Source organism: Nocardia sp. NPDC050710 (genome assembly GCF_040654375.1).
Lineage (GTDB): Bacteria > Actinomycetota > Actinomycetes > Mycobacteriales > Mycobacteriaceae > Nocardia.
This window is the reverse complement of sequence record NZ_JBFAHV010000038.1, coordinates 1-56,661: the sequence shown is the minus strand read 5'-3', so window position 1 is coordinate 56,661 and position 56,661 is coordinate 1. Positions and strand designations below refer to the sequence as shown.

At 65.6% G+C, this 56,661-nt stretch carries 59 protein-coding genes; 36 read left to right on the top strand and 23 right to left on the bottom strand.

Features of this window, described 5'->3' with window-relative positions; genetic code table 11:
* Nucleotides 1–18 precede the first annotated feature (18 nt).
* Complete coding sequence (locus AB0H61_RS37100; protein WP_357313143.1) at nt 19–273, top strand: hypothetical protein; 255 nt, start codon at nt 19–21, stop codon at nt 271–273.
* A gap of 443 nt (nt 274–716) precedes the next feature.
* On the opposite strand, the gene AB0H61_RS37095 is transcribed toward AB0H61_RS37100, so the two are convergent.
* From AB0H61_RS37095 to AB0H61_RS37060, 8 genes are all read right to left on the bottom strand, one after another.
* A complete protein-coding gene (locus tag AB0H61_RS37095; protein WP_357313141.1) occupies nt 717–914 on the bottom strand; it encodes a hypothetical protein in 198 nt (65 codons plus the stop codon).
* Nucleotides 911–1,168 (bottom strand): hypothetical protein, encoded by a 258-nt coding sequence (locus AB0H61_RS37090; RefSeq protein ID WP_357313139.1) that lies wholly within the window; start codon nt 1,166–1,168, stop codon nt 911–913. Before AB0H61_RS37090 ends, AB0H61_RS37095 begins: the two co-directional genes overlap by 4 nt.
* 62 nt (nt 1,169–1,230) lie before the next feature.
* Nucleotides 1,231–1,998, bottom strand: coding sequence for a hypothetical protein (locus tag AB0H61_RS37085; RefSeq protein WP_357313133.1), 768 nt, complete (start codon nt 1,996–1,998; stop codon nt 1,231–1,233).
* Nucleotides 1,986–3,200, bottom strand: a complete 1,215-nt coding sequence (locus AB0H61_RS37080; RefSeq protein ID WP_357313130.1) for a hypothetical protein — start codon at nt 3,198–3,200, stop codon at nt 1,986–1,988. Before AB0H61_RS37080 ends, AB0H61_RS37085 begins: the two co-directional genes overlap by 13 nt.
* Before the next feature lie 1,156 nt (nt 3,201–4,356).
* Nucleotides 4,357–4,608 carry a hypothetical protein gene (locus tag AB0H61_RS37075; protein ID WP_357313128.1) on the bottom strand — a complete coding sequence of 84 codons (252 nt, stop codon included), beginning with the start codon at nt 4,606–4,608 and terminating at the stop codon, nt 4,357–4,359.
* A gap of 273 nt (nt 4,609–4,881) precedes the next feature.
* Nucleotides 4,882–5,955 carry a hypothetical protein gene (locus tag AB0H61_RS37070; protein ID WP_357313125.1) on the bottom strand — a complete coding sequence of 358 codons (1,074 nt, stop codon included), beginning with the start codon at nt 5,953–5,955 and terminating at the stop codon, nt 4,882–4,884.
* Between the two features lie 919 nt (nt 5,956–6,874).
* On the bottom strand, nt 6,875–8,674 hold the full coding sequence (locus AB0H61_RS37065) for a zeta toxin family protein (RefSeq protein ID WP_357313122.1): 1,800 nt from the start codon (nt 8,672–8,674) through the stop codon (nt 6,875–6,877).
* A gap of 2 nt (nt 8,675–8,676) precedes the next feature.
* Nucleotides 8,677–8,919, bottom strand: a complete 243-nt coding sequence (locus AB0H61_RS37060) for a hypothetical protein (protein WP_357313120.1) — start codon at nt 8,917–8,919, stop codon at nt 8,677–8,679.
* Nucleotides 8,920–9,271: 352 nt separating this feature from the next.
* Here AB0H61_RS37060 and AB0H61_RS37055 point away from each other — a divergent pair, with 352 nt between their 5' ends.
* Together AB0H61_RS37055 and AB0H61_RS37050 are read left to right on the top strand one after the other, a co-directional pair.
* On the top strand, nt 9,272–10,249 hold the full coding sequence (locus AB0H61_RS37055) for a site-specific integrase (protein ID WP_357313118.1): 978 nt from the start codon (nt 9,272–9,274) through the stop codon (nt 10,247–10,249).
* A 624-nt stretch (nt 10,250–10,873) separates the two neighbouring features.
* On the top strand, nt 10,874–11,083 hold the full coding sequence (locus tag AB0H61_RS37050; RefSeq protein ID WP_357313116.1) for a hypothetical protein: 210 nt from the start codon (nt 10,874–10,876) through the stop codon (nt 11,081–11,083).
* Between the two features lie 277 nt (nt 11,084–11,360).
* Here AB0H61_RS37050 and AB0H61_RS37045 read toward each other — a convergent pair whose 3' ends face one another.
* From AB0H61_RS37045 to AB0H61_RS37005, 9 genes are all read right to left on the bottom strand, one after another.
* Nucleotides 11,361–11,819 carry a hypothetical protein gene (locus AB0H61_RS37045; protein WP_357313114.1) on the bottom strand — a complete coding sequence of 153 codons (459 nt, stop codon included), beginning with the start codon at nt 11,817–11,819 and terminating at the stop codon, nt 11,361–11,363.
* Between the two features lie 15 nt (nt 11,820–11,834).
* On the bottom strand, nt 11,835–12,125 hold the full coding sequence (locus tag AB0H61_RS37040; protein ID WP_357313112.1) for a hypothetical protein: 291 nt from the start codon (nt 12,123–12,125) through the stop codon (nt 11,835–11,837).
* Between the two features lie 160 nt (nt 12,126–12,285).
* Nucleotides 12,286–12,615, bottom strand: coding sequence for a hypothetical protein (locus tag AB0H61_RS37035; protein ID WP_357313109.1), 330 nt, complete (start codon nt 12,613–12,615; stop codon nt 12,286–12,288).
* Nucleotides 12,612–13,409 carry a hypothetical protein gene (locus tag AB0H61_RS37030; protein ID WP_357313107.1) on the bottom strand — a complete coding sequence of 266 codons (798 nt, stop codon included), beginning with the start codon at nt 13,407–13,409 and terminating at the stop codon, nt 12,612–12,614. Before AB0H61_RS37030 ends, AB0H61_RS37035 begins: the two co-directional genes overlap by 4 nt.
* A gap of 583 nt (nt 13,410–13,992) precedes the next feature.
* Nucleotides 13,993–15,744: an enoyl-CoA hydratase-related protein gene (locus AB0H61_RS37025; protein WP_357313104.1), complete on the bottom strand. Its 1,752-nt coding sequence runs from the start codon at nt 15,742–15,744 to the stop codon at nt 13,993–13,995.
* A 579-nt stretch (nt 15,745–16,323) separates the two neighbouring features.
* Complete coding sequence (locus AB0H61_RS37020; RefSeq protein ID WP_357313102.1) at nt 16,324–17,280, bottom strand: helix-turn-helix domain-containing protein; 957 nt, start codon at nt 17,278–17,280, stop codon at nt 16,324–16,326.
* Nucleotides 17,281–17,287: 7 nt separating this feature from the next.
* The gene (locus AB0H61_RS37015) at nt 17,288–17,692 is read right to left on the bottom strand and encodes a hypothetical protein (protein ID WP_357313099.1); all 405 of its coding nucleotides are present in this window, start codon (nt 17,690–17,692) and stop codon (nt 17,288–17,290) included.
* A 149-nt stretch (nt 17,693–17,841) separates the two neighbouring features.
* Nucleotides 17,842–19,455 (bottom strand): FAD-dependent monooxygenase, encoded by a 1,614-nt coding sequence (locus tag AB0H61_RS37010; protein ID WP_357313097.1) that lies wholly within the window; start codon nt 19,453–19,455, stop codon nt 17,842–17,844.
* Between the two features lie 670 nt (nt 19,456–20,125).
* Nucleotides 20,126–22,765, bottom strand: a complete 2,640-nt coding sequence (locus AB0H61_RS37005; protein WP_357313159.1) for a LuxR C-terminal-related transcriptional regulator — start codon at nt 22,763–22,765, stop codon at nt 20,126–20,128.
* Between the two features lie 384 nt (nt 22,766–23,149).
* Here AB0H61_RS37005 and AB0H61_RS37000 point away from each other — a divergent pair, with 384 nt between their 5' ends.
* The 3 genes from AB0H61_RS37000 (at nt 23,150) to AB0H61_RS36990 (ending at nt 26,691) form a co-directional block, all read left to right on the top strand.
* On the top strand, nt 23,150–24,388 hold the full coding sequence (locus tag AB0H61_RS37000; RefSeq protein ID WP_357313094.1) for a cytochrome P450: 1,239 nt from the start codon (nt 23,150–23,152) through the stop codon (nt 24,386–24,388).
* Nucleotides 24,389–24,410: 22 nt separating this feature from the next.
* Nucleotides 24,411–25,256 carry a class I SAM-dependent methyltransferase gene (locus AB0H61_RS36995; RefSeq protein ID WP_357313092.1) on the top strand — a complete coding sequence of 282 codons (846 nt, stop codon included), beginning with the start codon at nt 24,411–24,413 and terminating at the stop codon, nt 25,254–25,256.
* A gap of 349 nt (nt 25,257–25,605) precedes the next feature.
* Nucleotides 25,606–26,691, top strand: coding sequence for an NAD-dependent epimerase/dehydratase family protein (locus AB0H61_RS36990; RefSeq protein WP_357313090.1), 1,086 nt, complete (start codon nt 25,606–25,608; stop codon nt 26,689–26,691).
* Nucleotides 26,692–26,761: 70 nt separating this feature from the next.
* On the opposite strand, the gene AB0H61_RS36985 is transcribed toward AB0H61_RS36990, so the two are convergent.
* Complete coding sequence (locus AB0H61_RS36985) at nt 26,762–27,058, bottom strand: MTH1187 family thiamine-binding protein (RefSeq protein WP_357313088.1); 297 nt, start codon at nt 27,056–27,058, stop codon at nt 26,762–26,764.
* Nucleotides 27,059–27,129: 71 nt separating this feature from the next.
* Nucleotides 27,130–28,464 carry a hypothetical protein gene (locus AB0H61_RS36980; protein WP_357313086.1) on the bottom strand — a complete coding sequence of 445 codons (1,335 nt, stop codon included), beginning with the start codon at nt 28,462–28,464 and terminating at the stop codon, nt 27,130–27,132.
* A 260-nt stretch (nt 28,465–28,724) separates the two neighbouring features.
* On the opposite strand from AB0H61_RS36980, the gene AB0H61_RS36975 reads away from it, so the two are divergent.
* From AB0H61_RS36975 to AB0H61_RS36890, 18 genes are all read left to right on the top strand, one after another.
* Nucleotides 28,725–29,090: a hypothetical protein gene (locus tag AB0H61_RS36975; RefSeq protein WP_357313085.1), complete on the top strand. Its 366-nt coding sequence runs from the start codon at nt 28,725–28,727 to the stop codon at nt 29,088–29,090.
* A 113-nt stretch (nt 29,091–29,203) separates the two neighbouring features.
* Nucleotides 29,204–29,602, top strand: a complete 399-nt coding sequence (locus AB0H61_RS36970) for a hypothetical protein (protein ID WP_357313082.1) — start codon at nt 29,204–29,206, stop codon at nt 29,600–29,602.
* On the top strand, nt 29,603–29,839 hold the full coding sequence (locus AB0H61_RS36965; protein ID WP_357313080.1) for a hypothetical protein: 237 nt from the start codon (nt 29,603–29,605) through the stop codon (nt 29,837–29,839).
* Entirely contained in the window at nt 29,836–30,810 is a 975-nt protein-coding gene (locus AB0H61_RS36960) for a nucleoside hydrolase (protein WP_357313077.1), read from the top strand. Before AB0H61_RS36965 ends, AB0H61_RS36960 begins: the two co-directional genes overlap by 4 nt.
* Nucleotides 30,773–31,699 (top strand): hypothetical protein, encoded by a 927-nt coding sequence (locus tag AB0H61_RS36955; protein ID WP_357313075.1) that lies wholly within the window; start codon nt 30,773–30,775, stop codon nt 31,697–31,699. The genes AB0H61_RS36960 and AB0H61_RS36955 overlap by 38 nt, the downstream gene beginning before the upstream one ends.
* Before the next feature lie 101 nt (nt 31,700–31,800).
* Nucleotides 31,801–32,004, top strand: coding sequence for a cold shock domain-containing protein (locus tag AB0H61_RS36950; protein ID WP_357313073.1), 204 nt, complete (start codon nt 31,801–31,803; stop codon nt 32,002–32,004).
* A complete protein-coding gene (locus AB0H61_RS36945) occupies nt 32,001–32,624 on the top strand; it encodes a TetR/AcrR family transcriptional regulator (RefSeq protein ID WP_357313070.1) in 624 nt (207 codons plus the stop codon). The genes AB0H61_RS36950 and AB0H61_RS36945 overlap by 4 nt, the downstream gene beginning before the upstream one ends.
* A 608-nt stretch (nt 32,625–33,232) precedes the next feature.
* Nucleotides 33,233–33,814 (top strand): hypothetical protein, encoded by a 582-nt coding sequence (locus AB0H61_RS36940; protein WP_357313068.1) that lies wholly within the window; start codon nt 33,233–33,235, stop codon nt 33,812–33,814.
* An 837-nt stretch (nt 33,815–34,651) separates the two neighbouring features.
* Entirely contained in the window at nt 34,652–36,292 is a 1,641-nt protein-coding gene (locus AB0H61_RS36935; protein WP_357313065.1) for a hypothetical protein, read from the top strand.
* Between the two features lie 355 nt (nt 36,293–36,647).
* Nucleotides 36,648–37,079, top strand: a complete 432-nt coding sequence (locus tag AB0H61_RS36930; protein ID WP_357313063.1) for a 6-carboxytetrahydropterin synthase — start codon at nt 36,648–36,650, stop codon at nt 37,077–37,079.
* Between the two features lie 4 nt (nt 37,080–37,083).
* The gene (locus AB0H61_RS36925; protein WP_357313060.1) at nt 37,084–37,794 is read left to right on the top strand and encodes a 7-carboxy-7-deazaguanine synthase QueE; all 711 of its coding nucleotides are present in this window, start codon (nt 37,084–37,086) and stop codon (nt 37,792–37,794) included.
* 5 nt (nt 37,795–37,799) lie between these two features.
* Nucleotides 37,800–38,294 carry a phosphoribosyltransferase family protein gene (locus AB0H61_RS36920; RefSeq protein WP_357313058.1) on the top strand — a complete coding sequence of 165 codons (495 nt, stop codon included), beginning with the start codon at nt 37,800–37,802 and terminating at the stop codon, nt 38,292–38,294.
* The gene (locus tag AB0H61_RS36915) at nt 38,291–39,133 is read left to right on the top strand and encodes a methyltransferase domain-containing protein (protein WP_357313055.1); all 843 of its coding nucleotides are present in this window, start codon (nt 38,291–38,293) and stop codon (nt 39,131–39,133) included. Before AB0H61_RS36920 ends, AB0H61_RS36915 begins: the two co-directional genes overlap by 4 nt.
* A complete protein-coding gene (locus tag AB0H61_RS36910) occupies nt 39,130–39,813 on the top strand; it encodes a hypothetical protein (RefSeq protein ID WP_357313053.1) in 684 nt (227 codons plus the stop codon). The genes AB0H61_RS36915 and AB0H61_RS36910 overlap by 4 nt, the downstream gene beginning before the upstream one ends.
* On the top strand, nt 39,813–40,859 hold the full coding sequence (locus AB0H61_RS36905; protein WP_357313050.1) for a radical SAM protein: 1,047 nt from the start codon (nt 39,813–39,815) through the stop codon (nt 40,857–40,859). Before AB0H61_RS36910 ends, AB0H61_RS36905 begins: the two co-directional genes overlap by 1 nt.
* On the top strand, nt 40,856–41,905 hold the full coding sequence (locus tag AB0H61_RS36900) for an aminotransferase class I/II-fold pyridoxal phosphate-dependent enzyme (RefSeq protein ID WP_357313049.1): 1,050 nt from the start codon (nt 40,856–40,858) through the stop codon (nt 41,903–41,905). Before AB0H61_RS36905 ends, AB0H61_RS36900 begins: the two co-directional genes overlap by 4 nt.
* Nucleotides 41,890–42,537: a 3'-5' exonuclease gene (locus AB0H61_RS36895; protein WP_357313045.1), complete on the top strand. Its 648-nt coding sequence runs from the start codon at nt 41,890–41,892 to the stop codon at nt 42,535–42,537. Before AB0H61_RS36900 ends, AB0H61_RS36895 begins: the two co-directional genes overlap by 16 nt.
* Nucleotides 42,538–42,566: 29 nt before the next feature.
* Entirely contained in the window at nt 42,567–43,310 is a 744-nt protein-coding gene (locus tag AB0H61_RS36890) for a hypothetical protein (RefSeq protein WP_357313043.1), read from the top strand.
* A gap of 8 nt (nt 43,311–43,318) precedes the next feature.
* On the opposite strand, the gene AB0H61_RS36885 is transcribed toward AB0H61_RS36890, so the two are convergent.
* Complete coding sequence (locus AB0H61_RS36885; protein ID WP_357313041.1) at nt 43,319–43,852, bottom strand: NUDIX domain-containing protein; 534 nt, start codon at nt 43,850–43,852, stop codon at nt 43,319–43,321.
* A gap of 59 nt (nt 43,853–43,911) precedes the next feature.
* Between AB0H61_RS36885 and AB0H61_RS36880 the strand changes: the two genes are divergently transcribed.
* Nucleotides 43,912–44,601, top strand: coding sequence for an HAD family phosphatase (locus tag AB0H61_RS36880; RefSeq protein ID WP_357313039.1), 690 nt, complete (start codon nt 43,912–43,914; stop codon nt 44,599–44,601).
* Between the two features lie 42 nt (nt 44,602–44,643).
* Here AB0H61_RS36880 and folE read toward each other — a convergent pair whose 3' ends face one another.
* Nucleotides 44,644–45,177, bottom strand: a complete 534-nt coding sequence (gene folE, locus AB0H61_RS36875) for a GTP cyclohydrolase I (RefSeq protein WP_357313157.1) — start codon at nt 45,175–45,177, stop codon at nt 44,644–44,646.
* A 235-nt stretch (nt 45,178–45,412) separates the two neighbouring features.
* Between folE and AB0H61_RS36870 the strand changes: the two genes are divergently transcribed.
* Nucleotides 45,413–46,486, top strand: a complete 1,074-nt coding sequence (locus AB0H61_RS36870) for a helix-turn-helix transcriptional regulator (RefSeq protein WP_357313036.1) — start codon at nt 45,413–45,415, stop codon at nt 46,484–46,486.
* A 2-nt stretch (nt 46,487–46,488) separates the two neighbouring features.
* Nucleotides 46,489–47,100 (top strand): HD domain-containing protein, encoded by a 612-nt coding sequence (locus AB0H61_RS36865; protein WP_357313033.1) that lies wholly within the window; start codon nt 46,489–46,491, stop codon nt 47,098–47,100.
* A gap of 427 nt (nt 47,101–47,527) precedes the next feature.
* On the opposite strand, the gene AB0H61_RS36860 is transcribed toward AB0H61_RS36865, so the two are convergent.
* Both AB0H61_RS36860 and AB0H61_RS36855 read right to left on the bottom strand, forming a co-directional pair.
* Nucleotides 47,528–47,917 (bottom strand): DUF397 domain-containing protein, encoded by a 390-nt coding sequence (locus AB0H61_RS36860; RefSeq protein ID WP_357313031.1) that lies wholly within the window; start codon nt 47,915–47,917, stop codon nt 47,528–47,530.
* An 18-nt stretch (nt 47,918–47,935) separates the two neighbouring features.
* Complete coding sequence (locus AB0H61_RS36855; protein ID WP_357313028.1) at nt 47,936–48,841, bottom strand: helix-turn-helix transcriptional regulator; 906 nt, start codon at nt 48,839–48,841, stop codon at nt 47,936–47,938.
* A gap of 190 nt (nt 48,842–49,031) precedes the next feature.
* On the opposite strand from AB0H61_RS36855, the gene AB0H61_RS36850 reads away from it, so the two are divergent.
* The 9 genes from AB0H61_RS36850 to proS all read left to right on the top strand — a co-directional run bounded on the left by AB0H61_RS36850 (nt 49,032) and on the right by proS (nt 56,581).
* Entirely contained in the window at nt 49,032–49,502 is a 471-nt protein-coding gene (locus tag AB0H61_RS36850; protein ID WP_357313025.1) for a hypothetical protein, read from the top strand.
* Between the two features lie 17 nt (nt 49,503–49,519).
* Nucleotides 49,520–50,365 (top strand): hypothetical protein, encoded by an 846-nt coding sequence (locus AB0H61_RS36845; protein ID WP_357313022.1) that lies wholly within the window; start codon nt 49,520–49,522, stop codon nt 50,363–50,365.
* Nucleotides 50,366–50,643: 278 nt separating this feature from the next.
* Nucleotides 50,644–51,159 carry a hypothetical protein gene (locus AB0H61_RS36840; protein ID WP_357313019.1) on the top strand — a complete coding sequence of 172 codons (516 nt, stop codon included), beginning with the start codon at nt 50,644–50,646 and terminating at the stop codon, nt 51,157–51,159.
* A 120-nt stretch (nt 51,160–51,279) separates the two neighbouring features.
* Nucleotides 51,280–52,341: an NAD(P)-dependent oxidoreductase gene (locus tag AB0H61_RS36835; RefSeq protein WP_357313016.1), complete on the top strand. Its 1,062-nt coding sequence runs from the start codon at nt 51,280–51,282 to the stop codon at nt 52,339–52,341.
* The gene (locus AB0H61_RS36830) at nt 52,338–53,282 is read left to right on the top strand and encodes a nucleoside hydrolase (protein WP_357313015.1); all 945 of its coding nucleotides are present in this window, start codon (nt 52,338–52,340) and stop codon (nt 53,280–53,282) included. The genes AB0H61_RS36835 and AB0H61_RS36830 overlap by 4 nt, the downstream gene beginning before the upstream one ends.
* A gap of 100 nt (nt 53,283–53,382) precedes the next feature.
* Nucleotides 53,383–53,745, top strand: coding sequence for a hypothetical protein (locus AB0H61_RS36825; RefSeq protein ID WP_357313012.1), 363 nt, complete (start codon nt 53,383–53,385; stop codon nt 53,743–53,745).
* A 42-nt stretch (nt 53,746–53,787) separates the two neighbouring features.
* The gene (locus tag AB0H61_RS36820; RefSeq protein WP_357313009.1) at nt 53,788–54,072 is read left to right on the top strand and encodes a cold shock domain-containing protein; all 285 of its coding nucleotides are present in this window, start codon (nt 53,788–53,790) and stop codon (nt 54,070–54,072) included.
* Nucleotides 54,073–54,095: 23 nt separating this feature from the next.
* Nucleotides 54,096–54,872 carry an SAM-dependent methyltransferase gene (locus AB0H61_RS36815; protein ID WP_357313006.1) on the top strand — a complete coding sequence of 259 codons (777 nt, stop codon included), beginning with the start codon at nt 54,096–54,098 and terminating at the stop codon, nt 54,870–54,872.
* Between the two features lie 272 nt (nt 54,873–55,144).
* Nucleotides 55,145–56,581 (top strand): proline--tRNA ligase, encoded by a 1,437-nt coding sequence (proS, locus tag AB0H61_RS36810; RefSeq protein WP_357313003.1) that lies wholly within the window; start codon nt 55,145–55,147, stop codon nt 56,579–56,581.
* The last annotated feature ends 80 nt before the right edge of the window (nt 56,582–56,661 follow it).

The window sequence follows — 56,661 nt, the reverse complement described above, 5'->3', positions numbered from 1 at the left end:
GGTCACCACATCCTGCACTTGGCCGATGAAGTCGATGAAGTCTTGGCCGGACAGTTGTTGACGTGTCACAATCTGTTCGTCGGCGTACGTGTTGGCGTCAACGTGATCGTGCAGCTCACTGAAGCGACTGATGCTGGCGGGCAGCACACCATCGGCGATGTCTTGCAGGACTTCCCGGCAGATCTGGGCGACGATGTCGATATCCGAGACCGTGTCGACACCGGTGGCCATCCGCGGGGTGATGTCGCCGTCCAGCCACTGGCCGTCGCCTAGACCGCTGAGGAGTACCGCGTCGGGGCGACGGTGATGGCGTTGCTGGATCCGGCGGATCCCGGCAACGGATTCGTAGGCGTCATCGCGGCTGATGGCCGGGACTGTCCGCTTCTCGCCGGTGGTGGTGTCGGTCCACTGGTAGGCGTAACGGATTGGATACACGCGATTGGCGTCGAGTCCGGAATGCTCGGTCGGGGCGTGGACCGCGGCACCGGATGGTTCGAGCCTGCTGGGGAGCGATAGTCGACGAGTGGCGAGGGATCGCGAGTAAGGGGGGAGGGATCGATGTTGGTCTGTCAATGTGGTCCGATCTGGATCTGGCGTGTGCGGACTCGTCTGGCTCGGGCATGCCGCGGGAGTCGGTAACGGGGCGTGAGATGAGCTCTGGCACGGAGCGATACCCGATGTGCGGCACAGATGTTCCCGCCGTGGACGGTGGGGCTTCATCGCGCGGAGCTTGCTGCCGGACTGTCGTTTGGCTCGGTTCGGTCACCACGTTGGATCAGGTCACGCACGCGACGCAGTTCGCCGGGACGTGTGGGCTTCTCGGCGCAGGTGTCGAGCAGGTCTGCGACGTGATGCAGGAACCGGAGTTCGGAGTCGGTTGCCGCGCCGTGGACGGTGGTGTGGTTCTCGCTCATCGTCTGATCCCGCGTGTCCAGTGGCGGCGTGCCAGCCACCGCAAGGGTGTGGGTCGGGACCTGGTCGCCAGCGCCGCGGCCAAGGCATCGGCTGCGGCGGGGTCGAGGTCGGCGTAGCGCCAGTCGGTTGCGGGGTTGTCGGCGTCGCGGATCAGCAACCGCACGCGGTGGCCGTCGGTGCTGGCGATGACCTGGTGGTCGTCGACGTCACGGAGCCGGATGAGGATGCTGGCCAGGTTCAGGCTGTAGGGCATGATGCGGACGCTCCTTGGAAAGACAGGCCGGGCAGGCGCTCCGGCGCGAATGCGGTGAGAACTCAGGCGTAGTCGAGGTCGATCAGATCGGCGTAGCGTTGCCGGCCGTCGAAGACCGCGCAGTCGCAGTGCGGGAAATGCCGTTCGCAGTCGGCACAGAATCCGCAGGTGGTGCAGTGCGGGCCGACGCGGTCGACGTCCTGTTCGCCGCAGTAGTCGCAGTAGTCGAAATCGCCGTCGTAGTAGGCGTAGCCGAAGCGGTGATCGAGGTAGTCGTGGTTGGAGTACCAGATCCCGGCCTTGTCGTCCCAGTGGCCCCGGTGTTCGTTGAACAGGTAGGCGCGCTGGCGGTAGGCGGGATCGAGGGTGAGCAGCACGATCTTGTCGCTGCCCAGCCAGCGCTCCAGTCTTTCGCGTCCGCTCCAGGAATCCAGCGACCCGAACGGGGTCGTGGGCAGGAAGTCCTCCGCCGCGATCCTGGTGTCGGAACGCTCGTCACCCGGTGCGGGGTGCACGTTCGGGGGCAGGATCCCGTTGTGGGCCAGCACGGTTCGTTCATCACCGGCGACGAAGAAGGGATGGCAGTTGTCGAGGGTGCGTCGGCCGTGGGTGGCGAAGCGGGAATGAAACAACGCCGGACCGTCGGGGTACTCGTGACGCAGGGCCGCGAATTCGCCGAGCGCGGTCTCGGCGTCGAGGCTGTGCCCGGTGGTGATCGTGGTGCCGGTGATCAGGGCGTAGCCGTGGCCGTGCGGGTTGCACAGTGCCCCATTGCGCAGCGCGGGAATGTCAGGGGCGGCGGCGGGCTTGAGGAATGTCAGCATGCACATCGGAGGACCTCCAACTCGGTGAGCAGATCGGCAAAGTCGGGGCGAGAGCGCAGCCAGGCGGTGAACGCCGACCATTCCCAGCCGCGGCGGCGCGCGACCTGCGCGGCGGACAGGGCGCGGGTGTATTCGACCGACGCCGCGGCGAACGCGAGGGCGGCTTTGACCTGGCGCGGGTACAGGGAGGAGGCGAAGACCCGCAGTTCGAAGGTGTGCTCGGGGTAGACATTGATGGCCTGGTAGCGGCCCCACCCGTGTTTGCTGCCCTTGGCGTACTCCCCGGCCCGGGAGCGGGCTTCGGGGGAGAACTCCGCCCAGTCGCGCGAGCGTCGCCGCGCGAGTGTGGTGACCTGGGATTCGTTGCGGTACACGAACTTCAGCCACCGGTAGATGTGGGCGGGGGAGGAGAACCCGGCCCGGGAGACATGCACGTGAATGCCGACGGTGGTGTCGGTGCGGCAGCCCAGTAACCGGAGTTTGTTCAGCAGCTGCCACGGGAACCGGGTCCGCGCGTACTCCCACGACATGGGGTGGGTGACCAGTTCGAACCCGCACGGGCTGATCGAGGCGTCCTCTTTGAGGTAACCCAGATCCCCGAGCTGGCCGACTGCGAGGTCGACCGCGTCACCGAATTGGGTATGGGGGGTGATGAGTTCGAGTTCCATGCCCAGAAACAGCGGGCCCTCGCCGTGGAACAAGGGTTGCGGCCGGTAGGAGTAGTTGTGCACCGAGTCGTGGCCGGTGCCGTCGTCGCAGTCCTCGCAGCACCGGTTGTCGTAGGGGATGAGGGTGTAGCAGTCCTCGCAGTAGTGGTAGTTCTCGTTGCGGCAGTACGTGCACACCTCGTCACCGCCTTCGACGGTTTCGGTGTAGCGGGCGCGGGCACCGCAGTCCCCGCAACGCTCGTAGTCGTGCGAGCAGGACTCGCACACGTCCGGGCCCTCGACGATCGCGGTGATCTCACGGGTGTAGAGGTCGCAGCGGTCACAGCGGGTCCAGCCGGACAGGCACCGGCTGCACAGGTATTCGTCGGAGACGGTGTGGGAGGTGGCGCGGGTGTGGGTGCCGCACTGCTCACACATCGATAGCTCGGCGGCGCATGCATCGCAGAGCCGGTCACCTTCGATGGTCGGCACAAGCGCGTCGTCGGATACGGGGAGGGCGCACTCCTCACACTGGGTGGTGTTCAAGGTGGCGGTGGGCATGGGTGATCACGACCTTTCGACAGGAACGAACGAAGCCCCCGCGCAACCGGCCCGAAATCAGGCGGCACGCAAGGGGCTTCGACGGAGTGAGGTTCAGATCGACGGAGAGATGGTGTCCGGGTCAGAACACGGTGCTCGATGAGCGCCCGGAGGCGCGGTAACGTCCCCCGCGGTGGCTGCGGTTCAGCGATGTGGTGGTGCTGGAATTGCGGCTGGTGGTGCGTCCCGCAGTCCGGGCACGCGGTGAACCCGCCGGCGCAGCGCGAACACACGTGTAACCCGCCGCAGACAGAGCGGCTGGCGGCGCTGTAGCGGCCACAACTGAAACAGCGATCGAAAACGCTGCCGTGCACCGGTAGCAGACCGCCTCATCGGTGTCGATGCGTATGTGCGGGTCAAGCGAGTGCACGACACACACCCGGCCCATCCGGTCGTGCAGGCCGCGCACAGTCGCCGGTCACCTGAGGTGTCGGTGAGGTGTAGTGCGTAGTCGTGGCAGCCGTCGCAGACCGGCAACTCGATCACGCAGCCCTCGCATACCGGCTGCTCCTCGACCCTCGGCCGTTGTCCGGCTGGGGGTCCGGTTTACCGCACACGCGGTCTCATCGAGTTCGGGTATAGCAGAACACTTTTCGTAGAAGCGAAAGGAACACCGGGCACGAGCGGGATATCGCTGGTGGCCAAGGGTCGGGGTTGCCTCAGCCGTGGGCGGTGTGCACGGTCTCCAACTAGGGCGTGGGCCAGGTACGGTCGCGACCAGGAGCGCGCCGACTGCGCGGGAGAGCCAGGGAGAGTGGATACGCCCAGGAGGGGATTGTGGGCGCATCCACCCTCGCGCCGCGGCGCCCGCTGAGGCAGTGGGCACCAGCGGACGGGGCAGCATCGGGTTCGACCGACGGAAACGAAAATGTACGTGACCCCCGCCGACCCCGACCCCTGCACGCAGCCTAACTGGCCTGACACGGCTTGCGCGTCAATACATCCCACAGTCACGGGGGACCAACGGCGCCCCAGACCGGGCGGGTCCGGTCGCGGTGGGTCAGGGTGATGTGTGGAACCACCATCTCGGCCGAGACCGGTGCGTGGGTCAGGGGTGTCGGTACCGGCACACGTCCAGAGACTGGTGGGTGTGGTGCACGGGTGGGATCGGTCATGGTCACGTCGGATCTGGTGCGGGCGAGGGTATTCGTGGTGGGCAGTCGGCGTCGGTGTCGGCGATCGGGGCGGCGGTGAGGGTGATGTGTGTGGTGCGGTCGGGTATCCCGGGTGTGTGGATGCGCACGTGGATTTCGGCCGATAGTGCTGCGGCGGTGGCGGTTTCGGCCTGCCACTGTTCGAAGCGGGTCTCGTCGAGGGCTGGCAGGTTGTCGTGGATCCACGCCACCAGTTCGGTCGAATTGCCGATCATGAGGGCCCGCAGCGTCCGGTGTGCGGGTCCTGGTCGTAGACCGCGACCGGGGCGGCGCGCCCAGGGCGTACTCGGCTACCGCTTGGGCCAGCACACCCTGGCGCCCGCCGCCGCTCCCGCGGCCGGCCACGATCACCCGGCGCCCGCCTGGTTCTGGTTCGGCGGGTGCCGGCTGCCAGCTGATACCGGTCGGCAAGCGGCCGTAGATGTCAGTGTTCCAACGGATCCGGTGGATGCTGTCACCAGGCACGGCGATGCCGGTCGGCTGGAACGTCATGATGCACATGCGAGGTCCTGCATTTCCGCCAGCAGCCCCGCGTAGTCGGGGCGCGCACGAACCCAGGCGGTGAAGGCATCCCATTCCCAGCCGCGGTGGTGGATGATGTCGGTGACGCGCAGCCCGCGGGTGTACTCGACCGATGCCTGGGCGAAGCCGAGAGCGGCCTGAACCTGTTGGGCATCCAGGGAACTGGCGAATACCCGCAGCTCAAAAGTGTGCTCGGGGTTGGCGTTGACCGCCACACTACGTCGGGCCTCGGCTGCGGGCTCGCGTTCGCCCTTGGCGTGGGCTGCGGCCCGAGCACGGGATTGCCTGCTGAATTCGGCCCATTCCGGGCTGGAGCGGCGCGCCAGAGCGGTGACCGGGAATTGGTTGCGGTAGACGAATTTCAGCCACCGGAAGGTGTGGGCGGGACCGCTGAACCCTGTGCGGGACAGGTGGATGTGCAGGCCGACGCTTGTATCGGTTTTGCAGTCCAGTCCGTGTAGTTTGTCCAACAGTGGCCAGGGGAAGTGGCGTAGGGCGTAGTGGTAGCTCATCGGGTGGGTGACCAGTTCGAATCCGCACGGTTTGATGGAGTCGTCCTGCTTGAGGTACGCCAGGTCTACGAGATGCTCGATGGCCGTGTCCACAGCGTCGTAGAAGTCGTTATGTGTGGTGATGATCTCGAGTTCCAGCCCGAGGAACAGCGGGCCGTTGCCATGGAATCGTGGGGTGGGCTTTTCGTCGTAGTCGAGTACGTCGGGATGAGTTGGCGCGTGATCTTCGGCGCAGTCGCTGCAATAGGTTTCATCCTTGAGAACGAGGACGGTGCAGTCGTCACATTCACGGTAGTGCTCGGATCTGCAGTCACTGCACACCTCATCGCCGCTGTCGACCGAGAACCGGTCAGCGGCGTGGCGACCGCAGTAGTCGCAGGAGGAATAGTCCTCGGCGCACGATTCGCAGACATCGCCGAGGTCGACGACCGCTGTCGCGGCCGGGGTGTAGGCGTCGCAATCGTGACAGCGCGACCACCCGATAAGGCATTCACTGCAACGCAGGTCGTCATGGATGGTGGGTTGCACCTGGTTTGTGAGCAGCGAGCACCGATCGCACGGAGTACGGGTGTCGGCGCAGTCGTTGCATACACGGTCGCCTTCGACGGTCGTGATGAGCTGATCCGCGGTGAGAGGATCTGAACAGTCCTCACACTGCGGTACCAGCAGCACGGATGCGGGCATGATTCGGTCACTGACCTTTCACGAGGGAAACTTGACGAGGTGGACCCGCCGCTCATCTCGGGGCACGAGGCAGGCGCGAGGCAGGCCCGTCGCTGGTGGGTGATAAAGCGGGCGGGCCACCGGTGAGTCGCCGTACGACGTTGTTGACGGCGCTCTCGGGGGAGTGTTGCGGCGCGGCGCGGCCCGACGCCATGTCGCGTCGAGTCGCAGTGGCAATGAGTTGGCCTACAGCACCTTTGAGTCGCTCGCTGCGTTCGCGACTGCGGCGTGCGCTGTGGCAGTGGGCAGCGCGCGAGCATCGTCGACGAGGTGACCAGTGCCGATGTGGGGTTCGACGAAACCATCGCCACAGTGGTTCAGGGTGAGTGTGCCGCGCGCCCGCTTGCCGTCGCCGAAGTCGATGACGTTGTCGCGGATGCGGTCCGCTAGGGCAAGCCCCCACGATCGGGATCGGATACGTGATGGTCGACGGTGGTTGGGGTGCGACAACCGGTCGGCATTCGACCGCGCGCAGTTCGGGACCAGGGCGGCTCGCCCACGTGCCGGATCGTCGTGTCGCCAGCTTGTCGGTCTCGGTGGTGGTGTCCTCACGCTGGCGCAGCGAGCCGGATCGAGCTGGCCGAGGGCACTCTCGCCGATCAGCCAGTGGAGGCGCTCAGTGGCAGCCGGGGCGAGGGGTGTGGCTTCTCGGTACTCGACTGCCGAACCGACGGGATACACAGCGCGCGACCGCAGTTGGTTGCGTCGCGATTGGGTCGGATGACTATTCGAGGGCTGGCTCGGAGCCGGGTGGAGATGGCCCGGGACCCGAGATCTGCCCGGGGGCGGGGTCGATGTGCGGGGCGCTGGTGGGCCAGTGGGGGTCGCCTCGGGGGAAGGCAGCTTGGAGGGTCGAGGCGATGTCGAACGGGTCGGTCGCCCGCCGGTTCGGGTGGGTGCGGGTGCGTGCACGATCGCCGGTCTCGATCTCGGTGAACGCCCCGTCGATCATCGCGGTGAAGTGGGCGCTGACAGCGGAAGAGACACTGCGGGAGCGGAATTGGATGGCTTCGATGGGGGCCTGCCTGAACAGCCGCTCGTGGCCTTGGGCCGCGATGAATGCTTCGCGGGCTCCGCGTGGGAGCAGGTTCTGCCAGGCGTCGTTGTTGTCGAGGAACATGCGGCGGATGTCGGCGCCGTGGTACTCGAGGGGCGGATCTGCGGCGGCGATAGGGCGGTTGAGGATCTGCCAGTAGGCGTAATGCTGGCCGGTGTCGGGTTCGCCGTAGACACGAGCGTCCGGAAGGATCACCGCGAACTCCCGGAATCGGCGGTTGAAGGCGTCGGGGTCGAGTTCGGGTCGCGCGATGGGCACGACGGTGACGCGGTGCTGCAATTCGGCGGCTTTGAGCGCGGCGTTCCACATCGCAATCTGTTCCCCGGCCGACATCGGATTGAGTTCGGGGGCGGCGGCGCGGTTGCGGTCGTCGCAAAAGGGAACGAGACCAGGCGGTGGCTGGAAGGGTTCGGCCGGGACCTGGTCGGGATCGAAGACGCCGATTGTGACGTGCTTATAGTGTCGGAGCATGTCCACGACTGCGTCCATGTGCCAGGCGGTCACGACCTGGTAGCGGCCGAATGTCACTGCCGGCAACGTCGAGTACGAATCGAGGACCGGCGGGAACAGCACGGATTCGAACTCGGCGCGGGCGATGGCCAACGACGAGCGCATCCCCGGATCCATCCGGACAGCGAGGCTATCGTGGATCCTCAGCCATGCCTGGCTTTCCTCCAGCGTCAGACCCAACTCACGGACCGCCTTGACCAGCCCGCGAGTGGACAAGGTGTCGGGCCGCAGCGGCGACAGCCGCAATGGCGGCGGATCGTGGCGCCACCCACCGGTGGGCAGGCGATGGCGGCGCGCAACGTCAGTGGTGTCGGTGCCGCGATGCACCGAAACGGTCGAGACGGCGGGGTCGGTATCGGCCCAGTCGGCGACGTCGAGGACGCCTGCGCGGCACTGGTCGAGCAGGTTATCGCCGCGGTAGGTGCCGCCGTCGAGCCGATCTCGAGACAGTTGGTCAGCTTCCAGCTCGGCCAGACGGCTTGCCCCGGACGAGGCTGCGTCCAACGCAACTTCGACGGTGTAGGCCGGGCCATCGCGTGCCGCGGCGAATTTGTGTGCCACCCGCGCGGCGAACCGCGCCGATCCGGTCTCGTCGTCGACGATGACGCCGGCACCGATGCCGTGCAGATAGTCCAGCGCCATGTCCAGCCATCGGTGAGCATCTCCGGAGGTAGTGGCCATGACGAGCTCTGGTGGGAGCTGCAGATATTCGGGATAGAACGGCCGCAGGTCCTCGATACCGACAATCATCAGCGGCGCTACCCGGTCGCGCTTCTTCAGTAGCCGCGCGAGGGTCGGCGTCCCGGAACCGGGCTCGCCGACAACGATGGTGACACGTGGCTGGGGGTGTGTGAACACGTCGGCGAACAGGACGGGGACGATGTAGTCATCGAAGATCTGCCGGGCGCGATCATCTGGTAGCAGCGATGATTCCGATGGCCCCGAACTGCTGGTCATCTTCAGCGTCTGGCTGTCAGCGCCCGGTAGTCATCGGCGTACTGCCCATCGAGTACGGCGCGAACGGCCGCGGTGTCGCTGGGGTCGTCCAGCAAAGCTCGCATGCGGAGACAGTCCTGCAACTTGAGCTTGCACGCCCGATCCTCGGCGGCTCGAGGGGCGAAATGCGCCACGAGCGCGGCCACGATCGACACTGCGACCTTGTGGGCGGCGACCTCGTCCCCCGGGATCGTGTTACTACCCATCAGATCTCCCGTACAGATCCGCCCACGCAGCGACAGGTGGGCCTGCAGACGAGGCTACGCCCACGGTAGGACAGGAATTGCGCGCGCTGGAGCAGTGTTCGGGTTCTCCGTGCCACCAGATGCCGAACGAGCGGTTCAGGGGTGCGTCCCCGCACCGTGCCGCGACGCCCCGCGGGACCCGCCGAATTCGATGGCGTGCCAGTGGAATCCTTGACAGCCGGTGTGGATGTCGGCCTGCGCCGGTCTGGGGGACATGATTAGTAGCGGCCCGATTTCCGATGGTCCGCTACTAATCGGCGGGCCGATTGTGTCGGTGCGAGCTGCGATCCTGTCACAGAACAGCATGGAGGTGATGGATGTGTTTGGTGCGGATCGGCTCGCCGATTTCGGTGATTTCGCGGGAGGTGGGGCGCGGTCGGGGTGGGCGGGTGAGAAGGAATTGTTTCGGCGGTGGCTGGAGGGCAGTATGTTCGCCCGCCGGTCGCAGGAAACATATTTGGAGCGCACCGGGGCCTTTCTTGGGTGGTTGGAGTCGGTTCGTCCGGCCTATATGGACGCGTTGATTTCCGAGTCTGGTCGTGACGAGGCGGTGGCTGCGTATGTGGGGCAGTTGCGGCGTCCGTCGACGGTGAACGTCACGTTGGCGGCGTTGGCGTCGTATTACACCTGGCTGGGGTTGGGGGAGGTCGGTGTTTCCGCGGTGCGTGTGGATCGCGGGATACCGCCGACGTTGACGCCGCTGCAGCGCAGCCGAACCTTGGATGTGGCGGCGTTGCGGTCGCGCCGCGATAATGCGCTGTTCGTGATGGGCCTGGCTGGGGGTCTTCGGGAGTCGGAGTTGGCGGCGTTGGAGGTGGACGATGTGGTGTTGAGTGCGCACTCGGGATCGGTGCGGGCGCCGGGGCCGGATGACCAGGACCGCGTCGTGGGGTTGCAGGAGAGCGCGCGCAGGGTGCAGCTGACGTGGTTCGCGGAACGGCAACGGGTGCTGGGGAACAGGCGTCGTCGAGCGTTCTTTCTGCGGACGAGTTTGGACGGGCCACTCTCATCGCGGCGCATCGATGAGATCGTTCGGTCGATCGGGGCGGAGGCGGGGGTGCTGAATCTGTCACCTGGGGTGCTTCGCAACACCTTTGAGCGGGACTTGGTGAACGAAGGCAGGGAGTTGTCGGAGGTGGCGTATCTGATGGGGCAGGCGAAGCCGGACCGGGAACGGGTCCGGGCGCTGCGTGGGATCGGCGCTGGCGGTGCTCGAGCCACCGGCGGGAGAACGGCGCGACCTGTGAACACTCCCGGGGTGATCGGGGAGCAGCTACGGATCGACTTCTGAGACCGGCCCGCCGATGTGGGTGTCTGCGATCGATTCGGCCACGCGTTGTCGATGCTTTGGCGTGATCGAGTGGACCGTGAGCGATCTTTGTGCCGGGCCTGTTGCAGCTGTGCCGGGTCTGGTCATCAACGGCCGAAGCCGAGTAGCCGTTGGCCTGCAGCATGAGCGTCGCAGTGCCGTGGCGGCAGTGCGCACTCACCGCAGGGTCAGTCCTGCGGTGAGTTGATGGTGGGCAGGTCGAAGAGGGCGAGGGCGCGGACGGCACGCTTGAAGCGACGGCGCTCGGCACGGTGTGGTCGGCCTCGCTCATGTAGATGGGGTGGACTTGTGCCAGTCGGAGGCGGTGTGCTGGGCCTCGATGGAGTCGGGGCGGCCTACGCGCAGCCGCAGGTCATCACGAAATACATTTGATCGCAACTACACTCGTCAGTAGTGTCGATGCACTGACTCCGAGGACTCTGTTGGGGTGGATCGATGGAAGCCAATCACTTGCCCGCTCAGAGCGGGAGGCAATCTGTGCTGCGGTTCGGGACTGCCGACGTTGGCCTGTACCCGATCGGAATAGTCCCTCCGGCGGTTCGAAAGCCGACGGCCGGGTGGGTCATGGGGGGAGTGGTATCCCTCATGCTGTTGATTGCGGGCCTGATGATTGGTTCGCTCGGGTTAGCGGCTTTGTCCGAACAGCGCGATGCGAGTCGGGAGATTGCAGTGTTCGTAGTGATGATGTTCGCGACGTTCGGGATGCCGGCGCTGCTGGCGTTCGGGATTGCGATCCGGCGGGCACAGTGGAATCGACGGATCACTCGGGCGGAGCGGTCCGCGTATTCGGGGTAGGTGACCTGCGCCCAGCAGGAGACGGCGTCCGGGACGCCTTCGAAGTCCAAGATCAGCGCGCGGCAGCCGAGCGCGCGAACCTGTTGGGGCGCGATGGAATTCGTCAGACTGGTCTCGCCTGGTGTGGGGATCGCCGAGCACCAGTGCCGCTACGGTGAAGTGCCGCAGCGCCAGCGAAGCGGCACGGCTGTACTGGCCGATCAAGGACGGCGGCGGTGCCGTTCCGGGGAGTGCGTGAGTTCGGCGGAGATGCGGTCGCCGCGCGGCGGCCCCCCGATCACCGACGTTCGTGCCCGTGTAGCGGCTCTTCGTCGGCGAGGGTGCGCAGTTCTTCGTCGGTGGCGAGATGGATCGGCTGTATGTGCAGTCCGGTTTGGGCGGCGGTGTCGCGCAGTCCGTGGTGCCAGGCGCGGTCGCTGACCCGGAGCTCGCACGGGCCGGGCCGAGCGAGCAGGAAACCGACGGAACCGTCTGGGGCGCAGGCGGACAGGGTTTCGGTGCAGATCCGCATCACGTTCAGCAGGTCGACGGAGTCGGGCCAGGTCGGCAGTGGCTCGATGGTGGGCAACACCGGGACGGATCGGCCGTCGGGGGCGAGGAACAGGCACCAGAGGCTGCGGTGGGTGAAGGCGTAGTTGGCCATCCGCGCGGACCACAACAGGCGCAGGTCCTCCGGGGTACGGACAGGTGGTGCCTGCTTGGGTGGCAGGAGTTGGGGGACTTCGTCGGCGTTCATCGAACCGTGGTCCTTTCATCGGGATTCGGGGTTCCTCAGTGGCAGTGGCCCTTCTGAGGTGGAGGGAGGTTCACTGGTCGCCGATGGGGCTGTGTCGGTGGTGTGCCAGACGCGGACCTCGATAGTGAGGGTGACGACGTGGCCGGGCAGCTCTTCGTCCATCCGGTCGATCCAGAACGTGGCTATGGAGGTGGTGGGCCCTTCGGTGAGGCTCACCAACTCGATCCGCCGGTTGGCGTGCATTCTGGATGTGCCGGTGTAGAGGACGGTTCCGTTGGCGTCGTAGCGGTCTTCGCGCGCTTCCACGTGCCGACGGCCCACCTGACATATGCGAATATCGCCATATCATATTGCTTACCGCGGGCGTCGCTCAGCGCTTGGGTTCTTGCCATGGAAGTTGTGCCGCTTGGCGCTGGGCGCCGCGGATCCCGCTGTGGCCTGGGTGGGGCGCCGAAGTGGGGGTTGGTCATCGGATCGGTGGGAGGCGGACCGCGTCCGCGGGTACCCACTGGCGCAGCGTGACCATGGTGACGCGGTTGACGGTGGCCAGGTCGACGGCTATTTCGGCGAGCCATATCAGGTTGTTTCTGCCGAATCGGAAACGTGCCCAGCTGTATTGGACGGCGTCGATCCATTCCTCGCCCAGGCGCGGGTCCAGGGAGGCGGCGTTCTCGCCGATCGTGGGGGGATTGGTCCGCGGTGGCTGCTGGGGCAGGGGCGGCCAGATGCGGCGTGGATCCACGAGCACGCGTCGGGGTCGATCGAATCGGCGCACGCCCGTGTGGTTGTCGGTCATCCGGTTTGGGTGCGCGGCAGCACGGTCACGGTCGCAGCGGTGGTCCGGTGGGTCCAGGTGGCGCGGTCGCCGGGGCCGCCGGCCAAGACCAGGTGATGGATGCGGGGGCGGAGGGCGCGGCCGCGGATCTCGATGTCGAGGTGGATCTCGCGCAGTCGGCCGCGGCCGGGGCCCAGTCCGGTGTAGCCGGCTACGCGGGTATGCAGCTCGAGGTGTGGGCGCGCCCAGCCGGGGTCGGTGATGATGAGCACGGCGCCGTGCTGGCGCACTCGGGCGGTGATCGCCCGGACCCGTGAGGGCGGCGCGGATCCGGGGATATCGAGGACGACCACGCTTACTCCGTCGACCAGGATCGAGACCACGGCGAGGGGGTCGGGCCCGGGATCGGGGATATGGGCGAGCCTGGCGAGGTCGCCATCCATTTCGGAGTAGGCGAGCAGACCGGCGCGGGGGTTCCCGACCAGTGCCGCGTGCGCCCCGGTCTGAGTGGCCGCGGCGAGCACGCCGAGCAGCAGCGCACCGCCACCGCGGCAGCTGACAACGCTGCCGCAGGGTAAGCCGCCGCCGGGCAGGATCTCACCGAGCGCGCCGGGCAGCGGAAGGATTTCGGGGGGCTCGGCGTGCGCCTCGCGGTGTGAGGCGGGTGCCGATGGGGTTGCTGTGCGGGTGCCGATGCGACCGGGTATGGCGGCGATGCGGGCGCGCAGCACTTCCAGTTGCTGGGCGCGGGTGAGCTCGGCCAGCGGCGCTGCGCGCTGCGTGCCTACCTCCTGAGACCCATCTTGCTCGAACATATGTTCGTATAATGACATGGTCGGGCCGCCGCGTCGATAGCGGTCCTGTATCGATCGCTGGTGATGTGCTGAAGCAGGAGGTGGTATCGGTGTGCTGCCCGCGGCGATCGGCGAGAGCGTTGCGGGAGGGCGCCTCCGGTTGCCGAAGGACCGGACGCGATGTCGTCCAATAGAATCGGATCACCGGCTGAATTCGAATGTGTCCATACCTACACGTGTTTTGCGGCAACTATTCTGGGTGCGGGGCGGATCCACGACCGTCTTGAAGGTTCGCGCTTATTGACGCACGGTACATCGCTCCGCCGCGTGCCAATTCAACCGCGTGAGCGCTCGGTACCCTCACCACCGCAGCGGGGATCAGCGCGTCGACGTGTGGGGCCCGGACCCGGATCAGGACAGAAGGTGTCGGTAAGAGCCTGTCTGGACTGGTAGACGGGCTGACCAGCGATCGCACGCTGGAGGGGCGGCGGGCGAGAGTAAGAGCACCTCGTCGCGTAGGAGCGGCAGTAAGCGGTCGAAGTTGGAGGACAGCACGCCTTCGCCGAAGTCGGGCAACGGGGGTGCATTCGGCGACCGCGGTAGGTCAGCGGGATGGTGGTGGCTTCGCCGACAGCATGGCGCGCGAAGTCATCTGCGCGATGTCCGGCCAGCTGATCCCGGCTGGCGGTGTCTGGTCCGATGATGGCCTTCGGTTCTTGCCGAGGAAGTCATATCGCCTGGCGCTGAAGTCCGATCGGTTATCGAAGATGTCGCGCGACATCTCGGCGAGTTCCTCGGCCAGGATCGCGTCGAGTGGTTTGCTGGCGCGGTCGGCGGCGAGTCGGTCCTGTTTGGCATTCACGACGCGGGTCCAGCGGGTCTCATCGCGGTAGGTGTGGACGAGGTCGTCGAGCCAAGGATCGAAGTCGGTGTCGGGGCCGACAGCGTCGATGAGCCTTATGTCGGCAGCGTAGGCGGTGTCGACCGGGAGGCGGTCGGCGAGCAGCTTGCGTGCGAGGCTCGGCCCGACCCGGCGGGGCAGGGTGTAGGTGCTCAGCTCTGAGCCGGTGAGCCCGAGGTTGGCGTAGTGCGGGTTGAGCAGGATCCGGCTGCGAGCAACGACGACATCGGCAGCGAGCGCGAGCATGACGCCGCCGGCGCCGACGGAGCCGGTGAGGGCTGCGATGGTGACCAGATGGGCCGTGCTTTGAAGCAGTATGCTGCAGACTTCGTTGATGGCGTGAAGATTTTCCCATGCCTCTATGGCGGGGTGGTCGGCGTATTCGATTGCGCCGAGGTGGATTCCGTTGGACCAGTGGGGGTTATCGGTTCCCCGGAGTACGAGAACTTTGATGGGGTGGCGGGCGGCGGCGCGGATGGTCGCGGCGAGGCGACGGCAGAAATTGGTGTCGAACGCGCCGTTGTAGCTATCGATGGTGATTGTGCCGACGTCGCCGTGGGTCTGCAACCGGATATCGTGCCCATTGGCGCTGGGGGCTTTTGCAATGGCGAGCGGGGACAATCCGAGTTTGCTCAGTACCGTGAGCGCGGGTCCTTTGCAGGCCGCGTCGGCGGGTCGGAGGTGTCCGATCCACATTGTCGCGCCTGTGCCGCAGGCGATTTCGATGGCGTGATGGCGGCGGCTGATGATCGTTCCTGGTTGGGTGCGGGGCTGGACTCGTTGCCCGGGGTGGGCGTCGAAGATGTGGACGAGTCGGCCCGCGAGGGTGGTGCGCACGCCGGGGGAGCCGTCGGCGGCGCGGATGCGTGCAAGGATGGTGTCGGGGTCATCGGCCCAGTCGAAAGCGCGGTCGCGTTGGCGCATCGGTGATCGGGTGCGGGCGTGCGGTATCGGTCGCGGCGCCCGGTTCTGGTCGAGCGGGGTGAATACGGGATCGCGGGCTCGATCAGCGGCCTGCAGGATGCATTCGACCGCGGCGTCCGCGACGGCAGTGGAGTACAGCGCGCTCTTGGTGATCCGATCGGGGACGGGAAACTCGCGCCAGGCCCAGATGGGCCCTGCGTCGAGTTCGTCGGTGGCGCCGAGGGCGGTGACACCCCAGCGTGGCTCCCCCTCGGTGAGAGCCCAGTCCAGGGAGTGGGGGCCGCGGTCGGCTATCGGTCCGGGGTGCACGATGATGGTGGTCCAGCGGCTCGTGATGTGCTGCGGCACTCGTATTTTGAGGTACGGGCAAATGATGAGGTCGAAATCGGCGGTGTCGACAGCGGTCTGTATATCCGCTTCGTTGGTTACGACCGCGGTGCGCACGGTCCGGCCGGTGCGTTGCAGGACCAGTGCGGCTCGCTGAGTCAGCCCATTGTCGGCGCTGGTGAGCAATAGGATTCGCTGGACCATTTGATTCGGCCTTTCTCGGCACTGTGCTCGTGCACAGGTATGCGGCGAACCACGAATGGAAGTAGCACGGCCGTTACGGATTTCGACAGCGATCAGACCTCACTGTCGGGAGAGGTTTATCAGTCCGCTGCAGTGGCAGATTCAGCATTCAACTCCGAGTACACGCCGTCAAGACTTCAGTCGCACCCCGTTTGTGAGTGCGAGAATCGGGAAGCACCCAGCTCGGGTGGTTCCCGGCGTCTTTTTGTGCGCGGATGGAATAATGCAGAATGCCGCCACGAACTCGAGCTGCGGCGGACCGAAAAAGCTTCTGGTACTGCGCAGGTTCAGTCAGCCACTCGGAGCGCTCGGTGTCGGTGCTGCGCGCCTGTCAGGCGCCTGCGAAGTTGGTAAGCCTATTCGACTGGTGGTGGTGGCCCGGGCCGTCCGATGAACACCCCGGTCCGCTCGTCCGGACCGTTGGTGATGGCCGAGTCAAACGTGCCGTACTCGGCAGTCCCGTATGGACTCCAGCGTGTCTATGCCTGACCGCTGTGCGGACTGCGGGTGAATGGGCGACAAGAATAGGTTGCGGGCCAGCTATGTTCGCGCGATCGTGGCCGTTAGCGTCACGGTGCCCGACGTTGCCGTTCCGTTGCGGGAGAGCAGCGGCGTCCCTCGCCGGGCCATGCCCGCCGGCACCATGAATGCTCGGGACTCCGCTGGCTGGACGGGCGTCAGCATGTACAGCCGCCAGGGCCGCAGGTCTGGGAATTCCTGATTGATGGTGTGCCTGTACATCTGGGTCGTGGTGTCGGTTTCGAGGTCACGGATCATGATGGTCTTCGAGGCCACCTCATCTACGGGTAGTCGTGTGTCCCAGAAGCGCTGAAAGTCCTCGACCTGGCTGAGTTCCTTGCGGAAGTCTTCGAACCGCTTGCGGGTGAGCAAACCCGGCCAGAGGCAGCTGGCCGCACCGACCTGCAGCACGGCCTCCTGCTCCCAATACTGCCGCGGCAGAATTTGGTGGGCGATTTCATCGGTCAGCATCCACAGGACGAGGTTTCCGAGCTGGCAGGCGCCTGGGTAGGCCCGGTCGAATGCGTCGTTCGCGGCGAGAATGTCGAACGTGACCGGCAGCAGAAGGCACGCGGGTGTGCTGATCGCGTCCAGCATCGCCAGGTCATGGGGTTCGGGGACCAGCTTCACTCCGGCAAGGATTTTGGCTCTCACTACATCTGGCTGAGAAGCCAGTGCTACCAAATGTTCTCGAGCCAGCGGGAAAACACCGAGGGCTTCAGCGACTTTGTCCAAATAGGCGATGGTGAATGTTCGGACGCCACGTTCCATCTTTTCGAGATGGGGGATCGAAATGTCGACTGCTGCAGATAGATCTCTTCGCGACATTCGTGCCTTACGGCGGAAGTCGGCGATAACCCATCCGATGTCTGCGCACGATTCGTCGTCCGAATCATCGTCATGGTCCCACGGCATCGCGATCACTACCGTCCCGGACGCCGGTTGCAGAGTTGATGCCGCGGTGTCGAGCGGCTGCATATCATGATCATGGCCACGACCTTGATAGAACCGCGGGTGTATCAGCGGTGCAGGGCCACAGTTGCTCCGGCGAGGTCGTGGCGACGCAGCACTGCTGGCGCACGACGTCCAGGCAGTCGCGCCCCTGCAGATCGGTCAGGTGCTGACGGTCGGACACCGCCACCGCGTCGGCGCTGCAGTGATGCACCTGCGCCAGAAGGTGTTCGATCGGATCGGTGATCTCGCCGGTCCACGGCTGTAGGCGCAGCATTGTGACCATCCGCCACCGGTGCCGGTCAGCTGTTGCCCACAGCGCCTTCTCCTGCGCCTCGGCGACTGCGCGCGCGAGCTCACGATTCCGAAGAGCGTGCCGATCTGTGCGCAGCAGACCGATAACGATCGGGCGCATGCGCTGGGTCGCCAGCGCACTCAACGGCAACGGTCCTCGTGCCGCACACGCGGACCGGATTGGCTCGACTGCCTGCGCGTCACAGGGACCGCTGTGGATGGGCGTACGACATCCGTCGGTTCTGTCGGCGAGTAGTGCGCTGGCGGAAGGCGTATGGCGCCTGGTATCGGAGATCATGCCAGCACCGTCGCGTTGAGCGTGGTGAGGAGCATGTCCATGTCGGCCGCTGGGAGCCGCAGAGCGAGATGTCCATCGGGCCGGATCAGACACAGCGTGTCGTCGCCCGGCTGGCCGTAGCGGTCGTGGACGTCGTTGTCGTCTGCAATGAGAGCACCAGCCGGTGCGGTCGCCCGAATATCGGGCGACGTGATCACAGCAGTGCGCAGCAGATCGCGGTAAGGCGCGGCGGCCTCGGCGACATCAGCGGCCACTGTGGAGCCTGGGCGCCGCTGGAGCACCAGCAGGGTGTAGCCGAAATGGCCCAGCAGATCGTGCACGCTCATCGCCGAGGTGATGGGCACGTCCGGCGCGCGATCCCCGGCGGTGAGACCGCCGAGGCATATCAAGCCCGGCGGCTGGGCGATGATGTCGCGGTAGTGGTAGGTCAAGCCCGCAATCCGGGCGGCGGCCTGGTAATGGAATTCGGGCTGCCGGATGATCTCCAGACGAGCTTCGATGGAATCACCGTGCGCCATCATGATCAGATGCAGCATGTGGCTGGCCTCGCCCACCTGTGCGGCGATCGGGAGTCGCTCCTCCTCGTAGGTGTCGAGGAGCGCTTCCGGGGCGCGACCGGTGGCCACGGCCGCCAGTTTCCAGCCGAGGTTGAATGCGTCTTGAATGCAGGTGTTCATCCCCATCCCGGCTGCGGGGCTATGGATATGCGCGGCATCGCCGGCGAGGAGGATCCGTCCGCGGCGATAGCCGCTCGCAGTGCGCCGCCAGATGTCGAACTCGGTGCACCACTTGGGAACGCCGAGGACCGCATCGGGCAACCAGGAGGAGACCACCGGTTGGAACGCCTCGCGCGCGGCGCCAGGGTCGGGTTGGGCTTGGGCCCTGGGAGCGTCGTTCATGTCGCTGATCAGCACGCGGTAGGCGGACGGCAGCGCGGTCGTGAGCAGCATGTAGTCGGGGTCGATCCAATAGTCGATCCAAGCCTCGCTGCCGGGGTAAGGATTCACCACCTCGACGTCCATCATCCGAAACCGCATCCCGGCATAGCAGGTGCCCTCGAAATCGAACCCGATCTGGGTACGGACGGTGCTGTTCAGCCCGTCGCATCCCACTAGCCAGTCGGGATGAATTCTCTCCCGACCACTACCTCTGTTGTTGTTGTGGTGCAGGACGGCGGTGATCCGGCCGTCGGCGTCTGTCGAGATGGACTCCAGTTCGGTATCCCACTCGATCGTGCCGCCGAGTGAGGCGAGCTGCTCTCGCAGCACAGCCTCGGTGTCGTTCTGCTCGACGATGAGGATGTGAGGGAACGGGGTCTCCAACACGCCGAAGTCCAGGTACTCGACGGTGTCCTCGCCGCGGAAGTGGAACGCCATGCCTCGGTGCTGCTTGCCGATAGCAAGGAAAGGATCGATACACCTGCTGCGCGCGAACCCCTCCGCCGTCCTGGGCTGGATCGTGAAAGAGCGGGAGGTGAGGGCGGGGCCGGGCCTCTTGTCGATGACACGGCACTGCACCCCGCGAGACCATAATTCGATGGCGAGGGTCAATCCAGTGGGGCCAGCACCCACGATAAGAAGCTGATCACGCGAAATGACGGATTGAGACATGGAATTCCTTCGTGCCGGACTCCCGGGATCGAACGTCGCCTGGTCGTCGAAAGTAAATGGGCTGTACGACGTCGATGCTGGCGCGTTTCCCCTGGTCGAGATGGCCTTGTCCTGACGACACGACTGTCACATAGTCCCAGGCTATTTGAAATAGGCGAACACCCACGCGCTACCCAGAAAGCCACCTACCGATTACCCACCCATCCGTCATGAATTCTGCCCAATACCTGGCAGTTTGCTCCGCGGCGAGACGAGCGAAGGCGCCGAAAATTCATGGATCCGGGGCGGCGGGCCGCACAGATCACTGCCTGTGCACGCGGGCGTACATGGGTGGAAATGGGCAGTGGGCATCGAGGACCGGTGGGTGAATTCCTACGCTGTGTGTTGCATCGTGGTGACGAAAGAGGAGATGTGGTCCGCCACGGACCGGGCCGCCCGCACGAGACTCTGATCCCAAGCCGTCGAGGAGCAGACCATGGCCTGTCCCCGCAGATCAGCGCTGCAATCGTTGACTCAACGGCCGCTGATCAGTGCGAGGGGAATATATTTACGCCCCCGCTGAGTGCCGAAACTCGCTCGGATGCCCCCGACCTCGTAGTGGGGCATGCACCGTGTCCCTCGGTTAGGTCGCCGGAGATGAACCGATCCGCCGCCTACGGCCGCCTGGCCGCTATCCACGGCGCCGAGCACTGAGGTGCCCGACTGGGCGCGGCGTGCTAACCGGCGCCGGAGGGAGCTTGTGGTTCTCGGGAATGTATTCGTGGACATGCTCCCGCGACGGAATGCCCATTTTGGAGAGTATCGACGCAACCTGTTTGTCGACGGTCTTCGGGGATGTGGTGCGGTGGCGGGCAATTTGGTTATTGGTTTGACCTTCCGCGACAAGAAGTGCGACTTCCTTCTCTGCCGGGCTCAAACTGTCCCAGGGTGCCGCTGTCGGATCGGTGGCAGTCCCAGAGGGTGCGGGTGCGAGGGATATTTCGCCCAATGCAAGCCGATGCACGTCGAAGGTGCTCGGCCGGAGTTGCTGGGCACCTCGGTTCATCTGTGCGATGAAGGTGACGTCGCCGAGTACTTGGCGGGCGGTCTTGATCGCCTCAAGACATTCCACCGCGAAAGTGCCCATGCTGCCGATATCGACGCCCAAGCTGGATCGGAGGGTTTTGGCGCCGCCGGCGAGGTGGGCGATTTCGGTCGCGACTCGCTCACGGTCGGTGGTGCCGGCTTTGATGACCGCCGCCAGTGCCCAGCAGCGTAGTTCGACCGACCACGCCGCGCCCCACTGATCGCCGACGTCCATTTGGTGCGCGAGCGTGCCCCGCAGGACCTCTGTCGCCTGCGCGGGATCACCATGCTTGATCAACGTAACGGCCCACGCCAGCAAGCTCCAGGATGTCGCCCACGACGCTCCCGACTCGCGAGCGCGCTCCACTGTGGCACAGGAGATCCCGCTGGCGCGCTCGCCGGTCGTGTCGAGCAAAGCGGCAGCCATACCCGCGAACATCCCGGCGAAGACGGCAGCGCCATGGTCGTTACTCTCGTGGAATTTTCGACATGCCCGTTGCAGCACGTCGACAGCCAGGGGATTTTGGGCAGACATGAACATCTGTGTGCCCCACGCCAAATCGAGGATGGCGGGCAGTCCCTCGACAGTTGCGGAATTGTTCTGCCAGTCAGTGCCATCCGATATGCAGGTGGTGATGCAGTCCTCGAGTAGCCGCGTGGCATCCTCGGATTGGCCCTGCCGTATGGCCAACCACGCGATCGCCGACCTGGCTACGAGCTGCAAGTCGCTGGGCTGCGGCGTCAGCGTCTCACTCGCGTCCAGACACTGCTCGGTCCAGTCGCGGATCTCGCGGATCGAACCGCGTACGAAGGGCACCCGCAACTGAATCAGGCCGACGCAGATCTCCAAACCAGCGCGGGCCTCGCCGGGGGTGGTGATGCTGGTCTCGATCGCACTGACGATGTTGTCCCAGGCTGCCCTGGCGCGGTCCAGCAGTTCCCGCTCGGCCGGGCTGAACCAACGGCGCGAGGCGTCGACAACTTTGTCCCGGTAGTAGTACAGGTGTCGGCGGGCCAGGCGAGTTCGTTCGTCGGGACCGCGCTGTGTGAGCCGGTCCCGCGCGAACAGCCGCAGACTCTCCACCACCGAATACCACACGGCGCTGCTGGTGATGTGGATCGTGACAAGGGACTTGTCCACGAGCCGTTCCAGGAGCCCTTCGATCTCGTGCCTCGGCAGCGTCTGCCCGTCCGCACCGGTCTGCTCGTCACCGCAGACAGCTTCGATCGCCTCGATGTCCGCACCCTCCCCTGTGGTTCTGGCCGTGTCGCCCTCGGTGTCGCCCCCCGCAGCAAAAACCGACAACCGTTCGAACAGAAGCCGTTCCTCGGCGTCACACAGGTCATAGGACCAGGCGATGACGTTGGTAACCCCACGATGGCGCTCGTCGGCTCCCGAACCTGGCCCAGACATCCACCGCATCCGCCTGTCGTCTGCGCGTCCGGTGACCTCCGCACGCAGACCCATCAGCGACTGGTGCCGCAGCCTCGCTGCCGCCAACCGGATGAACAGAGGATTACAGCCGACGTGGGCGCAGATTTCGGCAACAACGCCTTCATCGCCTGGGTCGATCGTGGCACAGCCGGTGAGTTCTGCACGCTGCTTGAACAGGGTCAGGGCGTCGGCTTCGCGCAGCTGGCGCACCGGGATCAGGCGCTCGTCGATCCATCCGGTCGGGCTGCGGCTGGTAGCCAGGACGATCAGCCCCGGGACGGCGTCGAGGAGAGCGGGAATCAGAAGCCCCAAACCGGCGAGCACATGTTCGCAGTTGTCCAGCACGAGGACAACGGGCCGAGCGCGCCCCGACTTGTCTGTTTGGTCGAGTGCGGCAACCAGCGCGTCCCACGTATTTCGCTTCGAGTAGTCGGCCTTGATCACCGTGGACGCGGTTTCTCGCTCCACTGCCGCGTAGTCCGAATCCACGGGTAGTCGAGCCAGCCGCACCCAGTGCACCTGAACACCGCGGGTCCTGGCGTCGCGGGCAGCCTCGGCGGCCAAACAGCTCTTCCCGATGCCTCCCGGACCGACCAGGGTGATCATCCGATCCGATCCGGCCCTCAGCAGACTACTGATGAGGGCCAAGTCCTCTGCACGCCCGACGATGCTCTGGCCTTGTGCGGGTACCACACTCCCCACCCCAGGTTTGTTCACACAGTGACTATAACGCGAAGAGGCCGAGCGGTATTCAAACAAATTCTCACCGGCCCCACCCGCGCCGCGAGTGGGTAGTTCATGGTGGCGCATGGGTGGCGCATGGGTAGTCACCCATTCCCGTAGGTTCCTATGGGTATACATACCGCCGGGAGATCCACGGAACGAATCATTCGATTCCGTGCCCGGCGCTGCCCGAACGACTCGAAAAGCGCACCACTCTGGACGTTCTCGGCGCCGGTCGGCACGCGTTCTTTCCCTGGTGAGCTGCTGTCGACGGCTATCGCGATTGGATCGAAAGCGAATTGTCGCATGGGTGGGTGGCTTTTGGGTAGGTCACCTATTTCGGCAGTGCCTATGGGTATGGCACAGTGCAGTTCGGCTGCCGGAACAGAATTGCATTTGATTTCGCGCAGGCAACGAGACGAATGCCGGGCCTGTGCGCGCTTGGGGGCGCTGTCTAAAAGGGGAGTTATATTGAGTTGTCCTGTCCTTCATGGGTCTCCTGTCGACACGAACGACGACCGCTTTCCTCTCTACGGCGAGGAGTTCACCCGCGATCCGCGCGCGGCGTATGAGGTGCTGCGCGGCCGGTACGGGACGCTGGCACCGGTCGAGTTGGCCAAAGGCGTGCCAGCCACTCTCGTGCTCGATTACGCCACCGCTGTGCGAATCCTCCACGACCCCGAGCACTTTCCCGTCGATCCGCGTCCCTGGCAGCAGACCGTCCCCGATGACTGTCCTCTGCGGCCCATGATGGAGTGGTATCCCGCCGCGCGGTACACCGACGGGTACGAGCACGCCCGATATCGGCAGGCCTCCGCCGCCGCCATCGACGAAGTCGACCTGCACGCGATGCATGCCACGGTCGAAAACCTCGCCACTCCACTGGTCGAGAGATGGATCACAGCAGGTAGCGCCGACCTGGCGAGCCAGTACGTATTCCCGCTCGTGTTCGCTGTGCTCAACCAGGCAATCGGTTGTCCGGCCGAAATCGGGCAGCGGGTCGCCGCCGGGATGGCTGCACGGTTCGACAGCACCGCTTCGTCGGGGCAGGGCATGGACATGCTCACCGGAGCACTAACCGAATTGGTGCACCTCAAGCGAGCTCAGCCCGGCGACGACATGACCACGCGGCTGATGAACCATCGCGACAACCTCGACGAACGCGAAGTCGTCGCTCAGCTGATGAGCTTCTACGGCGCCGGAATCGAGCCGCAACGCAACCTGATCCTGAACACCCTGCACCTGATGCTCATCGATGACCGATTCGGCGGCGGCCTGCTCAGCGGAAGCCTGTCCACCCGCGACGCACTCGACGAGGTGCTGTTCAACGACCCGCCAATGGCCAACTTCTGCACCACCTACCCGCGCCAGCCGACCCTGATCGACACCACCTGGCTGCCCGCGCACCAGCCGGTCGTCATCAGCATCGCCGCCTGCAACAGCGCTCCCATCACCAACGGCGATCGCACCGGCAACCGGTCACATCTCGCGTTCAGCACCGGGACACACACCTGCCCCGCCCGACCAATGGCGTACCAGGTCGCGGAGGACGCGATCGATTACCTGCTCGACCTGGCTCCCGACATCAGGCTGGCCGTGCCCGCTGACGAGTTGGAGTGGCGGCCAGGCCCATTTCACCGTGCGCTCACGGCGTTACCGGTCGTGTTCCCCGCGCCAAACCGATCAGGCATGCCCCAGCGGAGTTCCTAACCGACGAGAAGGTGACAAGAACATGCAGAACGGGCGACCCAGTGCAACCGCGAGAGCCATTGGGCACATAAGGGCCCTCCACCTGAGGGCCGACAACGGATCGATATTCAACGATCCACTGGCCGAGCGGATCCTCGGTGAACCAGTCCTACCTGAAACAGAACTCGACCGCGGGCTCGACCCGGACGTGGTTCGTCGTCGGAGGCTGTACATTGCGGCACGCTCCCGATTCGCCGATGACTGCATGGCAGCCGCCATAGCCAGGGGAACCGAACAAGTAGTAATTCTCGGTGCCGGACTCGACACTGCCGCCTACCGCAATACCCACACGAACGTGCGGGTCTTCGAGGTTGATCACCCCGACACCCAGGACTGGAAACGGCACCTACTCAGCGAGTCCGGGATCGCGATCCCGGACTCGCTGGAATTTGTCGCGATCGACTTCGACCAATCCACGCTGGCGGACGGACTCGCCACGGCAGGCCTCAACCGCAACCGCAGCGCGCTATACATTTGGCTCGGCGTCACCATGTACTTGACAGGACCCGCAGTCGACGACACTCTCCGCTACATCGCCGGCCACCCAGCGTCGGAGGTCGTCTTCGACTACTTCTACCCCGTCGTCTCGACCCCACGCGAGCACACCGAACAGCTACATGCACGTGCAGAAAGCACCGCCCGGCTCGGTGAACCATGGATCACATTCTTCAGGGCCGCCGAAATCCGTGCCAGCTTGCTGTCCTTCGGCTACAAGCAGGTCGAAGACCGTTCCGCGGCAGAGCTGGTGGCTTCCTATGGGATCCGAGCAACGTCTCGTCCAACGGACACGGATTCGGGACCGCATCTGATCCATGCCTGCACCGCGTGACATCATTGGCCAGCGCGCCACCCATCCAGGTGACCACCAGCCGCCCGGCCAGCTCGGGGCGCTGCTGCAGCACCGCAGCGAGATTGGTGGCGGGGCCGAGCACAATCCACTTCACCATCTGGCGTTCATTGCGCAGCACCCACTCCACCGCATCGAGAACCGAACCCGCCTGCGGCCCTATGTAATCGGGCACGATGCCATCGCCCACCCAGCGGTCACCCCCGCTCGGCACTGATCTAGGCCATCGAATCCACCCAGATTGGGTGGATTCAAAAATCGATTGTTATGACACAACGCGGTTTAGTTGTGTGGATAGGCAAAACTGGCTCGGCGGAACGGAACATCAGCGATGAGCACTGTACTTGTGACTGGCGCAACAGGATTCATCGCCGGGCATGTGATCGAGGACCTGCTCCGGCATGGGTATGCCGTCCGTGGCACGGTCCGAGACCTTCGCGCGGAGTCCGAGCGAGCGCATTTGGTCGCGATCGCTGACCAGCTCGGCGGGCAACTGGACTTCGTCGCCGCTGACCTCTCGGCCGACCAGGGATGGGAAGCCGCGGTCGACGGCTGCGACGCCATCATGCACCTGGCCTCGCCGATCCCGCTCAAACATGCTGAGCTGCGCGAAACCCCGTGCGCAGGGATGCGCCGGGTGCTGACCGCGGCGGTGTCCACCTCGACGGTGCGACGGATAGTGGTCACCTCCTCCACCGACGCCATCACTGAGGGGCATGCGGATCGAAGAGCTCGCACATCCCGCGATTGGTCGGTCGTCGAACGCTGCAGTCCATATTCCGCGGGTAAGACCCTGGCGGAGCAGTGGGCGTGGCGGTTCATCAGTGGCTTGCCCGCCGAGCACCGGGTCGAGATGGTGTCGATTCTGCCGGGCTTGGTGCTGGGCCCGATCCAGCGCGCGGCAACGAGTACGTCCCATGAGCCGGTATCACGGCTGATGAGTGGCTCATTCGTCGGGCCGGTCCGTGTCGGGTGGGCGCCGGTCGATGTCCGCGATCTCGCCATCGCCCACCGCCTGGCATTGGAAACAGCGGACGCGGCCGGACGGCGCTACGTGTGCGCGGGCCCGAACCTGTGGATGCGTGAGATCGCGGCAACATTGGCTGCCGAGTTCGGGCCGCGCGGTTGGCGAGTCCCCACTCGGGAACTACCCGATGCCTTGGTCAGGCTGTCGAGTGTGGCCGATGCAGGTGTACGGATGGTAGTGCCGAATCTAGGGCACCCAGTTGAGGTCGATGCCAGCGACACGTGCAGTGAGCTCGGCTGGGAGATGCGACCGGTGACCGACACCGTGATCAGTACCGCCGAGAGCCTCATCGAATACGGAATCGTCGGTCCTCCCCGCACCCCCAGACGCAAGAAGCTCGGCCAGCGACGACGTTCTGGGCTGACGGCATTTGCAGGGGTAGGGCCGTGATGACGTATTCGTCAATGTTCAATCGTGCATTGGCTGAGAGGGTATTGGTGTTCCTGGCAGTGAGCGGGATCTACATCTGTGCCAGATGACGTTCGACCGACTCAACTTTGGCGGTCATCGCGTTGGTGACGCCGGGTCGGATGTCGGCTTTGAGCACGATGCTGCATCTCGGTGCGACGGCCATGACTGCGTCAGTGGCCGCTTTGACCACCGCCATCACTTCGTCCCATTCACCTTCGATGGTGGTGAACAGGGCAGTTGTCTGGTTGGGGAGGCCACTGGCACGAATGACGCGTACAGCCTCGGCGACCGGACGACCGACGTCGTCTCCGACTCCGAGCGGGGTTATGGACAGGGCAACGATCATCCTGGCTCCTTCGGGATACTCGGCGGTGATTGTGCTGCACGGGGCGTTGGCGCCGAGAGTTGTTCCGGGACTTAGAGGGTACGCAGGAATGTCTGCGCATGGTGTCGAAGCTCGCTGACACCAGGGGCGGTCTTGATTCTGCGGCCTTCTGTCACCTGATAGATCCTGGTGATATCGCCGATGACTCGCGCAGAGGTCGTCCCCGTTGCCCGTCGGATGACTTGGTTACCGAGTGCGACTCCCTCCTCGAGGTCACCGTGGCGCAGCTGCAGCGCTGCTAGCCTCGACGTGCTCAGCAGCCGCGAGCGTGCGTGTTCGTCGGTCAGCTGCAGCGCCGTTCGCAGACTGTCGATCGTGCGGTTCACCTCGACCCCGCGACCGAATGCGAGCTCGAACAGTCCTCCCGCGAGATCGGAGGTCAGCAGGGTTTCGGTGTAGTAGGTGCCGAAGCCCTCGTGCGCGGAATCAGGATGCGGGTGGTCACCGGCTTCACTGAACAGCTGCTGGGCCTCGAGCACAGCCCGCATGCACTCCCTGTCGTTTCCGAGCTTGCCATGGGCGCGGGCCCTGACTGCCGCGATGTCGGCGCGGCGCAGTAGCGACAACCGGTCTGCGCGAACAGACGCTACGCCGAGCATCGTGAGGGCGCCGTCGGCTTTGTCGAGAGAGATCGCTTGGCGGGCGGCGCTGGTGAGTATTGCTGCTCTGAGCCACCATTCGCCGGATTCTTCGACATATCCCCAGCCTGCATTGAAGTGGGTGGAGGCTTGTGCGTGGTCGCCGCGGTCGTAGCGTGCCCATCCGACCACGCGGTGAAAGGTGGCCACTGCCGCCTTCAAGGCATCTTTGACCGTGCCCGGCATGTCCGCGCGCATGTAGCTGGCTGCGACTCGAAGTTGGGCAGCCATTCCTTCAGCGACACCGAGCCCGGCGTCGTCGGCCGCGCGGAACAGTTCCGCCCATGCTTTGACTTGGTCGACATGCCCCATACCGATTCGCGTGGGGGCGGGCGTCTCGATTGGTTGCGCAGCGGTTTCGACAAGTCCCGGCGGTAGTGCGGCCGCGAGGGGTGCTGCGATCAAGCCGCGCAGGAATTCATTGCGGCGCACATCAGGCTCCTTTGGGTCTTTGTAGCCCAAGTTACCCTTGGAACGGGAGTTCCAGAATCCGAGGTCTGCTGCGGTCGCGTCCAGAATTGCGCACAGCGCTTCGCGGTGGTGCTTGTGCGGCCAAGTATGGGTTCCGCAGACCAGCTTGCTGATCGCCGTTGGTGTGTAGCCGCCTGGCTTACCGGTCTGCTCCTCGACCATCGTGTTGACTGCGTCGGCGAGTGTCTGGTGGGTGTAGCCCTTCTCGCTGATCCGGCGGTCCAAGCGGTCATTGCGCACCGCTTCGTCCGTTGCCACCCTTCCGCACCTCCCCATTCGTGTGTTGAACGAAGCGTAAATGCAGATGGGCAGTTCGGGCATCGATATGGGTTCTACACGACATTTTCGTTCGTATACACACCGTTTTCGCATCATGGGCACACCGTTTTCGTCGGCGAAAACGGTGTGATGAAAACGATGACGTATTCGGGGTGTTCACCGGGGCATGGGCGTGTGAGTCTCAATGCGGTTGATGCGCCTCAACTTCAGGGCGCGAGAGCCGACGGCCCGGAGGGAGTGTGACGGTGATCCGGAACAACTCAATGCCGACGACGATGGCCTGGGTGCTGTGGAACTGGCTGTCGACCCAGCTTTTGGTAGATACAACGGTCCTGCGCACCATCGAGTCCCGCATCCGCGAGGTATTGATTCCTCGTCTGGGGCGCATTGAAGCCCACAAGTTCTCACCCGATGACATCACGCACCCGACAGATCAGAAGGCGTGTAGTTCCGACATAGAGATCGCCGACGCCGCCTTCGACCACAATATCCTCGCCCTCGCCCTCGAATGCGCTGTCCAGTGTGGCGCTATCGCAGTCAATCCGCTCACGATCGCACTGATGCCGGTCGGTCGGCAGCACAGCACACCGGGTGTGAAGGGGTGATCGCAGTGTTTCCGGACGCACAGTCGCTGTTGACTGGCTCACCGTCGGGTCCGTCGGACACACCTCCGCCTGCGTCGTCGAACCGGTCACCGCTGCCCACGTCGAGAGCGTTGATGGCTGCGATCCGCCAGCCCCAGGAGGGTCAGCAGGACTCACCGCTGGCGTGGTTCGGCTACCGGCTGGGCGTGCTCTATGAGGGTCGCGATGAGGGCCCACTCCCGGTGGAGGTTCACCGCACGGCCGATGAGGTGATCAGCGAGGTCAACGGCTGGATTGCTCGCACAGTGGACCGCGGGGTAGGTGGGGCGACGATGGCGCCGATGTCGATGGGTGAACTGCTGTCGCGGCTGGTCCGGGCGCTCAAACTCTCCGACAGCCTCCCCATGGACCGGATCCATCCGGCGTTCCAGCGGTTGGCTCAGCTGGCCGAAGCCTACGACGACCTCGCCAGCGGCTTGCGAGGAGGCAGGTTCGACCTGCCGGACTATCTGCCAGGAATCGATTGGAGCTGAATGGCATTGAACAGGACATACGCCGCCGAGAGCAGCCATGCCACACCGCGGTGGCTGACGCTCGCGCGCGTAGTTGTGATCTCCGAAGCCGCGGACGCGCAACATAGTCCGCGAGATCCGTTGCAGCGTAAGGCGGTCGAGGGGACTGTGGGTCCGTTTCGGGATCAGCTGTTGCTCGCCTGGGTGGAGAATGGCGCTGCGGTCGCGGGCGTGCGGGCGGAGGTGATGTCGGGGTGAGCAGCGTTGTTCACCGTGGTCGCCGGGTGAGTCTGCGGCGGATGCCGGTGATCCTCGACGTCGCGATCGGTCATGCCCCCGATGATGCAGCGGCGCTGGCGGTTGCGGCACGCACCCTGCGTTTGTCGCTGGTGCTGACCAGCGACGAGCACGACGCCCAGCGATCACGGCTGGCCCGTTTTCTGATGGATTCGATGGGACGTACCAGGGTTCCTGTCGTGGCCGGAAGCGAAGTGCCGAGCGGGGGTGACCGCTGGGTGTGCGATGGCATCGTGCCCGATTACATAGGGCCGCAGGCGGGTTCGGTTCTCGATGCGGTGGAGTGGGTGCTGCGCAATGAACGCCAGATGGTGAATTGGATTGTGCTCGGCCCCGCCACCAATCTCGCTGCGGTGCTGCAGCAGCGCCCCGAGCTGGCCGGGCGGCTGGTGGTCACCTGGATGGGTGGTGCGCTGGCCAATAGTGCTCTGGGCGGGGCCTCACACAACATCCGCATCGATCCCGCCTCGGCGGTCCAGGTGATGCGGTCGGGGCTGGATCTGTCACTGGTGCTGGCGGACAGCGTGCAGAGCCCGGAGATGTTCGTCGACTACAGCAGCGGCCTGTACCAGGCACTTGCGGGACCCGGTGTCGCGCAATGGGCGTCGGTGGTTCGTGAGTGCTACGACCGTTACCTGCGACTGGAGTATCCGAATTCGGTGCTGGAAGCTCCGCTCACCGTCCTCGCCGGGGCAGGAATAGGGCTCGTGTCGTTCGCTGATCGTCACTTCACAATCGGTGAGGACGGCCAGATGCGTCTGACCCCGCACGGGGATTGCCGGGCACTCCTGTCCACCAGCGTCGATCACGCGGCGTACGCCCGCGGCATCAGCGAAATGTTCCAGAAACTCAGTGTGCCCCGGGCCATCGACAGCCCTGACCCGAGTCTGCTGAATGTTCTCGCACCCACGGCGCCGTCTTCGGCTCGATGAGACGTCAGCCGTTGGAAAACATGGCCTGCCAGAAGCGCTGTACGGCAAGGGCGACGGACCGCGCCGAGACCGTTCAGCATCCGCTGAGATGGCGCCACTCGGCACTGCCATAACCAGGCACACCAACTACAGGACAAGGGAAACGCCACTCATGCAACCACCGGCCTCAGGTCTGACCGGGCTGCCCCAGGCCAAGGACTGGGTCGGTCAGTTCGCCACGCTGATGCCGGTCGTACGTGCGCCAACGACGCGGCGTGGCGAGCTCACGGCCGGCATCCGCCGCGTTGTCAAGCGGATGACCGGCCGACGGCGCGATGATATCCGCCCGATCCGTCGCGCCCCTGATTGGATAGCAGCTCTGGCGGCGCGGATTCTGGATGCCCATCGGCGACGAGTCCTCACCGACCCTGCAGCGACCAGTGCGGTCGATCGTGAGATCGCCGTGATCGTCCGCGACATCGACACTGCGTTCGCCGAGGCCGTCGAGTTCGCTTCCAAAGCTGTCGGGGTCGGGGAGTTGGTCTGCACGCTCGCGTCCCGATGGGTGACATACGCACAGTGCCCGGACGCCGACATCAGCACCGTCGATCTGTCGAGTGCATTGCACGCCTATAGCACGCACATCGAGCAGCTTCAGCTGACGTGGGATGGAGATGGGCCAGTGGAACGCCGTCGACGGTTGATCGCCTACCTCTCGCCCGACAGCCATAAGGAGACAACGAATTCCATGATCCGCACGATCCTCATCCAGCTCGTCTACTCGATCGCCGGAGCGCTCGCCTACGACGCGATCACCCGGCTCGCCCGGCATGCCCGATTGGCCAGCATCCGCATCGTCAGCGCCTATGGCCTGGACCACTACATCGGCGCGTCCACTCCCACCGACTGATTGCGTGTCAGGACATCGCTCGTCCGCACGACCCACCATCCACGCCGCGGGAAACCCACTCATCCGCAACAGATTCGATACCGGAGGAAGGCACCATAGATATGCCAGACCAAGGCACCGTGAAATGGTTCATCGAGGCCAACGGCTTCGGATTCATCACCCAAGACGATGGCAACGACATCTTCGTGCGCGGCTCCGACATCCGAGCCTCCGGACCCCGGAGCCTGCGACGTTGTCAACGCGTCGAATTCACCGTCGCGACAGGGCCGAGAGGCGCGTTTGCGACGCAGGTCCAGCTCCTGTGACTGCCCCCGCGTCCGAGGTATCCACCCGCCGTTCCACGGAATCGGCGCCGGTCACACGATCAGGCGGGCGACGGGAGACCCGTCTACGGCTGCTGCACGCGGCCGCGGACCTGTTCCTGACCCGCGGCTACACCGCCACCACTATCGATGAGATCGCCCGTCACGCAGGCTTCACCCGCGGCGCGACATACACCTACTTCCCCCACAAACACCGTCTCGCCGAGGAAGTGGCCGAGGACCTGTGCCGCCATGCTGTGGCACGGATCCGCTGCTTCCAGCCGCGCGGGTTCGATCACCTCGTCACTACTCTGGCGACCTGGGCGGGTTTAGCCGTGTCCCGACCCGGGTGGGTGCGCCTCGAGCTCGATCTCGCTGCCCTGCGTCCTGCAAGCCGCGCCGACTCCACACAGCGAGTGACGGTGCTGCGCGCGGTGATCGGCGAATTACTCGCCGCCACAGCCGATCCCAACCGCAGGCGCGGTGATCCCGACCTCGCGGTCACGTTCCTGCTATCGGTGGTCGTCGGTATGGCCACCCAACACGCCAACGGTCTGGCCATACCCGCGCACAGGATCCGGTCCCAGATCGAACTCGTCCTGCGCGCGACCACAGCCGCGTAACCGGCACGTGCCGCACGTGAGTGCCGCCGCCCGAATGTCATGCCCCCGCTATCACTTACCGAGGTTTCGCTCATGCTCGATGACGCGGCTGCTATCCGCGATGATGTCCGCGTGCCGGTTGGGCTGACAGCGGCAGCCATCGGCGGGCCGGGCCTCCCAACCGTACCCGCGAGCACGCTTGATCACCCGCGCCTGAGGGCGCGCGGTCCTCCGCGGGATCCCCACCCGCCGGGAGGACCGGCGAGGTGGGGAACGCTCCAACCCTCATCACACTGCGTCCCGGCTGTACCCACCATCGAACACCCGATCCGATGTGCAGATGGTGGACGGTCATACAGCCGGGACGCGCAGAGGACATCGCCGCCCACGGGCCACAGACCACAACCCGCCGATCCGGCCGCTGATCATTCGAACACCTCTCACCTAGAAGGGATTTCATGTCTTCGAGCACCAGTGCGCATCCCACCCACCCAATGGAGAGCGCCATGGAACTGAGAACGAACTTGGAGCCGGCCGGAAGTCCATTCGGGCACCCGCGACCGTTGTTCGGAGGACACGAGCCGACGGTTGCCGCCGTTGACTACACTCCGCGGGCGGGGTTGAGCGTTGTGTACTTCGCGCTCGCGCAGCGTTCAGTGCTCAATCTCAACGTCGAGACGCCGCGGTTCGACTTCGTGGCGTTTCCCCCGATCTCAGACTCGAGCGCTGGCCTCGCCGAAATGGTTGCGCGGCTGAACGAATGCCGCCGCCACGCTGAGGTCGTCGGCGGATACCGGCTCGCCGAAACGCTGGAGCTGCTGTGCCATGACACGGGCGTTCCCGCTACAGCCGAAGTCACCGCAGCACGCGAGAAGTGGGCCAACCGGAGCAAGCCCAGCAACACATCGGCATGGATGCTCGATGTCGCAGACGACTATCTCGATGACAGGCTGGAGTTCCCTGATGCGTGTCGGGCAGCTGGGCTGCACAGCAACCATCTCGACGGCACCACGGTCCGATCCGCAGTGACCAGGGCCGCCGCCATAGCGCTGTGCGCCGCACACGAAAGCAATTACTGCACATGGAGGGGGCCCGTCGATCTCGACGCAATCGTGGCCACAAGCGCAGGGGAAACGCTCGGGCTCAGCCGGAACGTGACACCGCTGGACGGGCCACACGAGAACGGGAGAACGGAGGAGACTTGGTCATAAGATTCCCGGTGTCGGGTTGGGTTGTGGTCCGGCCTGAACGGCGTAGCGGCGGCTGGCCGCGCGCCAAGGTAGCCACACCACCATCTTCCAATTCCGAGCAGTCGAGGAAACTACGACACATCGCCCCGGAGGCAGAAACCCTGATGAGCAGGACGGGTCGACGCGGGCGGGGACCGCGGGTCCGGCCGCCTCCGGCCGTGACCGCCCCGACATTCGCCGACCCCGGTGGAGGCCTTGCGCACGCGGTGGACCGAGAACCTCCCCGAAATCTGCTGGCTGGCCGCCGATCTCGGTGTGCAGTGCACCCGCCGTGTCTACGGGATGGTGCGCTGTCGCAGCCGGGCAGCCCGGGTCAGCTCGGACTGTCGATCCCGCCACGGACCGGTCTGGCGCTGCGCTACTGGCGTATCGCACACGGGCGCACCACATTGAACGCGGTCATGATCCAGTTCGCATTGCCCGGGTGGCTGGGAGAGCGATCCATGGGTCAATGCCAATCTTGATATCCGCCACGTGTATTCGCTGCAGTCGGAAATCGTGGGTGTGGTGCTGGATCGGTTGACGAGTCTGTGCGCGCTGGCGGTTCGGATGGTCGCCGGACCGTGGGAGAGAGTGCGGTAAGAGATGCGGAAAGTCGGGGTATTGGAGCTCGCCGAGGGCTACCAGGATCTGGCCATCGCGGTACGAGGCGGAGAACGCCGTGTCCCGTGCTGCACCCATCTATCTCCTACCCGCAACGTGGCAGGCCTGGGCCCAGCGGTGCGCCGCACGAACGTCTGGCGTGACACCTGACCAGCACGGTCGTTGGAATGATCATCTATTCAGTGGAGAACCTTGATGGACACGCCGTCACATCCGATCCAAGTCATCGAGTGGGAGTGGCCCTCCGCGGGTGCGCTAGCCGAACTGTTCGCTGCAGAGCTGGCAGCAGCGCAGACCGGCGAGAACTTGCCGTCGCGCGAATCGGGGTCTGCGACACCGGCAATCGCGTGGATGCACGGGATAGCAGCGGCGATGTTCGGGCGGGTTCGCCCAGCAGCGCTGGTGGGGCCGCCGCCCCTGGCGGGCGCCGATTCGGCAGCAGCCCGTGCCCGCGTGGGTGCGGTACTGGGCATTGCGCGGCAGATGGTGCGCGCACAGCAGCGCCGGCTGGAGGTGAATGCGAGTGGGGTGAGGGCTGGGCGGCGGCGGGCGTTGGGTGTCGCTGATGCGGAGTTGGTGGGGTTGGTCACCGAGATCGACACACTGGCAGGAGATTCGGTGATTCCGCTGCGCGGGGAAGTCACGATCGGGGGGTTGATGTCGGAGTTGGCGCGGCAGGCCGCGGTCTCGGTTGGTCGGCCGATGATGCCGCGGATGGTCGGGTCTGGGACGGCGCGCGCGTATGAGATGAGGGTTGATCGTCTCGGTCGGCGCCACGGTCTGAGCGGCGGTGAGATGGATCCGGCGCAAGTGGAGTTGGTGCCGGATTCGGTTGCGCTGCTGGCTGCTTTGCATGATGGGGTGCCGGTGGGCGCGGTCTGCGCCGAGATATTGCGCGCCGCGGTGGATGTGGCAGATGCGATCCCGGTGACGCGGGTGAGCGAGGCTCGGCTGTTGAAGTACATGTCGGGGCGTGCGCGAGAGGATCGCCTATGGCGGGACGCGGTGAGGTCGCTGATGGCCGCCAAAACCTCCGTCGAGCAGACGGCCGGACGGATCGATGTGCTGGTGGCCCGTGCTGCGGGTCCGGCATCGGAGCTGCTATGCACAGATTTCGGTGCCCTGGTCGTGCGCATAGTGCAGTTGTGGGGAGCCCATCGTGCGGCGGGCGAGGATCCGGTGCGGGCGGAACGGCTCGAGCAGCAGTTGCGCGGGGCATGTCGCGACTATGACCGGCGGGTGCGGCAGTTGGCGCATGTGGCGCGGCTGAGCCGTGGCGCTGGCCCGCAACCGACCGAGGGATGGCCGACGGCGGCGACGCTGTGGACGGTGCTGCGAGGTGAGACCGCATCGGTCGAGCTCACACCGATTGTGAAGGCATTCATGGGGTTGCTCGACGCTCACCGGCTGATGCTTGCTTCGTTGACCGAATCAAAGGCCTCGGTGGAGGTCATGGCGCAGTTCGGGCGAGCGCGTCAGCAGATCGCGGGCTGGGAGCATGACATCGACCAGGCGGCGGCCGCGAACGGCGCGACGGCGGCGGCGCTGGAGGCGATGCAACGTTCGGAGGACAGTCGCGTCCAGACTCACACCGAGGGCTTGGGGTCGGTGTTGTCCCGGGTCGCCGAGCAGTTCCTGGAGGCCTTCCCAGAAGGCGTCGCCGCGACAACGTCGCCGGACCCGGAGGCGATGGACGCTCTGCTGGACACCATCAACACCTACGAGAGCTTTTGTGTCGAGGTGGCGACTGGGACGCGGCGCCTGCCGGAAGTGCGCAGGCCTCGATGTCGGTTGCAGGGCACGGTCAACGGCGGGTTACCGGGGTCGTTCCTGTGAGCCCCCAAGCAGGCGCAATGCCTGGCGGCGACGCACCGCTGATCCCCGCCGAAATCCCGCATCCGGCGCGGATCTGGACCTACGGGACAACGAATGTGGCTCGGCCAGGAAAGCCGTCCGGTGATCCGGTCGGTTGTTGTCCGGCAGCGGCCGCCGCTTCAGGTGGAGAAACAGGTGCCGACACCACGATTGAGCCTGGGGAGTCGCGCGCGGGACAGCCGCCGTGCCACCGCGCTGTCAGGCTCCTACTGTCGATAGGTGGATCTGGCGCCGCAGTCGGTATGTCGCGCTTCTCGTCGCGGGAAAGTCCTACTCGCAGTGAGTTCTTCGCGAATCGGCCTGCACTTAGCCTCGAATGGGACACCATCGACTCGACCGGGAGCAGATTATGACGACCAACCCGGGTGCGTCGGGATGCCACAGGATCGCCAAGACCTTCGGGTTCAGCGCGAGTCACCAATTGTGGCAGCTTCCCCCCGAGCACAAGTGCTCACGCGATCACGGTCACAACTACACCGTCACGGTGGTGTTGACCGCCGATAGCCTCGACGGCAACGGCTTCGTCACCGACTTCGGAGAGCTGGCGCCGTTCGGCGAATTCCTCGCCAACACATTCGATCATCGTGTGCTCAACGAGGTCGTGTCGTTTCATCCGACCAGCGAGCTGCTGGCCCAGCACCTGGGGCAGTGGTTCATCGAACATCTCGAACCGAACATTCACGGCCGCCTCGTATCGATGCAGGTCAGCGAGACCGAGACGTCGTATGCAGTGTGGGAAAGGAACTGATCCGATGATGCTGCCCGATCCGGTCGCCGCGCCGCACGAGGCCACCGTGCTGCTGGCGGAGAAATTCGAGTCCATCCAGGGGGAAGGGCCGTGGACCGGTCAGCGGTGTGTGTTCGTCCGGTTCTCCCGCTGCAACCTGACCTGCGGATGGTGCGATGAGAAGTCGACGTGGGACTGGAACCGCTACCACCCAGCGGAGGTGAGCAGCCATGTGCCCGTGCGGGAACTGGTCGCGTGGGTGCTCGAGCGCGACGTCGATCTGCTTGTCATCACCGGCGGGGAGCCGATGATCCAACAGCCCGCGATGATCGCCCTGGCCGCTGGCGTCGGCTCGGAGGTGCGGGTCCAGGTCGAAACCAACGGCACCCAGGCACCTCAGCCCGAACTGCGTGAGCTGGTCGACCTGTGGGTGGTCAGCCCCAAGTTGTCCAACAGCGGTGTGGACTACGGCCGCCGCATCGTGCCCTCGGCGCTGAAGGCGTTGCGGAGCACAGGCAGGGCCGCATTCAAGTTCGTGGTCGCCGATCACGGAGACTTCACCGAGATCGACAAGCTGGCAGCAGATTTCGGTCTGGATCCGGCGACGATCTGGGTGATGCCCGAAGGGGAGAGCCCCGCGAAGGTCACGGCGGGGGTGGAGCTGCTGCGCGGGCCCGCGGCCGCGCGCGGCTGGCAGGTCAGCACGCGGCTGCACATCCTCAACGACGTGAGGTGAACACTGTGGCCACCGCCGAAGTCGCGCTGGAGCTGTCCTGGCCTGAGCTGGCACACCACGCCACCGCGATGGCGCAGCGAATCCGAGGTGACGGTGCGCCGGATGTGATCGTGGGGATTCTGCGGGGCGGTATGGTGCCCGCGGTGCTCCTGGCCCACGAACTCGGTGTCCGTGACGTGCGCGGCCTCGAGGTCACCCACACCCTCAGTGAGGCCCCGAACGGCGCCAAAGCCGCACGCCCACAGCTCACCAATCCCGCATCGCTGGGTGTGCTCGCACCGGGCGCCGACGTTCTGCTTGTCGATGATGTCGCCGGTTCGGGAGAAACCATCGAGGAGGCCGCGCACCTGCTGCGCGGTGTCCGGCGGTTGCGGCGAGCAGTGATCGTCGTCAACACGAACAACTGGTACGCCGCGAAATCAACTGCACCACAACATGTTCAGGACTACATCGGGTGCTCGTGCGCCGGGTGGGTCCGGTTTCCTTGGGAGGTTCGATGAGCGCGCACACCCCGTCGGCGGCGTTGGACAGCGAGTTCGGCACGCGCCCCGGCACACCGATGATCGGCCCGTTTTCCGTCAATCAGATGGACGACTTCTACGCTGCGCTCGCGCGAGGGGAGGTCAAGGAAACCGGGGTGATGAACTATTTGCAGCGGTTGTTCATCGCCGAACGCCTGCGCCCTGGTGAGCGCGTTGTGGACGTGTGCTGCGGCCGCGGCCTGCAACTGCCTCCGTTGTTTCGGTATCGCCCGGACCTGGGCGGCTACGCCGGGTTGGACATCAGCGCCACCAATTTGGACGAGGCGCGGGACCGTGTGGCCGAGTTGGAGGTGACCTATCCGCAGGTGCGGTTGCCGATCGAGTTCCACGAGATCGACGTCTCCCAGCCGTGGCCGGCACTGGCACCGGCCGACGTGGCCGTCTACACCTCGGCACTGGAACATCTCCCGCGTGAACTCGCCATCGCGAGCCTGCAACACACGCTGGCCGCGCTGGCGCCTGCCGGGGTGTTGTACCTGTCGACTCCGAACACTCCCGGCTCGCCGCCACGGCGGCTCCAGCATCGCGTCCACGTCTACGAATGGTCGCATGAGGAACTGCTCGCGGTGCTCGAGGAGATCGGCGCCGAGGTCCGTCAGATCGTCGGCATCCTCCCGCCGCAGACCAGCAAAGACACCGAGGCCGCGGTGCTGCGGCGGTTCGGGCCCGGGGCGGCCGATTTCTATCGGGACATGGCCGCCCACACTCCGGCAGCCATGCTCGGCCCGGTCGTGGCCACCGCGTTGGACACCGCGGCCAGCGAAGTGCTCTACGTCTGCGTCAGGCGCGACCGATGACCACCGCGGCGGCGCGGCCCTCGCCGGTGTGGGTGTCGCTCGAGGGGCCCGAAGCGGTCGGCAAGACTCGGTTGGCCCGCCACCTCGCGCGCCTGCTGGCTCCGCGGTGCCGACTGCTCGACGAGGTCACCGACGCGACCGGCCGCCAAGTCCCCGCGCTGGTATTGGCCGCCCTGGCGGGCGGCGGTGATCCGTTCTTGCGCAACGGGTTCCCGCGGACCGAGACCGTCGCGCTGATGGGTCTGGTGGTGCGCCAGCAGGAAGTGGTCGATCAGATCCCGGTCCCGCCCGCTGTCGTGGTCGAGGATCGGGGAATCGACTCGGTCGCGATCTACCAGGCCGCGATCATGCTCGGCCCGGATGCCGACGACGAGCAAACCTGGGCACTGGCACAGCAACTACTGGCCACCGTGACGCAATGGCGGACACGACCCGATCTGACCGTGCTGCTGGTCGATGACCTGGATATCTGTGCGGCGCGCTGGGCCCAGCGGGAGGGCAGCCCGCTGACCAGCGAGCAACGCCACCTCGTGGCTCGCGCGACCCGCCTCTACCGTCGCCAGGCCGAGACCGAATCCAGCCGCTACCGGGTGGTTGACCGGGCCGGGTTGACCGAACCCGCCCTCATCAGCTGCGTCGAATCCCTCATCGAGGCCGCCGAATCCGATCGGAGGAACTGATGTCGTATCGCGGAATGTCGGTGCTGTGGGCGCTGCGTTCACCCTGCAACCTGGGCTGCGACTACTGCTATTTCGGCACCCTGGAACAGCACCGCGAAAACCCGCCTACCGCCCCCGGACAGTTGAGCCACCTACCGGCCGGTGATGTCAGCCTCGCGCAGATCACCGCGTTCCTGCGCGATATCGGCGACAGCGGCATCACCAGGGTCTTCCTCGCCGGTGGTGAACCGCTGATCTGGCCCCCGATCGGGACCGTGATCAACATCCTCACCGCCGCCGGGATCGACGTCGTGGTGTGCAGCAATGGGATCCCGCTCAACCGGCCAGAGATTCGGGCGATGCTCCTGGACGCCGGTGTCACCGCGGTGTCGGTGTCGCTGGATTCTCACGACCCGGCCGTCAACGACAGCCACCGGCCCGCCCGCAACCGCAAGCACGGCTGGCGTGATGTGGTCGACGGGTTCACGGCGCTGCGCCGCGACAGCGATGAGCGCGGCGACGCGTTGAAGATGGGTATCTACACCGTCATCGCCCGCCACACCGTGGCCACTCTGGCCGGTACCGCACGCTTCGCCACACAGCTTGGTGCGGACTATTTTGTGCCGCAGCCGATTTCGTTGGACACCGACAACGTTCTGTACGACGAGCTCAGCCTGCGGGCCGAAGACATCGACGCGGTGCGCGCGCAGCTGGACGCGATCTACCGCGCCGGGCTGGCGCTCGAGCTGCCCGAGGACCGCTATCCCGAGCAGATCGTCTCCACCATCCGCCGCGACGTGCAGATGATGGCGGGCTGTTTCGGGGGCGCGCAGCTGGCATTCATCGAGCCCGACGGCAGTGTGTGGCCGTGCCCGTCGCGGTACCGCATCGCCGATGTCGCGGGCAAGGCCGCCCAGCGCAGCATCCTGACCACGACGGCCGCGCAACTGTTCCCGCCGTCAACGAGCGAGGGCGGGGATTGCCCGTTCTTCTCACGCGATTGCGTCAGCATGTGGCCGCTGATGGGCTTCGAGCAGCTCACCCCGGCCGGGCGAGATGCGCGATGACCACGGCCCTGCTGCCCGATGCCGAGACCACAGCCTACGAACGAGAGCTGGGCGAGTACCTGGCGGTGGATCACGTCGTCGCGGTCTCCAGCGGCACCGCCGCGTTGCAGACGGCGCTGGCGGCCGCCGGAGTGGGGCCCGGGTGCGAAGTGCTGGTCCCCGCGGTGGCGGTGGTGATGAGCGCGGCCGCCATCGCCCATACCGGGGCCACACCCGTCCCTGTCGACTGCACCCGCGACGGCAGCGATTTCGATTACGGCGACCTGGCCGCCAAGGTCAGCGACCGCACCGCCGCGGTGATGCCGGTCTACATGTGGGGCCGGGCCGGGGATCATGACCGCCTGCGGCGCTTCGCCGCTGTCTATGGCCTGGCCGTGGTCGCCGATGCTTGCCAAGCGCTGGGCACCACTATCGGTTCCCGGCAGGTCGGCACGGAGCGCGGTGTCGTCGGCGCCTACTCGACCCACCACCTCAAACTGCTCTCGACCGGGGAGGGCGGGTTCATCACCACCCACGATCCCGATATCGCCGCTCGGGCTCGCGCCTACCGCGCGCACTGGCTGAGCCCACCCGAGGGTGAGGCACCGATGAGCCGATTCGCGCACAACTTCCGGTTGGCCGAACCGCTGGCCGCGCTCGGCCGCCGAGAGCTGGCCAGATTCGACCGCCTTGTGGCCCAACGCATCCACCAGACCCGCCAGCTGACCACGCTGCTCGCATCGGTGCCGCAACTACGTCCGCTGACCGCGGCCAGCGGACAGCGGTGGAATGCGTACTCCCCGCTGCTGCAGTTGCAGCTTGCGCAGCCACGGGAATTCAGCCGACGTCTGGCCGCTCTCGGCGTGCCCAACAGCGTCGGATCCTTCGGCCTGTGCCCGCTCGATCAACGCCCCATGCTCGAGGCGCGCGCGCGTCCCTGTACGGCCGCAGCGGAATTCCTCGACAATCTGCTTGCCGTCGTCATCACCCGAGACGACGACTCGGCGCGCATCGACCGATACGCGCACACCATCATCCGGGAGGTCCGCGGGTGGGCGAACGACTGATCAACGATCTGGCGGCCGTGGTACCGGTGGTGATCGACTTCGAGTACACCACCCCCAAGGGCGCTGCCTATGTGCCTATCGAGGTCGCGGTCCAGACCTTGCGCGTGCAGGCGGGACAGCTTGTGCGCGACCGTAACTGGACATCGTTGATGCGGCCCGCCGATCTGTCCACCGTCACCGCCTTCGATATCGGCCAGACCGGGATCACCCCGCAGATGCTCGCCGACCAGGCTCCGGCCGCGCAGGTGATGGCAGAGCTCGACCGCCTCTTCACCGGCGCGGGCCCCTACGTCCTGTTCGCACACCACGCACCCGCGGAGGCGGGCCTGATCTACGCGCTGCGTGAGCACTGCCCGAATCTGGCTCGTATCGACCTGATCGACACCGTGCGCTTGGCCCGCAACCTGTACCTCGACGTCCACGGTGGGCACGGCCTCGACAGCCTGATGCGGTTCTTCCGAATCCCGGCCCCCGCCAATCGGCATCGGGCGATGGCCGATGTCGAGGTCACCACCGACCTGCTCATCCGCATGGTCACCGAATCCGACTGGCACGATCTGCGCCAACTGCGCGAGCTGGCCGGCTACCAGGCCCGAGCCGCCCAGCCCGACCAGGCCAGCTTGTTCGACTGACACCCGACCCGTTTGGCCATGAGGGAGTAATGAACCCAGAATCACGCACCAACCAACACCGCATTGACCGAGGGCGCCTGATCTCGCTGGACGGGCTCAACGGCGTCGGCAAAACCTACCTGACCAGGCGAGTACTGGCGGCGTTTCCCGAAGCCGAACGCCCGCTGCTACTCGACGAATTCTCTCAACGCCGCGAACCAGGAAGCGACAGTGCCGATTTGGGCCGCCGTCTGCTGCGGATCCTGGCCGACGCCGCCAAAGGGGAGCACTTCCTGCGTGGCGGATTCCCCAAGTCCGAAACGCTGCTGCTGCTCGCGATCAAGATGCACGACCTCGAAACCACGCTGCCCGATCTGCTCGCCGGGCGAACCGTCATCGAGGGCCGCAGTGCGCTTTCCACGGCGGTGTATCAGTCGCTGATCATGCACCCCGCCGATGACGACGCAGCCGCCGACACCATACAGACGATCTTGGCAATGGCCGCCGCGTGGCGGCCTCTGCCGGATCTGACCATCGTGCTGGTCGACGACCTCGACGCAGCGATCCGCCGCGCTGAAGGCCGCGACGGCGTCGAGTTCGCACCCGACCAATGGGAAATCCACCGCCGTGCGGCGCCACTGTTCGAGCGGCTGGCTGATCTGGACCCCGAGCACGTTCGGCTGCTCGATCGCCGCGACCACGACACCGACAGCCTCACCGCGATGATCGGCGAGCTGATTCGCGGTGCACCCGCCCGCGAATGGCGCACGCTGCTCAACCCCGCCGGGCCGTGATCACTTCGTCAGCGCACCCCAACGCCCGATATCACCCGCAGCAGGTCAGCAGGTCCGCTCTCGGCCGCGGCGATGATGTCGGCGATCATCGGGAACAGCATCCGCGCCAACATCCTCGTGTCAGACACCATGTCGATTCGATCGAGGTCTTCGGCGCTGTACCAGCCGAACGGATGCGCAGGCTGACTCACCTGCTCCGCCCCGTGGGCGACCGCCAGGAACTGATGATCGATGTGCACGTGCGGCTCGTCGACGTGATTGTCCGCTGGGACGAGCAGTTCGTTGGTCCACCACGGCTGAGCAACCGCGGGGTAGGGATAGCCCGACGGCAGCGCCAGAGACGGCCACGACAGCAGCCGCACATCCCGGCCCGTCTCCTCCCGCGCCTCGCGGACGGCCGCCTCGGCCGGGGACTCATCCGCCTCGACGTGGCCACCTGCCAACATCGCCAGCTTCAACCGTGGGTGCTCAATCAATCCCAGCCGCCAGCGGCCCCCGATTTCGCACCACACGAATGTGCTGGCTGTGGCTTCTTTGATCACTGGAGAACTCCCGTGGCGCTGCGCGTTGATCGGCCCGCCCGACAGCGTGCCACGCGCCCGTGGCCGCGCCTAATCGACACGGCGAGTCGGCCATCGGCAACTTCTGGACACCGATGAACGGCCGCCACGACTTCTTCGGCAGCGTCCTGACCGGCCGGCGGGGCGTGATCTTCGACTGGGACGGCACCCTGGTCGACAACCACTTGCGCAACTACCAGGCCCTATGTGCCGCGCTGGCACCGCACCGGGTTACGGTCGGGCCGCAGTGGTATCGCCAGCACTGCGGATTGCCGATCTATGAGCTGCTGCGCCGAATACCCGGGGCCCGGCACCTACCGCTCGAGCAGATCGTGACCGCCAGCCGTAGCGGGCTGCTCGCCTCGACGTCACCGGCCACGCTCGTCGCGAACACCACCGTCCTCGATCTGGCCGAGTACGCCAACACCCGCGGCCTGCCCTGCGCTATCGCGACAGGGTCGGCGGCGGTTCTGGTGACCGCTGGACTCGACGCCCTCGGCCGCCCCAATATGTTTCGGCCCATCGTCACCCGAGAGGACGTCGAACACGGCAAACCGGCCCCCGACACCTACCTCGAGGCCGCCCGGCGCCTCCACCTCGATCCAGCGGTGTGCCTCGCTGTCGAGGACGCCCCCGACGGCATCGAATCAGCTCACCGAGCCGGGATGCCGGTGCTCGTCGTGCGCGGCAACGAACTCACCGACGTGGTGTACCCCCGCCACGGCGCGTGAGCGGCAAGAAGAGGCAGGCCTTGTGGTGTCGACGCGCCGGGCTCATGGGATAAGGCCGAAGAATTCTTCGCGCGCCTCGGCGCTGTCGCGCAGCCGTCCCCGCAACGCGTAGGTGGTTGTCGTCGCGCCGAGGGCCTGCGCCCCGCGCAGCGTCATACACATGTGCTCGGCACGCACGAGCACACCAACACCGGTGGGCTCCAGGTGGTCTTCGAGCCAGGTCGCGATTTGCTCGGTCATGCGTTCCTGGGTCTGCGCGCGACCGGCGTACAGCTCGACGACGCGAGCGAGCTTGGAGATCCCGATGATGTGGGGGCCGGGCAGGTAGCCCACGTGAGCCACACCGACGAACGGCAACCCATGGTGCTCGCACAGGGACCGAAACGTGATGTCCTGCACCAAGACCAGCTGCTCGTAGCCCTCCGCGGCGAACATGGTCAAATCGAACGGGCGTGGGGAGAGCAGTTCGGCGAAGGCCCGCGCCATCCTGGCCGGTGTTTCACGCAGCGACGGTCTGGACAGATCGACACCCAGCGCCGTCAAGAACGCGGCGGCTGCCTGCTCGGCGGCGGCCATGTCCCGCTCAGCCGCCTTGTCGTCAGCGGTGATCGGGCGCCGCGCGGGAACACCGTCGGCGAGTTCGATGCATTCTGCTGGTGCGAGGCGGCTGGCCATCTGATCTCCTAAACCGGGTCATACTCGACATGACTCGTGATGAGATGGGTCGAGAGCGTCCTGTACCACCGTAGACAGCGCGGACGGGCCGAAGAACTCACTGCGAGTGGGGCTTTCGTGATGCGAGGAGCGCGACATGCCGGGCTCATCGGCGCAGACACCTACTGCGGGGAGGAGTGCGCTCTCCGGTCGGGTCGCCGGCGCCATTCTCGCCGCGATTCGCCGATCCACCGGCGACAGCCAGGTGCGGTTCTCCGAACGGGTCGGAGTGTCGGACAAAACAATTCAGGGGTGGGAGACCGGTTTGAAGCCCCTGGTCCGGCTGCCCTACACCAGACTGCGCGGGTTGCACCGATCCCTCACCGCGCTGGGCGAGGCGCCCAGCGAACTGACGCGGGTGTGGGAAACCGCGCTGGCGGTCGACGAACTTCTCGACGCATTCGGCACCGTCGATCCCGACCGGCATCCTCTCGCGCTGACAGTGCCGGATCGTGCGACCAGCGACCTGATTTCATGGGCAATCACCGGTCAGCTGCCGCGCCAACTTCGAGAGACCTCCGCAGTACTGCACATCCCGCGAAGGGAACGCGACCAGGCAGCAGCAGCACTATGCGAGGTGGCTGACCGTGCCGCGCCCGGCAGCGCCGCAGCGGCGCAACTACGTCGCCACGCTATGTATCTCGTTGCCGGACACCAAGGCTCGCAAGATTGGATCGCCGAGCAGGTGCGCGGCACCATGCGCCGACCACGCAGCGAGCTGGCGCAGTGGTCCCCGCAGTGGCCACTTGCCCGCTCAGCGGCAGTGAGCGCGGCCGTGGTCGGCGACACCGAACCGCTGACGCGGTTCATCGCCGGAGGCGGCATCGACGACCGCAACGCCCTGATCAACCTGACCTACTGGGCCCACTGGTCGGGCGAGATCCGCGATGTGTGGATCAGCGATGCGGCGATGACCCACCCCAGCACCGACAGTTGGTCCGGGGAACAGCTACTGGCGGGCCTGCTCCATGGGATCGTGCACGCGCCGTACCGGGAGCTGTCGGTGCACACGTTGACCGCACTGCTGGCGACGCGGCGGCAACTGGCCACCGATCCACGGTGGCGCCCACGGATTTCGTCTACCGTCGAGATCGCACTCACCAATGAGGGTTTGAGCGGTGCCGCCCGGCGATGCCTCGACCAGGTGTACTACCTTGTAAGGAGCGAATGACGATGTTAGACAACGGCCTCCGCGGCATCGCAATATTCGCCTACGAAACCGGTCGACTCAAGCGGCTGGCCCGCGACGGCTTTGAAAACGCCATCGTCGCCAACCCGGAATCGGTCTCCGAACACAGCCACCGTGTCGGCATCCTGGCCTACATCATCGCGATCCTAGAAGGCGCACCGAACCCCGAGCGCGCCGCGACGCTCGGCGTGTTCCACGACGTGCCCGAATGCCGTCTGGGAGACAACAACGCCGTCACACGCAACTACGTCAAAACCGCCGATCCGCAAAAGGTAATCCGTGACCAAACCGAGCGCCTGCCGGGTTCCGTCGCAGAAAGCATCCGAGCACTGGTCGATGAGCACGAGTCGTGCAAAGGGCCCGACGCAACACTGGAAGCACGGTGCTCACACGACGCCGACAAACTGGATTGCCTGCTCCAAGCCCGTGAATACGAGTCCGCTGGCAACCGGAACATGCAGGTATTCATCGACACGATGTTGAATTCCCTTCTGACCCCGACAGGCAAAGAGCTCGGCCAAGCCGCACTCGAAGTCGACCCGGCAACGTGGTGGCTGGAGTTCTCCGCCCGCATTGGCAGCCCAGGACTCAGCTGACGCTGACCAGGTGCCGACACCTCAGAGCCGCAACACGTGGGTTGGAGGGCACGGTCACCGCCGCGGCAGGACGTATTACCCACCCTGACCCCGACGCTAAGGGGCGCCCGCATAGCCCCGCCCCGCCGCCGGGAAAAGCAGTATCGCCGCGGCGGGGTGGGAATCCTTGCAGCTGTCATCTAAGGCATCGGCTGCCCGGACGGCATTCGGAGGCCGCCTCCGGCGGCGAACTTGGGCGCCGCGGCACCAGAGTTGCCCCCAGCTGCAATCGGTGCTTGCGGAGCTTGCCTCGCCCGTAGCCGGAAGACAAAGTAGTCCCGTCGATCCGCAGGCCTTGCAGAGGATCGACGGGACGTTGCTCTTTCAGACCCGTCGCCGCACTGGTTGCCGCTCCCCGCTACGGTGTCTACCAGTTCGCTACGCGCATTCAGGCCGCAATCGACCAGGGCTCGAACTCTCCGTTGAGGAGACCGTCGCGGAAGGCGCTCCACTCGCCTTCAGTGAACTCCAGCGTTGTTCCGTCGGCCCCTCGCAGCACCACCCCGCGTTCGGCGGTGTGCTCGATGCTGGGTTGGCCGGTCCCGGTCTCGGCACCGACGTCTTGATTCAGAGCCATCGCTTCGAAGTCGTCCCAAGCGCCAGAGGGCATCTCGATAATCGGCTCCTGTTCGGCCCGGTTTCTGGGGTCGCGTTGATATTTGCTGTCACGGATGAAAACACTCTCCGCGCCTTCGATCCGCCGCACACGGACGCATTGGCCGCCTCCGTCGCTCGCCGACGGCGTGCGGTACCCATCGAGTGGCCGTTGCCCGGTCATGTTCGTATTCCTCACCTTCTACTGCTCCTTCGCGAGAATTTCGGCCTGCCCGGCGATCATCTTTCGGCTTTCGCCCGGCGGTAAGGCCAGTCGGTGCAGCCCTTGCCAGAGCCGATCGTGGTTGGCGACTTCTTTGTGTTCTCGCAGCAGGACGTCCTCCGTGAGCGATTCGACTATCGCCAGAGGTGGATCGTTGACAACGAAGTCGTAGAGCTGCCACGGTGACCGGGGCGCTCGTAGCTTGAGTAGCTCGCCGCCGACTGGCAGGACGCGGAACTCGACCGGGCCGTCATCGTCGATCAGTTTGAGCAGGTATTCAAGCTGTTCGAGCATGGCGGGTCGCGGCACCATGAGCCGTCGGATCGCCGTTTCCTCGACAATGACCTCGATACGGGGCCCGCCCGGCGCAAACGCCTCTTGTTGACGGCGTTCGCGACAGCGGATCTCGACGGGGTTGTCTGCAGAATCGCCGGTGATGCTCGGGTCATGGCGCGCCCGCAGGTAGGCCGGTGACTGGAGCAAGCCGGGGATCAAGTTGAAGTCGTACCAGCGGATTCGACTGGCACCGGCTTCGAGGTCGGCCGGTAGAGCTTGCCGAGGTGAGAGACCTTTGAAAGCTTTGTTTTCCCACCACCCCGACACCGTGGCGTCACGGGCCAGCGCGTAGTACTCCTGCCATTGGGTGGAGTGCTGTTCAACCCCTAAGTGTTCGACGATCTTCATAGTCTGATCAGCGGGGACGCGGCGTTGCCCGTTCTCGATCCTGTTCAACAGAGTCCGATCGATGCCCACTGCCCTGGCGATTTCTGCGATTGAACGATCCGTCGGCTCCTGGCGGAGGCGGCGCAACCCGTCGCCGAGGTGTAACCGCCGACTGTAGGGCGAGATTCGTTCACCGTTGGCTGATGTCGAACCTAGCGGCAACGGTCACACCTCCTCAATCGCACAGTGACCAACTGTCACACCAGTGCTCCTGTCACAGCATACAGCCTTGAGTTTCCTCGTTCTCGTTGCACCGTGCTTGTCACTGTGACACTCTGACACAGAGCAGCGCAGAGTGATAGCGGCTATGCCAGTCACTTTGCTGAGGAAGCCCTAGGTGTAGGTGGGACTGATGGCGGCTGAACTCGAACGCGACATCACGGTGGGCCGCCCGTCGGTCTGCCCACTGGACCTGAGTCGGGGACTTACGAGCCGTTCACTCGACCATCCGCGATGCTGGATGCCTACGGTGCGGTGCGGGAACCGACTCGTGCTGGACTGGGCCGCGGATATCCGTGGCCTGGTCATGCCGATGTCAGTGGGCTTCACAGTGCGCGAGCAACTGCGCCAGCGTGGCCGGTTAGGTCCGGTGATCGGCCACCCAGGATCGCGGCGGGTGACGATTTTGACGTGCCTGCCCGATGGAACTGAGCAAACGTACGGGGATCGGCTATTCGCGTTAAACGTGAGTGTCGCATCGGGCAGCATCGCTTTGCCGATGCCGGGTGATGATCGATTCCGGGAGTGGATCGAGTCGCCAGAGAACGGCTTCGTTCCCCCGATGGGAGACGTGATCTACGCAGTGCTGGGGCTGCTGCGGTGACCTTGATGTTCGGGTACATGAACCTCCGCCTGGTCGGTCCCGACCAGGCGGAGGCAGCGGCGCGTTTAGAGGAATTCGCCAACAGCTACGGCGGCAGCGTCGCGGACCGGGTCTACTACGAACGCGGATCGGCCGTCGGAGCCCTGTGGTCACTGATCCAGACGGTCGACAATGACCTCGGCGGGCAAGTGTTGCCGCGCCTCCATGCGGTGGCGCAGCACAATGCCATGAGCGTGGATCAGCTGGTGCGAAGCCCGCTACCGACCCCGGCGTTGTGGTGGCTGCTGGACGAGTTGTCGAACGCAGGCGGCGGCCACCTACTGGTTCCGTCCCCCGCTCATTTCGACCAGCTCGGTGTACCGAGGCATATTCTCCTGCACCGCATTTCGGAGCTGACCCCTATGGTGCATGTGGTCTTTACCGATCCCGAGCCCGGCAGTAGCGAGCCCGGTTTGGTTGCCGAGGTCGTCGTTCCCGCCTTTCACCTCGCCGAGGAGATCATCGGGGTGAACCTCCGACAGCGCCTGCCCCGCGCGGGCCTCGGTGATGTGGTCGAGCCGATCATGGCCTTGGTACACGAGCTGATCAGCGCGTCACTGGACAAACCAGCTGCGGAGCTGGCGACTGAGCACAACTCGATCCGAGTGCGTGTGCTCTGTCCGCCAGGATCCAGCACGGTGGCCGTCGAGTTCTACGAATCTCGCGATGGCGGGAGCGTGACACGGCATGAGATCCCGCTTCCAGCGGAGCAGCACGAAGATCCTCCCGATGCCACGGCACCGGACGCTGGCCACACCGAGCTGGCGGATGCCCAACCGGAGCCGGGGGCCGTTCGATTCTCACCCAGTGAGAGTCCGCGGTGATCGCCATGGACCGCCGCGTGGCTGTCGAATTCGAGGGTCTGCATCCTCTGCACTACTACCGAGCGGGATCGCGCGGCGCAGGAGTTCGCGGCCGAGGTTCGGCGCCACGGCACGACACCGGACGTTAGCACCGACGACCGCCTTCACCCGAATAGGAACGAGCTTCCGTGCCAACGGCTTTACATGCCCGATCACGCTTTCCGGATCTCGCCACACCCCTGCGAGGACGAATGAACGCACTCACCAATACCTCCGCGAACACGCGCGAGAAGCCCAGGATGAGCGATTCCGCGCTCTCGGAGGACCGGCTGGATCCGCGCGAAAGAGGCGGCTGGACCCTGCGAAAGGGGCGACTGAGCCTGCATGTGCCGCTACCGGCGACGGCTGACGCCGCCGCGGCCGCGGCGACTCTGTTCGCGCGCCAGCACACCGCGAGGTGGCCGCTGATCGAGTGGTCGAGCCTGGTCACCGACGTGACCGTGTCGCTGGTTGCGTCGGTGGTGCGGCAGGTCCAGGCCCGCGACTACCGCGGCCCGAGGCCCGAGGCGATACAGGCACGTCTGCGCTGGACCAGCGCCACGATCGTGGCGATCGAGGCACGCGACCTGGGTGGCACGGGATCGGCCCGACACAATTCCGATCCTGCACTCGGCGATGCGCCGTGGGTCGGGTACCGGATCTACAGCGTTACTCGATTGCGGGTTCGTGGTGTTCCGACTTTCAGGGGCCACACTCCTGCTTCGAAAGCGGGCGACCTTTGGAGATCGACGTGGTCGCCGTGGGCGCAGGTGTGAATGGCGATCCGCCCGGCGAAGCGACCTCGATCATCTGAGTGATCGGGGTGCACAGAGCTCTGATGTTGAAAATGGTTGCTGGACAATACAGTTCGGCGAAAGCAAAAGGGGAGCAACAACGTGACAGGGTACGGGCCAGACGTGGTGATCGTCGATAGCGGGCTCGCAGCCGGATCAGCAGGCCTGCGGGATCGATTGCGCAGACGCCTGACCAACCACGGCCTGCAGGTGCAGGCGATGCCACTGCGCGCCGACCAGCGGATACAGAGTCTGCCCGGTCTCACCGGGGCGCGAGCACTGGTGGTGCTCGATGTCGAACCTGATGCCGACGACATCGACGCACTGCCTGAGCTGGAGGTTGTCGCGGGCGTGACCGACGGAACGGGTCTCGCGATCGCTGATCAGCTGGCCGCACGCGAGATCCTGTTCATCGACGGCTCGCGAGGCTATACGCAGTCACGGGTCGAGCTGGCCGTCGGGCTGACGATCGCCGGGATGCGCCGAATCACAATGTGGCACTCGGCGATGCTGGTCGGACTGGCGAAATGGCCGAACCCCAGCAGCCACATCGTCGACAGCTCGCGGCACCTGTCGGGCACCGTGTGCGGCAAGAACGTCGCGGTGGTCGGCCTGGATCCGTTCGGGACAGCTGTCGCGCGGGCCTACGCCGAACTCGGGGCGACACTGTATGCAGTCGACTGCGTCGCCGACGACAGTGTCTTCGGACAGATCGGCGCACAACGTATTTCGGTCGAGGAACTGACCGACCGCGCCGATATCATCGTCCTCGCCGGTGGCCCGGGCGCTCCGACGCTGACCGCAGAGATAGTCGACCGCATCCGGTACGGCGCTCAGGTGGTGACCGTCGCCGGTGTGCAACGGATCGACATGCCCGCGCTTCGGCGCAGGGCCTGCGATGGCTCACTGGCGTGGGTGACCGACAGCTACGACCACGTGCCTGTCGCCGCGGAAGACCCGATCCTGTGGCAGCCGCAAGTAGTGCATGTGCCCGGCATCGGCGGGCACACCGTGGAAGCGGCCGACGCGGTAGCCGACATCCTCGCCGACAACATCTCTATGGTTCTGTCCGGCGAAATGCCAGACCCGTGGGATCTTCTCCCGCACCCACTCGCAGGTGCGGACTGCACGCTCGGCTCCGTCGCCGAGGGGGCACAGCGATGACGAATGCGCAGGCAAGCAGCGTGGCCGCCCGAAGCCAGCGCCCCGGACTCGCCACGATGCCGGTCATCGTGGACACCGTCATCGGGCATCGGCCCGATGACGCTGTGGCGCTGACGATGGCCGCGCGCCTGTTACCGGTGTCGCTGGTAGTCACCGCCGACGAGCTCCGCCACGGCAACCGCGCGCGGCTGGCTCGCTTCCAGATGAATCTGCTCGGCCGTCCCGGCGTGCCGGTCGTGGCCGGTGGCCAGCTACCAGCCGCCGAGACCCGATGGTTCGCCGACGGGATAGTTTCCGATGACACCGAACTGCACACCGATTCGTTCCTCGAATCCCTCGACTGGGTCATGCGAAATCAGAACCGACCGCTGCATTGGGTGGTGAGTGGCCCCGCGACGAACCTCGCCTGGGCCTTGCAGCAGCGCCCGGGCCTGGCCGAGAGGCTGGTAGTGACGTGGGCTGTCGGCGAACGGCATATGCGTCTCGACCCGGGAGCCGCGGTGCAGGTGCTGCGGTCACGGCTACTGGATCTGTCGCTGGTGCTGGTCGACTCGGTCCCGCACCCGGGCACGGGAATCGGGCCGGGCAGCAGGGTGTACCACGCACTGCAGGGTCAGCGCCGCCAGAAATGGGCCACGGTCGTACGCAACTGCTACGACCAGTCGTTCAACCAGCAGCGACCCGGTATGCGGCTGGAGGCTCCGCTGGCTGTGGTCGCCGCGACAGGCCGCCGCATCGTGGCATGCGAGGACGCACGATTCGACCTCTCTGATGACGGCCGGATACACCTGCATCCCAACGGGGATCACTGGGCGCGCATCGCCACCGACACCACCTACCGGGCCATCAACGACCGCGTCACCACCCTGCTGGCCCTGTTCGGGCACGCAGGTGGATACGCACCCGATCTGCTGGACTTCCTTGGGGAACAACAGCGATGACATCGAGAGGGCCCCACACCGAAACCGATATCGATCCGCCACGGCGAATCGGTCAGCAACGACACCCATCTGCTGCGTTCGACCGGACGGGGTGAGAAACATGGGTACCGACGACGCCGACACCGGCGATCTCGAACCGACACGCTGGGGACCGATCAAGAAGTCCGACGCCGTCCACCCCTGGGTTGCGGTGGGCGACGAGTCGGCCTCGGAATGGTGGCTGCGCCGAGAATTCGACGGCGGAGTCGCGATCGTGCGCGCGGACACGCTGACTACATGCTCGGCCCGCGGAGAAACCACCAGCGGACGCCAGTTCCGCGGCCAGCCCGTTAAAGAGATCGCCCGCGCCCTCGCCGACGCCGACGCCTGGATCGCCGAGATGACGGCCTCTGCGCCAACACACGCCGATGCAGGCAGCGAAGAGGGCGCCACCGACTCATCACTGCCCCCATCGCCCCGCTGATCCGAACTATCTGCTGCTCAACGGAAGGAACTCGACCACAACATGACAACTCACGGCACCGTGAGGTGGTTCGACGACGCGAAGGGCTTCGGCTACATCGAAGTCGGTCCAGGCCGACAGGAGATCCGTGTGGACTCCTCCGCGATCCAGGCAACCAAACCCGGACGGCGCTCGCTCCAAGTGGGACAGCGCGTCAAGTTCGGCATCGGCAACGGAGACAAGGGGCTCTGCGCGACGGACGTGCGCCCAGACTCCGAACCCGTCAGCGAACAGCACGCCGAATCCGCCCGTCAGCGCACACCGCACAGCAACCACACGGCCTCATGATCCGGACCGACCACAATCAGCCGTTGATCAGGACCGACGTCCCGCAGGCGGCGCGAGTCTGGAACTACTTGATGGGCGGGAAGGACTACTACGTAATCGATCAGATCACCGGCGACCTGGTCGTTGAGCAGTACCCCGACATCAGCCGAATGGCGGTTCAGTCGCGACAGTTCCTCGTCCGCGCGGTGCGATTCCTCGTCGCCGACGCCGGCGTGCGCCAAGTCCTCGACATCGGCTGCGGCCTGCCCACCATGCAGAACACCCATGAAGTGGCCCAGAGCGTGGTGCCCGAATCGAAGATCATCTACGTCGACAACGACCCTCTAGTCCTGACCCACGCGCGGGCATTGATGCAGTCCAGGAGTCCCGAAGGGGTGACCACCTACATAGATTCGGACTTCCACTTCCCGGAACAGATCATCTCCGACGCCCACAACGTGTTCGACTTCAACGAGCCGATCGGCGTCTTGTTCATGGGTGTGCTCGGCTACGCCAAGGCCTACGATGACGCACTGCGCATCGTCAACACGATGATGAACGGATTGCCCGAGGGCAGCTACCTGGCCCTCTGGGACGGCACCAACGACAGCAAGGCCTACGTCTCGGGGTGCGAAGCCCGCAACCGCGCACGCGGTGTGCCCTACATCCCACGCCCTCAAAACCAGATCCTAGGCTTCTTCCACGGCCTCGATGTGGTTGAGCCGGGATTCGTTCCCATCACCCACTGGCAGTCGGATGAACCCGATGTCGGCAAAGTCCGACCAGTCTCGGCCTACGGTGCCGTGGCCCGCAAACCATAGAAGCAGGAATCCGGTCGAGCACCGCAACCGAGGACTCCCCTGACTGGCGGCGGGGCCGGTGGCGCATTGAGCGCTGAACCGGCCCGGTGCCAGTTCCATTGCACTGCAATAGCTCTGGTGTTCAGAAGGGTCTTGGACGACCCCGGTCGCGAATGGGGCGAGGCTACCCGCGGGCTTGGCGCGCCCGGCGCGGGACACGCTGACAATTCCGCGGAGCGCGGTGTTCGGCATCGGAGTGAGGTGGGTCACCCGCCTGGTTTAGCCTTGCGGCTATGGCACGGGATGAGCGCGGTGTGACCGCCACTCAGGATGATTTCGCTTCCTGGTACCAAGATGTCGTGATCAAGGCTGGCCTTGTCGACCGGGGTCCGGCCAAAGGCACGATGGTGATCCGACCGTATGGGTACGCGATCTGGGAGCTGCTGCAGGCCAAGCTCGACGCGGAGATCAAGGAAACCGGTCACCAGAACTGCTACTTTCCGATGCTCATCCCGGAGTCGTACTTAACGCGGGAGGCCAAGCACGTCGAGGGCTTCGCCCCGGAACTGGCGGTAGTTACCCACGCTGGCGGCAAGGTGCTCGAAGAGCCCTTGGTGGTGCGGCCCACCAGCGAAACGATCATCGGCGAGATGATGGCCAAGTGGATCGAGTCGTGGCGTGACCTGCCGCTGAAGCTGAACCAGTGGGCCAATGTCGTGCGGTGGGAGCTGCGGCCGCGAATGTTCCTGCGTACCACCGAGTTTCTCTGGCAGGAGGGGCACACTGCGCACACTGATGAGGCAGAGGCGCGGGAGGAGATGATGCTGGCGCTGGGCATCTACGAGCGGGTCGCGCGGGAGTTGGCGGCGATGCCGGTGGTTCCCGGCGAGAAAACCGCTGGCGAGAGGTTCGCGGGTGCGGTGTCAACGGTGACGATCGAGGCCATGATGCGCGACGGCAAGGCGCTGCAGGCTGGAACCAGCCATTACATGGGCCGCAATTTCGCGACCGCGTTCGGGATCGGCTACACCTCCGCTGACGGGCGCGAGGAATTGGCCCATACAACGTCATGGGGGATGAGCACCCGGATGCTGGGCGGGCTGATCATGACCCACGGTGATGAGCGCGGCCTGGTGCTGCCGCCCCGGCTCGCGCCGCACCAGGTGGTGATCGTGCCGATCACCCGCGGCACCGACACCACCGTCGTCGCGGCCGCCCATGAGCTGGCCGCGAAACTGCGGGCGGCCGATGTGCGTGTTCACGTCGACGACCGCGACCAGTTGTCGCCGGGCCGCAAGTACAACGAGTGGGAGTTGAAGGGCGCACCGGTCCGGCTCGAACTCGGTCCCCGCGATCTGGCGGCAGGGACGGCGGTGATGGCGCTGCGCCTAGGGGCGGGCAAGCAGTCGATCCCCCTGGATGAGCTGCCACAGCAGATGCCGCGGGTCCTCGAGGAGTTCCAGGCGATGCTGCTGGCGCGGGCGAGCGAGTTCCGGCACTCACGGACCGTAACCGTGGACGACTGGGCCGGTTTCGAGGCGGCGGTGGCGTCGGGGTGGGCGGTCGCGTTGCACTGCGGACGGCCCGAGTGCGAAGACCAAGTCAAGGCCGCCACTGCGGCGACGCCGCGCTGCGTGCCGCTGGACGCGGCGCCGGAGAGCGGCCGGTGCGTGCGCTGTGACGCCCCAGCCGCCTACGGCAAGCGGGTGATTTTCGCGCGCGCCTACTGACTCGTTGCGGCATCGTGGGGGGCCCGGGGCGCCCCGGGGGCCCCCGCGGTTTAGCGCGCCAACGAGGAACAGCGGGGGGT

Coding starts and splice junctions, on each gene's coding strand:
- AB0H61_RS37095 (WP_357313141.1), bottom strand. CDS start 914: ATGAGCGAGAACCACACCACCGTCCACGGCGCGGCAACCGACTCCGAA.
- AB0H61_RS37090 (WP_357313139.1), bottom strand. CDS start 1,168: ATGCCCTACAGCCTGAACCTGGCCAGCATCCTCATCCGGCTCCGTGAC.
- AB0H61_RS37085 (WP_357313133.1), bottom strand. CDS start 1,998: ATGTGCATGCTGACATTCCTCAAGCCCGCCGCCGCCCCTGACATTCCC.
- AB0H61_RS37080 (WP_357313130.1), bottom strand. CDS start 3,200: ATGCCCACCGCCACCTTGAACACCACCCAGTGTGAGGAGTGCGCCCTC.
- AB0H61_RS37075 (WP_357313128.1), bottom strand. CDS start 4,608: ATGATCGGCAATTCGACCGAACTGGTGGCGTGGATCCACGACAACCTG.
- AB0H61_RS37065 (WP_357313122.1), bottom strand. CDS start 8,674: ATGACCAGCAGTTCGGGGCCATCGGAATCATCGCTGCTACCAGATGAT.
- AB0H61_RS37060 (WP_357313120.1), bottom strand. CDS start 8,919: ATGGGTAGTAACACGATCCCGGGGGACGAGGTCGCCGCCCACAAGGTC.
- AB0H61_RS37055 (WP_357313118.1), top strand. CDS start 9,272: ATGGATGTGTTTGGTGCGGATCGGCTCGCCGATTTCGGTGATTTCGCG.
- AB0H61_RS37050 (WP_357313116.1), top strand. CDS start 10,874: ATGCTGTTGATTGCGGGCCTGATGATTGGTTCGCTCGGGTTAGCGGCT.
- AB0H61_RS37045 (WP_357313114.1), bottom strand. CDS start 11,819: ATGAACGCCGACGAAGTCCCCCAACTCCTGCCACCCAAGCAGGCACCA.
- AB0H61_RS37035 (WP_357313109.1), bottom strand. CDS start 12,615: ATGACCGACAACCACACGGGCGTGCGCCGATTCGATCGACCCCGACGC.
- AB0H61_RS37030 (WP_357313107.1), bottom strand. CDS start 13,409: ATGTTCGAGCAAGATGGGTCTCAGGAGGTAGGCACGCAGCGCGCAGCG.
- AB0H61_RS37025 (WP_357313104.1), bottom strand. CDS start 15,744: ATGGTCCAGCGAATCCTATTGCTCACCAGCGCCGACAATGGGCTGACT.
- AB0H61_RS37020 (WP_357313102.1), bottom strand. CDS start 17,280: ATGCAGCCGCTCGACACCGCGGCATCAACTCTGCAACCGGCGTCCGGG.
- AB0H61_RS37010 (WP_357313097.1), bottom strand. CDS start 19,455: ATGTCTCAATCCGTCATTTCGCGTGATCAGCTTCTTATCGTGGGTGCT.
- AB0H61_RS37005 (WP_357313159.1), bottom strand. CDS start 22,765: ATGCGCCACCATGAACTACCCACTCGCGGCGCGGGTGGGGCCGGTGAG.
- AB0H61_RS36995 (WP_357313092.1), top strand. CDS start 24,411: ATGCAGAACGGGCGACCCAGTGCAACCGCGAGAGCCATTGGGCACATA.
- AB0H61_RS36990 (WP_357313090.1), top strand. CDS start 25,606: ATGAGCACTGTACTTGTGACTGGCGCAACAGGATTCATCGCCGGGCAT.
- AB0H61_RS36985 (WP_357313088.1), bottom strand. CDS start 27,058: ATGATCGTTGCCCTGTCCATAACCCCGCTCGGAGTCGGAGACGACGTC.
- AB0H61_RS36970 (WP_357313082.1), top strand. CDS start 29,204: ATGGCTGCGATCCGCCAGCCCCAGGAGGGTCAGCAGGACTCACCGCTG.
- AB0H61_RS36965 (WP_357313080.1), top strand. CDS start 29,603: ATGGCATTGAACAGGACATACGCCGCCGAGAGCAGCCATGCCACACCG.
- AB0H61_RS36955 (WP_357313075.1), top strand. CDS start 30,773: ATGTTCTCGCACCCACGGCGCCGTCTTCGGCTCGATGAGACGTCAGCC.
- AB0H61_RS36950 (WP_357313073.1), top strand. CDS start 31,801: ATGCCAGACCAAGGCACCGTGAAATGGTTCATCGAGGCCAACGGCTTC.
- AB0H61_RS36935 (WP_357313065.1), top strand. CDS start 34,652: ATGGACACGCCGTCACATCCGATCCAAGTCATCGAGTGGGAGTGGCCC.
- AB0H61_RS36930 (WP_357313063.1), top strand. CDS start 36,648: ATGGGACACCATCGACTCGACCGGGAGCAGATTATGACGACCAACCCG.
- AB0H61_RS36925 (WP_357313060.1), top strand. CDS start 37,084: ATGATGCTGCCCGATCCGGTCGCCGCGCCGCACGAGGCCACCGTGCTG.
- AB0H61_RS36915 (WP_357313055.1), top strand. CDS start 38,291: ATGAGCGCGCACACCCCGTCGGCGGCGTTGGACAGCGAGTTCGGCACG.
- AB0H61_RS36910 (WP_357313053.1), top strand. CDS start 39,130: ATGACCACCGCGGCGGCGCGGCCCTCGCCGGTGTGGGTGTCGCTCGAG.
- AB0H61_RS36905 (WP_357313050.1), top strand. CDS start 39,813: ATGTCGTATCGCGGAATGTCGGTGCTGTGGGCGCTGCGTTCACCCTGC.
- AB0H61_RS36900 (WP_357313049.1), top strand. CDS start 40,856: ATGACCACGGCCCTGCTGCCCGATGCCGAGACCACAGCCTACGAACGA.
- AB0H61_RS36890 (WP_357313043.1), top strand. CDS start 42,567: ATGAACCCAGAATCACGCACCAACCAACACCGCATTGACCGAGGGCGC.
- folE (WP_357313157.1), bottom strand. CDS start 45,177: ATGGCCGCCGCCGAGCAGGCAGCCGCCGCGTTCTTGACGGCGCTGGGT.
- AB0H61_RS36870 (WP_357313036.1), top strand. CDS start 45,413: ATGCCGGGCTCATCGGCGCAGACACCTACTGCGGGGAGGAGTGCGCTC.
- AB0H61_RS36865 (WP_357313033.1), top strand. CDS start 46,489: ATGTTAGACAACGGCCTCCGCGGCATCGCAATATTCGCCTACGAAACC.
- AB0H61_RS36860 (WP_357313031.1), bottom strand. CDS start 47,917: ATGACCGGGCAACGGCCACTCGATGGGTACCGCACGCCGTCGGCGAGC.
- AB0H61_RS36850 (WP_357313025.1), top strand. CDS start 49,032: ATGGCGGCTGAACTCGAACGCGACATCACGGTGGGCCGCCCGTCGGTC.
- AB0H61_RS36845 (WP_357313022.1), top strand. CDS start 49,520: ATGAACCTCCGCCTGGTCGGTCCCGACCAGGCGGAGGCAGCGGCGCGT.
- AB0H61_RS36840 (WP_357313019.1), top strand. CDS start 50,644: ATGAGCGATTCCGCGCTCTCGGAGGACCGGCTGGATCCGCGCGAAAGA.
- AB0H61_RS36830 (WP_357313015.1), top strand. CDS start 52,338: ATGACGAATGCGCAGGCAAGCAGCGTGGCCGCCCGAAGCCAGCGCCCC.
- AB0H61_RS36825 (WP_357313012.1), top strand. CDS start 53,383: ATGGGTACCGACGACGCCGACACCGGCGATCTCGAACCGACACGCTGG.
- AB0H61_RS36820 (WP_357313009.1), top strand. CDS start 53,788: ATGACAACTCACGGCACCGTGAGGTGGTTCGACGACGCGAAGGGCTTC.
- proS (WP_357313003.1), top strand. CDS start 55,145: ATGGCACGGGATGAGCGCGGTGTGACCGCCACTCAGGATGATTTCGCT.